60 protein-coding genes and 1 riboswitch (2 of these 61 only partly in view) are annotated in these 54,114 nt (G+C 51.8%); of the genes, 34 read left to right on the top strand and 26 right to left on the bottom strand.

The window, feature by feature from the left end:
* On the bottom strand, positions 1–1,306 hold the 5' portion of the coding sequence (locus tag K7H08_RS06990; RefSeq protein ID WP_231657546.1) for a hypothetical protein. The gene continues 1,658 nt to the left of window position 1, outside the view; only the first 1,306 of its 2,964 coding nucleotides appear in the window; it begins with the start codon at positions 1,304–1,306; its stop codon lies off the left edge, out of view.
* 107 nt (positions 1,307–1,413) lie between these two features.
* On the opposite strand from K7H08_RS06990, the gene K7H08_RS06985 reads away from it, so the two are divergent.
* From K7H08_RS06985 to K7H08_RS06965, 5 genes are all read left to right on the top strand, one after another.
* On the top strand, positions 1,414–2,121 hold the full coding sequence (locus tag K7H08_RS06985) for a DUF3581 family protein (RefSeq protein WP_038477280.1): 708 nt from the start codon (positions 1,414–1,416) through the stop codon (positions 2,119–2,121).
* Positions 2,122–2,248: 127 nt separating this feature from the next.
* Positions 2,249–3,235, top strand: a complete 987-nt coding sequence (locus K7H08_RS06980; protein ID WP_038477276.1) for a TRAP transporter substrate-binding protein — start codon at positions 2,249–2,251, stop codon at positions 3,233–3,235.
* A 1-nt stretch (position 3,236) separates the two neighbouring features.
* Positions 3,237–3,800: a TRAP transporter small permease gene (locus tag K7H08_RS06975; protein WP_120386537.1), complete on the top strand. Its 564-nt coding sequence runs from the start codon at positions 3,237–3,239 to the stop codon at positions 3,798–3,800.
* A 28-nt stretch (positions 3,801–3,828) separates the two neighbouring features.
* Positions 3,829–5,094, top strand: a complete 1,266-nt coding sequence (locus tag K7H08_RS06970; protein WP_231657545.1) for a TRAP transporter large permease — start codon at positions 3,829–3,831, stop codon at positions 5,092–5,094.
* A 213-nt stretch (positions 5,095–5,307) separates the two neighbouring features.
* Complete coding sequence (locus K7H08_RS06965; RefSeq protein WP_231657544.1) at positions 5,308–6,807, top strand: CoA-acylating methylmalonate-semialdehyde dehydrogenase; 1,500 nt, start codon at positions 5,308–5,310, stop codon at positions 6,805–6,807.
* A gap of 49 nt (positions 6,808–6,856) precedes the next feature.
* Here K7H08_RS06965 and K7H08_RS06960 read toward each other — a convergent pair whose 3' ends face one another.
* On the bottom strand, positions 6,857–7,564 hold the full coding sequence (locus tag K7H08_RS06960; protein WP_231657543.1) for a hypothetical protein: 708 nt from the start codon (positions 7,562–7,564) through the stop codon (positions 6,857–6,859).
* A 199-nt stretch (positions 7,565–7,763) separates the two neighbouring features.
* Here K7H08_RS06960 and K7H08_RS06955 point away from each other — a divergent pair, with 199 nt between their 5' ends.
* The 6 genes from K7H08_RS06955 to K7H08_RS06930 all read left to right on the top strand — a co-directional run bounded on the left by K7H08_RS06955 (position 7,764) and on the right by K7H08_RS06930 (position 14,005).
* Entirely contained in the window at positions 7,764–8,345 is a 582-nt protein-coding gene (locus K7H08_RS06955) for a peroxidase-related enzyme (RefSeq protein WP_095603902.1), read from the top strand.
* 99 nt (positions 8,346–8,444) lie between these two features.
* Positions 8,445–8,552, top strand: a riboswitch (TPP riboswitch).
* The gene (locus K7H08_RS06950) at positions 8,542–9,930 is read left to right on the top strand and encodes a sodium:solute symporter (protein WP_231657542.1); all 1,389 of its coding nucleotides are present in this window, start codon (positions 8,542–8,544) and stop codon (positions 9,928–9,930) included. (Overlaps the previous riboswitch by 11 nt.)
* 34 nt (positions 9,931–9,964) lie before the next feature.
* The gene (corA, locus tag K7H08_RS06945) at positions 9,965–10,933 is read left to right on the top strand and encodes a magnesium/cobalt transporter CorA (RefSeq protein WP_038477255.1); all 969 of its coding nucleotides are present in this window, start codon (positions 9,965–9,967) and stop codon (positions 10,931–10,933) included.
* A 132-nt stretch (positions 10,934–11,065) separates the two neighbouring features.
* The gene (locus tag K7H08_RS06940; RefSeq protein ID WP_231657541.1) at positions 11,066–11,644 is read left to right on the top strand and encodes an NnrU family protein; all 579 of its coding nucleotides are present in this window, start codon (positions 11,066–11,068) and stop codon (positions 11,642–11,644) included.
* A gap of 133 nt (positions 11,645–11,777) precedes the next feature.
* Entirely contained in the window at positions 11,778–12,944 is a 1,167-nt protein-coding gene (locus K7H08_RS06935) for an alcohol dehydrogenase catalytic domain-containing protein (RefSeq protein WP_231657540.1), read from the top strand.
* Positions 12,945–12,955: 11 nt separating this feature from the next.
* Entirely contained in the window at positions 12,956–14,005 is a 1,050-nt protein-coding gene (locus K7H08_RS06930) for a proline racemase family protein (RefSeq protein WP_120386542.1), read from the top strand.
* Here the strand turns inward: K7H08_RS06930 and K7H08_RS06925 are convergent.
* On the bottom strand, positions 14,002–14,223 hold the full coding sequence (locus K7H08_RS06925; RefSeq protein ID WP_089039485.1) for a DUF1289 domain-containing protein: 222 nt from the start codon (positions 14,221–14,223) through the stop codon (positions 14,002–14,004). The genes K7H08_RS06930 and K7H08_RS06925 overlap by 4 nt on opposite strands.
* Before the next feature lie 103 nt (positions 14,224–14,326).
* Positions 14,327–14,743, bottom strand: coding sequence for an alternative ribosome rescue aminoacyl-tRNA hydrolase ArfB (arfB, locus tag K7H08_RS06920; protein ID WP_038477244.1), 417 nt, complete (start codon positions 14,741–14,743; stop codon positions 14,327–14,329).
* Between the two features lie 123 nt (positions 14,744–14,866).
* On the opposite strand from arfB, the gene K7H08_RS06915 reads away from it, so the two are divergent.
* The 3 genes from K7H08_RS06915 (at position 14,867) to K7H08_RS06905 (ending at position 16,711) form a co-directional block, all read left to right on the top strand.
* Entirely contained in the window at positions 14,867–15,478 is a 612-nt protein-coding gene (locus K7H08_RS06915; RefSeq protein ID WP_231657539.1) for a flavin reductase family protein, read from the top strand.
* A gap of 144 nt (positions 15,479–15,622) precedes the next feature.
* Positions 15,623–16,192, top strand: a complete 570-nt coding sequence (locus K7H08_RS06910) for a DJ-1/PfpI family protein (protein WP_231657538.1) — start codon at positions 15,623–15,625, stop codon at positions 16,190–16,192.
* Positions 16,193–16,348: 156 nt separating this feature from the next.
* Positions 16,349–16,711 (top strand): ribbon-helix-helix domain-containing protein, encoded by a 363-nt coding sequence (locus K7H08_RS06905; RefSeq protein WP_038477238.1) that lies wholly within the window; start codon positions 16,349–16,351, stop codon positions 16,709–16,711.
* An 85-nt stretch (positions 16,712–16,796) separates the two neighbouring features.
* Here K7H08_RS06905 and K7H08_RS06900 read toward each other — a convergent pair whose 3' ends face one another.
* Positions 16,797–17,564: a DUF1499 domain-containing protein gene (locus tag K7H08_RS06900; protein WP_120386545.1), complete on the bottom strand. Its 768-nt coding sequence runs from the start codon at positions 17,562–17,564 to the stop codon at positions 16,797–16,799.
* A gap of 210 nt (positions 17,565–17,774) precedes the next feature.
* Between K7H08_RS06900 and K7H08_RS06895 the strand changes: the two genes are divergently transcribed.
* Positions 17,775–18,125 (top strand): hypothetical protein, encoded by a 351-nt coding sequence (locus tag K7H08_RS06895; RefSeq protein WP_231657537.1) that lies wholly within the window; start codon positions 17,775–17,777, stop codon positions 18,123–18,125.
* A gap of 46 nt (positions 18,126–18,171) precedes the next feature.
* On the opposite strand, the gene K7H08_RS06890 is transcribed toward K7H08_RS06895, so the two are convergent.
* Together K7H08_RS06890 and K7H08_RS06885 are read right to left on the bottom strand one after the other, a co-directional pair.
* On the bottom strand, positions 18,172–18,384 hold the full coding sequence (locus tag K7H08_RS06890) for a DUF3820 family protein (protein ID WP_038477229.1): 213 nt from the start codon (positions 18,382–18,384) through the stop codon (positions 18,172–18,174).
* A 41-nt stretch (positions 18,385–18,425) separates the two neighbouring features.
* Positions 18,426–19,298: a LysR substrate-binding domain-containing protein gene (locus tag K7H08_RS06885; protein WP_120386547.1), complete on the bottom strand. Its 873-nt coding sequence runs from the start codon at positions 19,296–19,298 to the stop codon at positions 18,426–18,428.
* 182 nt (positions 19,299–19,480) lie between these two features.
* Here K7H08_RS06885 and K7H08_RS06880 point away from each other — a divergent pair, with 182 nt between their 5' ends.
* Complete coding sequence (locus K7H08_RS06880) at positions 19,481–19,906, top strand: VOC family protein (RefSeq protein ID WP_095603891.1); 426 nt, start codon at positions 19,481–19,483, stop codon at positions 19,904–19,906.
* Between the two features lie 49 nt (positions 19,907–19,955).
* On the opposite strand, the gene K7H08_RS06875 is transcribed toward K7H08_RS06880, so the two are convergent.
* A complete protein-coding gene (locus K7H08_RS06875) occupies positions 19,956–20,852 on the bottom strand; it encodes an AraC family transcriptional regulator (protein ID WP_038477221.1) in 897 nt (298 codons plus the stop codon).
* Positions 20,853–21,046: 194 nt separating this feature from the next.
* Between K7H08_RS06875 and K7H08_RS06870 the strand changes: the two genes are divergently transcribed.
* Positions 21,047–22,108 (top strand): NAD(P)-dependent alcohol dehydrogenase, encoded by a 1,062-nt coding sequence (locus K7H08_RS06870; RefSeq protein ID WP_198349027.1) that lies wholly within the window; start codon positions 21,047–21,049, stop codon positions 22,106–22,108.
* Positions 22,109–22,182: 74 nt separating this feature from the next.
* On the opposite strand, the gene K7H08_RS06865 is transcribed toward K7H08_RS06870, so the two are convergent.
* Entirely contained in the window at positions 22,183–22,950 is a 768-nt protein-coding gene (locus K7H08_RS06865) for a class I SAM-dependent methyltransferase (RefSeq protein WP_231657536.1), read from the bottom strand.
* A 168-nt stretch (positions 22,951–23,118) separates the two neighbouring features.
* Here K7H08_RS06865 and nfsA point away from each other — a divergent pair, with 168 nt between their 5' ends.
* Both nfsA and K7H08_RS06855 read left to right on the top strand, forming a co-directional pair.
* Entirely contained in the window at positions 23,119–23,850 is a 732-nt protein-coding gene (nfsA, locus tag K7H08_RS06860; protein ID WP_038477210.1) for an oxygen-insensitive NADPH nitroreductase, read from the top strand.
* A gap of 142 nt (positions 23,851–23,992) precedes the next feature.
* Positions 23,993–24,622, top strand: coding sequence for a hypothetical protein (locus K7H08_RS06855; RefSeq protein WP_038477207.1), 630 nt, complete (start codon positions 23,993–23,995; stop codon positions 24,620–24,622).
* A gap of 31 nt (positions 24,623–24,653) precedes the next feature.
* On the opposite strand, the gene K7H08_RS06850 is transcribed toward K7H08_RS06855, so the two are convergent.
* From K7H08_RS06850 to K7H08_RS06830, 5 genes are all read right to left on the bottom strand, one after another.
* Entirely contained in the window at positions 24,654–25,457 is an 804-nt protein-coding gene (locus tag K7H08_RS06850) for a PEP-CTERM/exosortase system-associated acyltransferase (RefSeq protein WP_120386551.1), read from the bottom strand.
* 26 nt (positions 25,458–25,483) lie between these two features.
* Positions 25,484–28,354, bottom strand: coding sequence for a bifunctional diguanylate cyclase/phosphodiesterase (locus K7H08_RS06845; RefSeq protein ID WP_231657535.1), 2,871 nt, complete (start codon positions 28,352–28,354; stop codon positions 25,484–25,486).
* Positions 28,355–28,377: 23 nt separating this feature from the next.
* Entirely contained in the window at positions 28,378–29,613 is a 1,236-nt protein-coding gene (locus tag K7H08_RS06840) for a hypothetical protein (RefSeq protein ID WP_198349029.1), read from the bottom strand.
* Entirely contained in the window at positions 29,582–30,106 is a 525-nt protein-coding gene (locus K7H08_RS06835) for a hypothetical protein (protein WP_231657534.1), read from the bottom strand. The genes K7H08_RS06840 and K7H08_RS06835 overlap by 32 nt, the downstream gene beginning before the upstream one ends.
* Positions 30,107–30,543: 437 nt before the next feature.
* Positions 30,544–31,479, bottom strand: coding sequence for a glycerophosphodiester phosphodiesterase family protein (locus K7H08_RS06830; protein ID WP_120386553.1), 936 nt, complete (start codon positions 31,477–31,479; stop codon positions 30,544–30,546).
* A gap of 364 nt (positions 31,480–31,843) precedes the next feature.
* Between K7H08_RS06830 and K7H08_RS06825 the strand changes: the two genes are divergently transcribed.
* The gene (locus K7H08_RS06825) at positions 31,844–32,233 is read left to right on the top strand and encodes a VOC family protein (RefSeq protein ID WP_231657533.1); all 390 of its coding nucleotides are present in this window, start codon (positions 31,844–31,846) and stop codon (positions 32,231–32,233) included.
* Positions 32,234–32,456: 223 nt separating this feature from the next.
* Here the strand turns inward: K7H08_RS06825 and K7H08_RS06820 are convergent, their stop codons facing one another.
* Entirely contained in the window at positions 32,457–33,440 is a 984-nt protein-coding gene (locus tag K7H08_RS06820) for an aldo/keto reductase (RefSeq protein ID WP_231657532.1), read from the bottom strand.
* A 58-nt stretch (positions 33,441–33,498) separates the two neighbouring features.
* On the opposite strand from K7H08_RS06820, the gene K7H08_RS06815 reads away from it, so the two are divergent.
* The gene (locus tag K7H08_RS06815; protein WP_198349033.1) at positions 33,499–34,443 is read left to right on the top strand and encodes a LysR family transcriptional regulator; all 945 of its coding nucleotides are present in this window, start codon (positions 33,499–33,501) and stop codon (positions 34,441–34,443) included.
* Between the two features lie 76 nt (positions 34,444–34,519).
* Here the strand turns inward: K7H08_RS06815 and K7H08_RS06810 are convergent, their stop codons facing one another.
* From K7H08_RS06810 to K7H08_RS06800, 3 genes are read right to left on the bottom strand one after another with little or no spacing between them, the layout of a single operon-like run.
* Positions 34,520–35,995, bottom strand: a complete 1,476-nt coding sequence (locus K7H08_RS06810) for a sodium:solute symporter family protein (RefSeq protein ID WP_120386556.1) — start codon at positions 35,993–35,995, stop codon at positions 34,520–34,522.
* The gene (locus K7H08_RS06805) at positions 35,988–36,212 is read right to left on the bottom strand and encodes a DUF3311 domain-containing protein (RefSeq protein WP_120386557.1); all 225 of its coding nucleotides are present in this window, start codon (positions 36,210–36,212) and stop codon (positions 35,988–35,990) included. Before K7H08_RS06805 ends, K7H08_RS06810 begins: the two co-directional genes overlap by 8 nt.
* 48 nt (positions 36,213–36,260) lie before the next feature.
* Positions 36,261–37,454 (bottom strand): M20 aminoacylase family protein, encoded by a 1,194-nt coding sequence (locus K7H08_RS06800; RefSeq protein ID WP_120386558.1) that lies wholly within the window; start codon positions 37,452–37,454, stop codon positions 36,261–36,263.
* 115 nt (positions 37,455–37,569) lie between these two features.
* On the opposite strand from K7H08_RS06800, the gene K7H08_RS06795 reads away from it, so the two are divergent.
* Positions 37,570–38,517 (top strand): LysR family transcriptional regulator, encoded by a 948-nt coding sequence (locus K7H08_RS06795; RefSeq protein ID WP_231657531.1) that lies wholly within the window; start codon positions 37,570–37,572, stop codon positions 38,515–38,517.
* Positions 38,518–38,522: 5 nt separating this feature from the next.
* On the opposite strand, the gene K7H08_RS06790 is transcribed toward K7H08_RS06795, so the two are convergent.
* A complete protein-coding gene (locus K7H08_RS06790; protein ID WP_038477180.1) occupies positions 38,523–39,392 on the bottom strand; it encodes a LysR family transcriptional regulator in 870 nt (289 codons plus the stop codon).
* Positions 39,393–39,574: 182 nt separating this feature from the next.
* Between K7H08_RS06790 and K7H08_RS06785 the strand changes: the two genes are divergently transcribed.
* Positions 39,575–40,810: a YbfB/YjiJ family MFS transporter gene (locus K7H08_RS06785; RefSeq protein ID WP_198349036.1), complete on the top strand. Its 1,236-nt coding sequence runs from the start codon at positions 39,575–39,577 to the stop codon at positions 40,808–40,810.
* The gene (locus tag K7H08_RS06780) at positions 40,810–41,412 is read left to right on the top strand and encodes a glutathione S-transferase N-terminal domain-containing protein (RefSeq protein ID WP_231657530.1); all 603 of its coding nucleotides are present in this window, start codon (positions 40,810–40,812) and stop codon (positions 41,410–41,412) included. The genes K7H08_RS06785 and K7H08_RS06780 overlap by 1 nt, the downstream gene beginning before the upstream one ends.
* Before the next feature lie 150 nt (positions 41,413–41,562).
* Here K7H08_RS06780 and K7H08_RS06775 read toward each other — a convergent pair whose 3' ends face one another.
* Positions 41,563–42,456: a LysR family transcriptional regulator gene (locus tag K7H08_RS06775; protein ID WP_038477173.1), complete on the bottom strand. Its 894-nt coding sequence runs from the start codon at positions 42,454–42,456 to the stop codon at positions 41,563–41,565.
* Between the two features lie 139 nt (positions 42,457–42,595).
* On the opposite strand from K7H08_RS06775, the gene trpB reads away from it, so the two are divergent.
* The 3 genes from trpB (at position 42,596) to K7H08_RS06760 (ending at position 45,451) form a co-directional block, all read left to right on the top strand.
* The gene (gene trpB, locus K7H08_RS06770) at positions 42,596–43,801 is read left to right on the top strand and encodes a tryptophan synthase subunit beta (RefSeq protein ID WP_095603880.1); all 1,206 of its coding nucleotides are present in this window, start codon (positions 42,596–42,598) and stop codon (positions 43,799–43,801) included.
* A 20-nt stretch (positions 43,802–43,821) separates the two neighbouring features.
* Entirely contained in the window at positions 43,822–44,661 is an 840-nt protein-coding gene (gene trpA / locus K7H08_RS06765) for a tryptophan synthase subunit alpha (RefSeq protein ID WP_231657529.1), read from the top strand.
* A 169-nt stretch (positions 44,662–44,830) separates the two neighbouring features.
* The gene (locus K7H08_RS06760; RefSeq protein WP_038477166.1) at positions 44,831–45,451 is read left to right on the top strand and encodes a LysE family translocator; all 621 of its coding nucleotides are present in this window, start codon (positions 44,831–44,833) and stop codon (positions 45,449–45,451) included.
* Positions 45,452–45,500: 49 nt separating this feature from the next.
* Here K7H08_RS06760 and K7H08_RS06755 read toward each other — a convergent pair whose 3' ends face one another.
* Positions 45,501–45,848: an antibiotic biosynthesis monooxygenase family protein gene (locus K7H08_RS06755; protein ID WP_095603878.1), complete on the bottom strand. Its 348-nt coding sequence runs from the start codon at positions 45,846–45,848 to the stop codon at positions 45,501–45,503.
* 78 nt (positions 45,849–45,926) lie between these two features.
* The gene (locus K7H08_RS06750) at positions 45,927–46,277 is read right to left on the bottom strand and encodes an NIPSNAP family protein (protein WP_231657528.1); all 351 of its coding nucleotides are present in this window, start codon (positions 46,275–46,277) and stop codon (positions 45,927–45,929) included.
* A 75-nt stretch (positions 46,278–46,352) separates the two neighbouring features.
* Here K7H08_RS06750 and K7H08_RS06745 point away from each other — a divergent pair, with 75 nt between their 5' ends.
* The 5 genes from K7H08_RS06745 (at position 46,353) to K7H08_RS06725 (ending at position 48,769) form a co-directional block, all read left to right on the top strand.
* Positions 46,353–47,093 (top strand): ArsR/SmtB family transcription factor, encoded by a 741-nt coding sequence (locus K7H08_RS06745; protein WP_231657527.1) that lies wholly within the window; start codon positions 46,353–46,355, stop codon positions 47,091–47,093.
* 110 nt (positions 47,094–47,203) lie between these two features.
* Complete coding sequence (locus K7H08_RS06740) at positions 47,204–47,524, top strand: hypothetical protein (RefSeq protein ID WP_095603876.1); 321 nt, start codon at positions 47,204–47,206, stop codon at positions 47,522–47,524.
* Between the two features lie 85 nt (positions 47,525–47,609).
* Entirely contained in the window at positions 47,610–48,074 is a 465-nt protein-coding gene (locus K7H08_RS06735; RefSeq protein ID WP_231657526.1) for a putative molybdenum carrier protein, read from the top strand.
* A 23-nt stretch (positions 48,075–48,097) separates the two neighbouring features.
* The gene (locus tag K7H08_RS06730; protein WP_095603874.1) at positions 48,098–48,457 is read left to right on the top strand and encodes a VOC family protein; all 360 of its coding nucleotides are present in this window, start codon (positions 48,098–48,100) and stop codon (positions 48,455–48,457) included.
* 75 nt (positions 48,458–48,532) lie between these two features.
* Positions 48,533–48,769, top strand: a complete 237-nt coding sequence (locus tag K7H08_RS06725) for a helix-hairpin-helix domain-containing protein (RefSeq protein ID WP_038477147.1) — start codon at positions 48,533–48,535, stop codon at positions 48,767–48,769.
* Positions 48,770–48,828: 59 nt separating this feature from the next.
* On the opposite strand, the gene K7H08_RS06720 is transcribed toward K7H08_RS06725, so the two are convergent.
* Entirely contained in the window at positions 48,829–49,461 is a 633-nt protein-coding gene (locus tag K7H08_RS06720; protein ID WP_231657525.1) for a LysE family translocator, read from the bottom strand.
* Between the two features lie 42 nt (positions 49,462–49,503).
* Positions 49,504–50,334 (bottom strand): helix-turn-helix transcriptional regulator, encoded by an 831-nt coding sequence (locus K7H08_RS06715; protein WP_231657524.1) that lies wholly within the window; start codon positions 50,332–50,334, stop codon positions 49,504–49,506.
* 162 nt (positions 50,335–50,496) lie between these two features.
* On the opposite strand from K7H08_RS06715, the gene K7H08_RS06710 reads away from it, so the two are divergent.
* A complete protein-coding gene (locus K7H08_RS06710; protein WP_231657523.1) occupies positions 50,497–51,390 on the top strand; it encodes a dihydrodipicolinate synthase family protein in 894 nt (297 codons plus the stop codon).
* Between the two features lie 65 nt (positions 51,391–51,455).
* Here the strand turns inward: K7H08_RS06710 and K7H08_RS06705 are convergent, their stop codons facing one another.
* On the bottom strand, positions 51,456–52,424 hold the full coding sequence (locus K7H08_RS06705; RefSeq protein ID WP_231657522.1) for a zinc-binding metallopeptidase family protein: 969 nt from the start codon (positions 52,422–52,424) through the stop codon (positions 51,456–51,458).
* Between the two features lie 140 nt (positions 52,425–52,564).
* Positions 52,565–53,452 (bottom strand): LysR family transcriptional regulator, encoded by an 888-nt coding sequence (locus K7H08_RS06700; protein WP_231657521.1) that lies wholly within the window; start codon positions 53,450–53,452, stop codon positions 52,565–52,567.
* 144 nt (positions 53,453–53,596) lie between these two features.
* Between K7H08_RS06700 and K7H08_RS06695 the strand changes: the two genes are divergently transcribed.
* Positions 53,597–54,114, top strand: partial view of an MFS transporter gene (locus tag K7H08_RS06695; protein WP_231657520.1) — the beginning only. Its footprint extends 631 nt past the window's final position; the window shows 518 of its 1,149 coding nt (coding positions 1–518); its start codon is at positions 53,597–53,599; the stop codon falls past the right edge of the window.

Here is a 54,114-nt window from a genome sequence, read left to right as displayed (position 1 = left end):
CAGTGAAGGTGAGTGTCGCGTCTATCGTCTCTTCGCTGGACAGTTGTGCGGCCAACGAGCCACTTCCTTGAGCCGTGAAATCAACTAAATTAGCCGCGAGTGTTGGTGCTTGAATCGCTAAGAAGGCGTCATGAGGCTTGGCGTCACGTAGCGTCACGCTGGCTTCAATTTGGCCGTTACCTTCAAGCCGAACCCCTTGGCCATCAAAAGTGTGTGCCAGATAGCGATCAAGCATGTCCAGGCGAGTGACGTCGCCTTGTAGTTCCAACAAGGCGCCAGTGGGCAGATCTAACTGGTCTAAGCGTTGATTGGGCATACTGGTCGCTAGGTGAAGTTGCGTATTAGTGGCATAAGGGTGGGTATCCGCCAAGACGACATTGATGAGTTGCGTTGAAAAGTTGAGCATGTTGTCTTCTACCGCCAAGCGCACGGCGCCTTCACCAACGGCGGTGTGGAGCGGAAGCGTTGTTTCTGCAACCAACCAACGCAGGTCGTCTGTTTCGCGGGGTTGCAGGCGCTGTTCGTTCACCGCTAAGCGTAATTCGGGGGCATTTAAGGTTAGCTCGCTGCCATGCTGTAGCTTGCCATCGCTTAGGTTAAGTTCTCCCGCTAAGTTGCCGTGACCATCAAGTGTCAGCCAGGGCAGCGCTTCTAAATAGGGCATAAATACATCCCAAGCATCTGCCTGCGCTGCGAGGGTCAGTTGTGCGGAGAGGGCGCTGAGCAGTTCAGCGGTGAGCTCTGCGCGGGGAATTTGCGCGGTAGTAACACTGTCCAGAGAGGCATCTGCGCGCAACTGGATATTTTGTACTAACGAGGCTTGGTCGCTAAGGCGTATTAGGTGACCTTGGCTGATATCCAACGACACACTTGGAACGGCTAACGCAGCGCGACTTAGCTGGGTATCCGCCACCTGCAGCTGGCCTTGTGCCTCGAGAGCAATATCGCCTACTGTCAAGCGGCGAAGCCCGTTGGCATCGAGTGTCTGTATGTGTAGTTCGCCGCGCAGAAGTGCTAGTAACGACAGCGAAAGCGTTGCACGTTGGGCTTCAACGGATATCGGCAAGCTGTCGTCTTCCCGTGCTAAGTAGAGGTTCTCTACTTCCCAGCGCCCTGGGTGAAGGCTGTTTGCATTCGTCCAGCGTACTTCGACCCCCTCAATTTGAGACAGCCGTTTGGGTAGCCATTGGCTATTCAGCAGCCAAGAGCTGCCAAATACCCATACCAATGCCGCTATCAAAGCGCTTAATAGCGTGAGTAGTAGGATGCGGGGTAGACGTTTTGACCTAAGGTACTTGTTCGGCATACGGGCTTCCTTGCAGATGACTCCTGTCGGCGCGTGTTTTATGGCATTATGCGCGTCGTGGGGCCGTAATGGGTTTTCGATTTCAACGCTAGGCAGGCAGCAAAGCCATGTTCAAGGATTTTTACGCGCAACGCGGAGAGTATGTTGTGATCTCTGCTGAGCAGGCCAGCCGTTTCGCTAAGGGCGTGGCCGGCGATTACAACCCGATTCACAATCCAGATGCGCGCCGTTTTTGCGTACCTGGAGACCTGCTATTTACGCTGGTGCTGGTGAAGTTTGGGTTGTCGCGACAAATGGAATTTCGCTTCACCAATATGGTGGGAGCTGATACACCACTCAAGTTTAGTGAAGAAGCGAATGGTGATCTACTTGTCTGCGATGAAGGAGGCAAATGCTACCTGCAGGTGACTCGTGGGGGGGAGATTACTCACGATGAAGCGGCTATTGAGGCGTTTGCCCGCTGCTATGTGGCGTTCTCAGGGAAGAACTTTCCTCACTATTTAAAGCCTTTGATGGAGCAGCACGGGGTAATGTTTAACCCCAAGCGCCCCTTGGTTATTTACGACAGCATGGGGTTTTCCTTAGAGCGCTTAGACGGTTTCTCGCCAAACTTAGCCCTAACGAGTTCATCGTTAGAGGTTCAGGGCAAGCGTGCTGATGCTTTACTTGAGTTCTCGATTGAGTCTGCAGGAGAAGCGGTTGGAGTAGGCTCGAAGAAATTAGTGGTCAGCGGCTTATGTGAGTATGACGCGACTGAAATGGCAGCGATTGTTGATGAGTTCTACCGCTTAAAAGCGGCTTACGAAGCGGCGTAAGTAGCTCCGTTGCGTTAGCGTAATGGCGGGTGCCATTAACGCTAACGCTAAGGTATTCTCAAAGCCTATCAATTAAAAAAACACGCGAAGCGTTCTAGGCGCTTCCGCTGGATACAAGAGGCTTTGCATGAATCGCATCAAAACGCTTACGCTTGCCTGCGCAACAGCCACGCTCGCCGTTTCAGCCATGAGTGCTCAAGCGCGGGATTTTCGTCTCGGCCTTATCACGCCTGCACAGCATCTATGGTCTACCGAGGCGGAAGCCTTTGCCCAAACACTTAACGAGCGCTCTGATGGCGAGCATAGCGTTAGTGTTTTTCCAGCTCAGCAGCTTGGCAATGAAGCGCAAATGGTTCAGCAGCTGCAAACCGGCGCGTTAGATATGGCTTTCTTGACGATTGCCGAAATTTCCAACCGTATTCCCGATTTTGGCGCACTATACGCACCTTACTTGGTCGATGACGTTAATCACGCGGCACGGCTGTTGCGTTCTGACGCGGCTGGGGAACTACTCGAATTAATGCCACAAGAAGTCGGCTTAATTGGCGTTGGCTACGGCATGGTAGGCATGCGTCAAGTGCTCAGCCGTGACCCTATTGAAAGCGCCGACGATCTGCAGGGGCAGCGTTTACGTATTACCCCTTTCGAGCCCATTCGTGATTTCTATACGGCTACTGGTGCTGCCCCTGCACCCATGCCGCTATTAGAAGTATATGACGCGCTGGCTAACGGTCAGGTCGATGCCATTGATATGGATTTCGACTCTATTTTGATTTTGAAATTCTACGAGCAGGCAGAAAACCTGCTGATTTCTAACCATATGATGTTCCCTATGGTGGGCGTCGTGTCTGGGAGAGTATGGCGCGATCTTTCTGAAGAAGATCGTGAGCTGATTGATACTGCGATGGCTGAGCATCTAGAGAACGTGCTGGTGGGTTTTGAAGAGAAGGATGCCGCTCAGGAAGAGGAAATTCGCGCTTTGGATATCAACATCGTTGAAGCGGATGCTGAGTTTTTCTCTGACGCCATTGCACAGTGGGAAAACATCTGGGCGCCTAAGGCACCTATGTTAGAAACGTTACGCGCCGAAGCTGACCGGTTACGTGACGAGTAATATGCTGCAACGTTTTTCATCAGGGCTTGCACGCTGTGAAGAGATTGCCGCCGCTGCTTTAGCAGCGGCGGTTACCTGTCTGATTCTCACCAATATTGCGTTTCGCGCGCTAGGTAGTCCGCTTTACTGGATTAGCGAGCTGGCAATTTATGCCATGATCTGGATGACCTTTTTGATAGCCGCCACGGTGTTTAAACGCCGCCAGGGGATAGCGGTCACGTTGCTGAGTGATCTGCTACCGCAAACCGGCCGGAAACTGATAGGTATCTGGGTAGATGCCATGGTGCTGTTATTTGCTCTGCTGTTAGCGTGGCTTTGTTGGCGTTGGTATCAGCCCCTTGCACTGGTGCAAGCGGGGTTTGATACCCGTGCTTTTCAAGGGCAAACATTCAATTTTATTTACGCTGAAAACACCTCCACTCTTGGCATTAAAAAATTCTGGGCGTGGTTAATTGTGCCGTGGTTTGCATTTTCCCTTAGCCTGCATGGCTGGACAAATCTTATCCAGTCACTCAAACAGTGGCGAACCCCGACCCAAGCACCCACTGCCAAAACGCTACGCTAATCCTGCTTACCCTATTGACGGTCCGTTTATGACGATTGCTGTTTTTTTGCTGCTGTTGCTCGGCGCTGTGCCAATTGCGCTAGTACTGGCATTGACTGCCATGTGGTATATCCAGATGTCAGGCAATACGGTGTTGTTTGATTCGTATCCACAGCAGCTGTTTAGCGCCATTGAAAGCTATGGATTGCTGGCGATTCCGTTATTTATGTTGGCGGGCGAATTAATGAATGAAGGCGGTTTAACTCGCCGTTTAATTGCTCTAGCGCGCATTTTAGTAGGAGGGTTTCGCGGTGGTCTCGCCTATATCAATTTAGTCGCCAACATGATGATGGCGGCGATTATTGGTTCGGCGGCCTCGCAAATTGCCATTATGTCCCGGGCGATGGTGCCAGCGATGGAGCAGGAGGGCTACGATAAGCCCTACAGTGCGGCGATTACCGCCGCGGGTGGGCTACTGTCGCCGATTATTCCGCCGTCCATGCTGTTTGTGTTGTTTGGCGTCATGGCCCAAGTGCCTATTGCAGAAATGTTTATTGCGGGGTTGCTGCCGGGGCTGCTCTTGGGAACAAGCTTTTTTATAGTGATTGCCTTGGTAGGCTTGGTTCAGCAATACCCTAAAGGCCAGTGGCCTACTCGCTCTCAGGCACTTCATGACCTGCTTTGGGGGCTACCAGCACTGCTCATTCCTGTGATCATTATTGGTGGCATCCTATGGGGGGTTGCCACGCCAACCGAGTCGGCTGCGCTGGCCTCTCTAGTGGCTTTAATCATGGGTCGCTTTGTGTACGGTGATTTGCGTTTACGTCAGTTACCCCAGGTGCTAACGCGCACGGCGATTAATGCGGGGTTGGTCATCATGCTGATTGCCGCCGCTGGTGTGTTTGGCTGGGTGGTGATTTATGAGCAGCTTCCGCAGATGGCCGCCGCATGGATTGCCGCGTTGACCAGCGACCCCTTCGTGTTCTTGCTACTGGTGATTGGCGCACTGCTGTTAGTGGGAATGGTGATTGATGGCATTGCTGCGCTAATCTTAGTGGTGCCGATTTTAATGCCCATTGCCCAAAGCCAGTTCGCTATTAGCCCCTATCAGTTTGGTGTGGTGGTGTGTTTAACCCTGGTGATGGGGTTGTTAACGCCTCCCGTAGGGGCAGGGCTGTTTATCGCTTCCTCAATGACGGGTGCGCCGCCGCTTAAAATATTTCGCTCGCTGCTGCCGTTTTTGCTAGCAACGTTAGTGACCCTTGTTCTTCTCGCCTGGTTGCCGTGGTTAACCAACGGGCTTATCCAGCGTTAATCGGCATCACATCCATTCCAATCTCTAAACTGATGTTCTCCTCGGCGTTTATGATGCCTTTTAATGGCGGAACATCAGTCCCTGGCTGCTTACTCAGCGCCGAGTTGGCTAACTCTTTATCAAGTGGCTAATTGACGTTTACGTCAACTTGCTGATATACCCTAGAGTTCATCTTTGCGTCTCATAACAAACACAACGTTGAGGAAGGAAGTCATGTCCGTTCGTGAAATCCCTATGTATATCGATGGCCAGCCAGTCATGTCACAAAGCCAGGATTGGCGTGATGTGGTCAACCCTGCGACTCAGGAAGTGGTTGCCCGCGTACCATTCTGTACCGCCGAAGAGGTGGAACGTGCGATTGCCAGCGCTAAAACAGCTTTTAAAGGGTGGCGTAAAGTGCCGCTTGGCAAGCGCATGCGCATCATGCTGAAACTTCAGGCACTGATACGCGAAAATACTGCTGAATTAGCCGCGCTAATTACCGAAGAGCACGGTAAAACCCTGCCTGACGCTGAAGGTGAAGTAGGGCGCGGTTTAGAAGTCGTTGAGCACGCTTGTTCAATTACGTCGCTGCAGTTGGGTGAACTGGCGGAAAACGCCGCGAATGAAGTCGATGTTTACACTATGCACCAGCCGTTGGGCGTTGGCGCAGGTATTACCGCCTTCAACTTCCCGATTATGCTGCCCTGTTTTATGTTCCCGCTTGCCATCGCAACGGGAAATACCTTTGTCCTGAAACCGTCTGAGCAAGACCCCAGTTCCACCATGCGGCTGGTTGAACTTGCCCATGAGGCGGGCGTTCCAGCCGGCGTTCTAAACGTGGTTCACGGCGGTCCTGATGTTGCCAACCAAATCGCCGACCATCAGGATATTAAAGCGCTTTCGTTTATTGGCTCGACCCATGTGGGCTCCTTGCTTTACAACCGTGCCGCCGCCGCTGGAAAGCGTATGCAGTCGATGATGGGAGCTAAAAACCACTGCGTTGTTATGCCGGATGCCAACCGCAGTCAGGCGATTGATAGCCTACTCGGCTCGGCGTTTGGTGCTGCTGGCCAGCGCTGCATGGCTAACTCGGTTGTCGTGCTAGTCGGTGAAGCGCGAGAGTGGCTGAAAGATATTGAGGAAGGCGCGCGCAGCATGAAAGTTGGCCCTGGCACTCAGCGCGATGCAGACCTAGGGCCGCTTGTCTCACCACAAGCGAAAGAGCGCGTTGAACGCCTGATTTCAGCGGGTGAGAAAGAGGGTGCTAAGCTGCTGGTGGACGGCCGTGATTGCACGGTAGAGGGCTATCCAAACGGCAACTTTGTTGGCCCAACTCTGTTTGCCGATGTGACCGCTGATATGACGGTGTACCGGGAAGAAATTTTTGGCCCCGTGCTATGCGTGATCAGTGTGGAGACGCTGGATGACGCGATTGCGTTTATCAACGCTAACCCTAACGGTAACGGTACGTCGATCTTTACTAACTCAGGCTGGGTAGCACGGCGCTTTGAAACCGATATCGACGTAGGCCAGATTGGTATCAACGTGCCGATCCCTGTACCCGTCGCGTACTTCAGTTTTACGGGTTCGCGAGCTTCCAAGCTTGGCGACTTGGGGCCGAATGGCAAGCAGGCAATTACCTTCTGGACGCAGACCAAAACGGTCACTGCCCGCTGGTTTGAGCCAGAAAATGTATCTAGCGGTATTAATAGCACTATTTCGTTGAGTTAATTGCACCATGAAAAAGCCCCGCGATAAGCGGGGCTTTTAACGTTTCGGCTTAAGTATCCTGAAATAACGGCAGACTTCTTTTTAGGAGTTGGCCGATAGGGCCAAGCTGACTGGCGTGCATAACGAGAATGGTGGGAGTGGCAGTTTGCGTTTTTGCGTTGTGAGGAACTATGTGAGGAACTAGCAGCGCAAATTCACCTTCTTCGAGATGAAATTCATGCAGCTCACGCAGGCCATCAGGCGTTTCACACTGAGAGCAGCGGTAGTTATCATCTTCGCCATAAACTAAGCGATGATACATTTTGAAGAGCGTATAAATGGCTAAACCACCTTTCAAAGCAGGCCAGCGGGCAGGTGTGCTGCGCAGCGTGTCAGAAACGATGATGCCATCGGCTTCTGCGCTGGCGAATACGCTAGCTAGTGGTGCTGAGATGAGCGACGTGCTAGCGCTTAACGATGTCTCGTGTTCTTGAGGGTTCGAGGAGACCTCGTTAACCACTCGGTGGAAATCATCTAAAGAGGCAAGCGGGAAGTCCTTGTGCTTTAGATCACTTGGCTCGAAGCCGCCGTTTTCCCAGCCATGGATAACCCGGAGGGTGGCACGCGCGTGATGCATAGGCAGGGCAAGAAGGGTGTGCAGCATTACCCGGATATGAAGCTGACGCTCATCGGTGTCGTTTTTAAATGCGCAATAAGGGTCGGCAAAAAGAGTATGCAAGCGCCCAGGCGTATGCTCTTTGGCTTCGGAATAATGCATTTTGGTGTCCCTGTTAATTGCCGTTTGATGTATTTACTGCACGGCTTATAGGTCATTGAATAGTTGAGAGTATGGACAGCGTTAGCCGCGATTGAAAGTCACTTTGTTTAGTGTTTTGTTACCGAATCGCGTTATCCAAAAACATAATTGTTTAATCAAAACAAAAATTTAAAGCTCAATCAGGAAGTGAGGTGTAACGATGACTAATCGACTTAGCCGTTTCCGTGTACCAGAAACGCTGGATGAACTGCCTGACGATATTCGCGATGCAATATTAAAAGTGCAAAGCAAGGCGGGATTCGTGCCCAATGTATTCTTAATGCTAGCGCATCGCCCTGAGGAGTTCCGCGCTTTTTTTGCTTATCACGATGCTTTGATGGAGCGTGAATCCGACACGCTGACTAAAGCTGAGAAAGAGATGATTGTTGTGGCTACCAGTGCTCGCAATCGTTGCCTCTATTGTGTTGTTGCCCATGGCGCGCTATTGAGAATTTATAGTAAAGACCCTTTAGTCGCTGACAATGTCGCTATCAATCATCTGGCGGCAGGGCTAAGCGAACGCCATCGAGTAATGCTGGACTTTGCATTGCACTGCGGGATTGAGGTTGGGGAGTTCTCTGCCGCGTGGCAAACAACATTAGAGAAAGTAGGTTTTACGCTAGAGGACTGTTGGGATATTGGCGCCATTGCTGCTTTTTTCGGCATGTCGAATCGGTTAGTGACCATGACGGGTACGCCCCCCAATGAGGAGTTTTATTTGATGGGACGCCTACCGCGTTAGTAGGATAAAGACGCACATCTAGGCGTGACTCGCGGATAAATTTTACTAACGCCCAGCCTTTACTAACGAGCCGCTTTCGCCGAGGATAGCGTCTCCATTCACTGTCGCCAGGGGAGCCCGCAGCTGTTGGGCTGAGAATGCGCACTGCGCAGACCCTGGAACCTGATCCGGTTCATACCGGCGGAGGAAGTGCGACATGCCTTACCTAACGTCAGCCGTACTTGGTACGGCGCTATTCTGTTTTGCTTTTCTGGGCCTGCGTGCACGTCATGTGCAGGGGTCGCTTGATGACTATGTCACAGCAAGAAACTCGCAAACCGCTTCCACACTTGGATTCTCCTTTTTAGCCTCGGGAATGGGCGCCTGGATTCTGTTTGCGCCGCCTGAAATTGGTGCCTTTGTTGGTCCTTTAGCGTTGGCAGGCTATGCCATTGGCTCTGCGCTGCCGTTTATCGTGTTGGGGTTGTACGGACCAAAAATTCGTCGTGCATTGCCAGAAGGCAGAAGCATCGCCGAATTCGCCCACGCCTGTTACGGCAAGGGGGTGCGTCATTGGGTGCTACTGGTATCCGTAGCCTACATGGGCTGTTTTTTAGCAGCGGAACTGACGGCGATAGGTGCTATTACCGCGCTACTTTCCGATGTACCACCTGCACTAGTGATTATTGGCGTTGCGCTCACTACCTTGGTGTATACGGTGATTGGTGGGTTGCGCGCAAGTCTCGCAACGGATCGCTGGCAGGCATGGCTTTTACTAGCCCTGTTATTAGCCGTAGGTAGCGTTGCGATTTGGCGGCTACCAACCATGCCGAATGATGCAGTCATGCCCTCTATTCCTATTGCAAGTGCGCTCAGTGTTGCCCTGACGCTCGTGATTGCGGTGACCGCCGCCAATCTTTTTCACCAGGGCTATTGGCAGCGTGTATGGGCTGCCCAAGATGACCAGAGCTTAGGTCGTGGCGCTTGGCTAGGCGGCGGTCTGACCGTACTGGTTGTGATGGTGATCGGCGGTGTCGGCATCATGGCCGCCATGAGCGGTGTTGCTTTGGGAGAACCACCTATTCCTTTCTTTGCGCTGTTAACAGATGCGCCTGCCTGGGTGGCGTTACCTGCATTGGTGTTGGCAGTCACGCTAGTGACCTCAAGTGTTGATACGCTGCAAAACGGTATAGCGTCGGTGATAGTAGGGCGTGGCGGTGAACGACATGCAACATCTTTAACGACCGCACGTTGGATAACGGTCGCAATGATGGTGCCGGTGGTATTTATTGCCCTGCAAGGATTGTCAGTTCTACGGCTCTTCTTGATAGCCGACTTGCTTTGCGCTGCCATCGTGGTGCCTGTGCTGCTTGGCCTGTGGCAACGTATGACGCCAGTTGCGGCGATTGGTGGCGGTATCGCTGGGTTAGTAGGGGCAATACTGCCGGGATGGCTAAGCCAGGGAAGCATCGCAGCTGGCATCATGGCGGCTACCTTTCCAGGCAGTATCCCAACGTTGGGGCCTTTTCTAGGGGCGTTGCTGGCGTCTATTGTCGTCAGCGTTACAATGGCATATCTGCCTAATCGACGAAGCGTTAGGCCGTAACGTTAAGCCGTGAGCCAACTTAACAGGGACGATCATGATTCGCAGCCTACTAACGACGTCAGAAGGCGATGTGCGCGAAGGCGATGAACGCCTAATCGATGACTGGCAAGCGATGCCTGGCAGCCACCTATGGATAGACATGAAAGGTGAGCCTGAGGAGCGTGAACGCCAGCTATTGGAGCGTTTTGATTGTCATCCAATGGCAATTCAAGATGCCCACAAAGAGCGCCATCCGCCGAAAATTGAAGAGTTTGAACACCATACCCTGATTATTTACCGAGGTATTTCGTCGTTTGATGCTCAGCTAAACTTTGTGCCTCAGCAGGTGTGCCTCTTTATTGGCGAGCGTTTTCTAATCACGCTGCACGCCGGTGAGGCGCTTAGTATTGAACGACTCTTTAATGAGCACGGGAAAACGCTGCTGGCGCTATCTCCCGAGCGTGTCGCACTGAAAATTATGTACACTTCGGCAGGCTTCTATATCGATAGCTTACTGGAGTTTGAGAGCGAGCTAAGCGATATAGAAGATGAGCTTTTGGAAGATGGTAACGATGTGCTGATGCGGAAAATCACCGCCTATCGTTCACGATTAGTAAAGATGCGCCGTGTTTTTAGCTACCACAAAGGCATTACCCAAGAGCTTACTGCCTATGACTATGCCCATCTGCCTCGCGGAGAAAGTGAAACGCTGCATGCCATCACGGATGTAGAGGAGCGCTTTGAGCGCCTATATACACTGACACAAATGTATTACGACATTTGCGGTGATCTCATTGATGGTTACATCTCGATTTCCTCTCACCAGCTAAATATCACCATGCGGGTATTAACGGTGATTACTGCCATATTTGTGCCGCTGACGTTTATTGCCGGTATTTACGGCATGAACTTTGAGTATATGCCAGAGCTGCGCTATCAGTATGGATACTTTTTTGTTTGGGGAGCCATGCTGGGTATCGGTGGTAGTTTAATCTGGCTATTTAAACGCAAAAACTGGTTTTAAACCGAGCTGGTTTTAAACTGGGTCAGATGGTCGCCATCGGCGAAAAGTTGATAGTTCGCCATGTGATTTGAGCGCTAGTGTGGCATCCTCGCAGTCGACCAATGACCTGCAAATAACCTGAGAGCCACTTTTATGACGATCATGATTATTGGCCTGCTGATTTTTCTTGGCAGCCATTCTGTGAGTATCTTTGCTGAAGACTGGCGTCAGCGACAGATTGTTAAACACGGCGAAAACACCTGGAAGATAGCGTACTCCGTAGTGTCAGTGATTGGACTGGCAATTGCTATTTACGGTTTTGGCCAAATGCGCCTAGACCCTATCTACGTTTGGTTTCCCCCCATGGGCTTACGCCATGCGGTAGCACTACTGATGGTGCCTGCCTTTATTATGCTGGTGGCAGCCTATGTGCCGCGTAATGCTATCAAAGCGAAGCTTGGTCATCCGATGATGTTGGCCGTAAAAATTTGGGCATTTTCACACTTATTGGCTAATGGACGACTTGGCGATATCATCTTTTTCGCAGCATTTTTGGTGTGGGCTATTCTGGCCTTTAAGGCAGCCAAAAAGCGTGATCGCCTGCAGCCCGTTAACCCAGTGCCAACCTCGGCTCCCGCAACAATAGCCACCGTCGTTATTGGCTTGATAGCGTATGTTTTATTCGCACTTTATCTGCATACATTAGTTATTGGCGTGCCTGTTTTTAGCTAGAAATTATTAATAAACATTAACGGCGTCAATGGCTTATATTCGTTGACGCCGTTTTTGTTTTTAACTCTTTAGTAATAGCAAAAGTTTGTTATTGTCAGCTAGGTTCATCCAACGTTTCACAGGGGAGAAATTTATGGCCGAAGCTGTACCTCAAGTACCGAAAACGATGTCTGCCATGTTGTTAACAGGCCATGGTGATGTAGATAAATTGCAGTATCGGCAGGATGTTATTACCCCTAAACCAGGGGCGGGGCAAGTGCTGGTTCAGGTAACGGCAACGGCCAAAAATAATACTGACCGAAAAGCGCGTGAAGGACTTTACCCTACGAAAGGGAAAGAGGAGGTCACATCGTTTGCGATGGGAGGCTCGCCCACACTGACGTTTCCTCGTATTCAAGGGGCTGATATTGCTGGACGCGTGGTGGCAGTAGGCGAGGGCGTGGATGCTGCTCGTATTGGAGAACGAGGCCTGCTCGATTTTAATATTTATGCTGATAAGCGTCGCGATATCAATCTGACGCCAGATTATTATGGCCACGGGGCTGATGGTGGCTATGCTGACTTTGTCGTAGTACCAGCCGATCAGTTTCATCATGTTCCCAACCCTGAACTGCACGATGCAGAGCTTGCTGCGATGGGGATGTGCTCGTATCAGACGGCTTATCACATGATGACGTCTGCCAACATTAGCGCGGGTGAACGTGTGCTAGTGACAGGCGCCAGTGGCGGTGTTGGAACGGCGTTAATTCAGCTTTGTCGGATCGTGGGCGCTATTCCTTACGCTGTCAGCCAGCCGGATAAAGCCGATGCGCTTCTGGCGTTGGGTGCAGAAGTAGTCATCGATCGGGGTGATTTATCGACATTTGTTGAGCGTGTATTGGCGACCACCGATGGTAAGCCGATTGATGCAGTGATGGACTTGGTCGGTGGCCAGATGACCGATCTGTTTATCGATACCATGATTGTTGATATGCAAGGCCGTAGCAGTTATCCGCGGCTTTCCATTGCAGGTGCAAGTGGTGGCAATATCAGCGAGATTATGTGGACTCGCGTCTACTTGTACCAAGTGCAGATTTTTGGTGTTTCCCATGGCACTCGCGAAGAGGCTGAACAACTGATCGAGTGGATTCGTAGTGCGGCGCTAAAACCAGTACTGCATGCGGCCTTTAAACTATCAGATCTACATAACGCTGAGCGCTACTTTGTAAACCGTGGCAGTAACTACTTGGGAAAAATAGTTATTGTTCCTGATGCGCAGTGGGAAACCCATGGTGCACCGTTTTCCCTCACCACCGCCTAGGAGCAATGTTAATGAAGAATCTGCATACGATTCAACTGATGGATACTCATGCCGGTGGTGATGTTAGCCGAATTGTGACGGGGGGTATCGACGTACTTCCTGGTGCCACGGTACGCCAACAAATGGAATTTCTGCGTGATGATGCCGATGGCTTGCGGCGGCTGCTGCTAGAAGAGCCGTATGGTATTCCGGAGATGTCGGTAGATCTGTTGGTGCCTTCCTCGCATCCAGACGCCGTCGCGGGCTATATCATTATGGAAGTCATGGGCTACCCGATTTATTCGGGTTCTAACACGCTGTGTACAGCCACTGCTGTGTTGGAAAGCGGTCTTGTCCCCAAGAAAGAGGGGATTCAACGCTTTAAACTGGAGGCACCCGCAGGCTTGGTGCAAATTGAAGCAAAGGTGAGCAATGGGGTAGTAGAGTATGTTACCTGTGAAGGCCTGCCAAGCTATATCGACACCTATCGCGACACGATTCAAGTTCCGGAACTTGGAGCAATTACTTACTCAGTCGCTTACAGCGGTGGCTTTTATGCCTTGGTAGATGCTGAAGAGTTAGGCTTCAAGCTAGTACGCAGTGAGGAGCAGGCGCTTGCCGCTTGTGCTTATAAAATTGTTGAGGCGATCCAAGCGCAGCGCGGCTTTTCCCACTACACCCTGGGAGATGTAGGGCCATTGCCGTTTTTACATTTTATGGGGCCGGAAGAGAAAGTAGCTGAAGGCTATATTCGCTCGCGTTCAACAACGTATGTACATCCTGGTGTTATTTGTCGTAGCACCACTGGCACGGGCACCTCAGCGCGGTTGGCGCTGATGAATTATGAAGGTCGGCTGACAATCGGTGATAAGTTAGAAACCGTATCACTACGTGAAACGGGGTTTATTGGTACCTTCACCGGCACGCATCAAGAAGGCGCTTATCAAGTGGTGGAGAACACCACGACTGGCCGTAGCTATGTATTGGCAGAATCAAAAATCGTGATTAACTGCGATGATCCAATGGTGGCGTGTGGCGAACTGCATCACATTCTGAGTGACCGGCATACAGCAGAGGGCTAGCGCTCTTCTCTGCGTAATGCGTCGACATAGCCTGTTTGCTCAAGTCGCTCCCATACCGGGGTCTTCTCGGCCTCGGTCATACTTCCCCAGCAGGCAATTTCATCTAGCGTCCGGCCGCAGCCTTGGCACAATGAAGAGGCTGGATCAATGTTGCATACCTGAATGCAGGGCGACAGCGGACGAGCAGCGCAGAGTGTAGTGGATGAGTCGCTGGACATGATGGCTAAGCTCAATGCAGTGGTGAGAAAACGGCGCTAGGCGAGAATTACTTACTCTGTTCACTTCTTATGGTCAGTGCATAGCATAAATTCAGTTCACGTCTTATGAGAGTGGCACTTTACCACGCAGTGACTTCGTTTTGCCTTTACGAGTTTTGTGGTCCACACGGCGTCGCTGTGAGCCTTTGGTGGGCTTAGTTGGCCGCCGCGTTTTCTGCTGTTTGCCAGCACTTTGAATCAGTGCTTTTAAGCGTGCAAGAGCGTCCTCTTTGTTCAATTCCAGGGTGCGATAGCTTTGCGCTTTGATAATCACCACGCCCTCTTTACTAATACGCTGATCAGACAGCGCCATTAAACGCTCTTTATAAATCGGCGGTAGTGTAGAGCTTTGAATATCGAAACGTAAATGCACCGCAGAGGCGACTTTATTGACGTTTTGGCCACCCGAGCCTTGCGCTCTGATCTGACTAATATCGATTTCCCAGTCCGCTATCGTCACGTTATTTGAGATAGTGAGCATTCAGTTCCTTTATGTCGCGTGTGGCTCGTAAGGCTAGCATACTTAGCGCCGAGGAGCCGATTTGAGAAGGATTAAGGCGCGTCGCGTTGGCATGTATTTATAAACACTCCCATAGGAATACCCATGAATTACTTACTAGATGAACAACCTTTGAGTGCTGGTGTTATCTACCGTTTGCTGTCAGGCAGTGTCTGTCCAAGGCCAATTGCATGGGTGTCAACTCAAGATAAGAACGGCAACACAAACCTCGCACCATTCTCCTTTTTTAACGTAGCCAGCGTTAATCCCCCCATCCTGGCTTTTTCACCGCTGCTCGACGGCAGTGGGCTGCCCAAAGACACGCTGCGCAATTTAACCGAACTAGCTGAGTGCGTCGTGCATATAGGCAATGAAACGTTGATAGAAGCGCTCAACACGACCAGCGCGAGTGTTCCTCCCGAACAAGATGAGTTCTTATTAGCGGGGCTAGAGAAGGCTGAAATGCCGGGAATCAGCGTGCCACGTATTGCAGATGCCCCGGTCGCATTTGGCTGCAAGCTGCGCGACTTAATTCGTTTCGGCGATCAGCCATTAGCGGGAACGCTAGTGCTTGCTGAGATTGTCGCTATTCATATTGATGACGCGATATGGGATGGTCGGCACATCAATATGGACGTGCTAAAGCCAGTAGGGCGCTTGGCAGGCAGTGATTATGTACGCATCAGTGACCGCTTTGTGCTTGAGCGGCCTGCGTAATCTAGCTAACCGATGCAATAAGCCTGTGTCGTGAGTGGATGTAGTAGTGGCTTACTACCCGCTGCGTAGCCGCGCTTGCTACTCTCATCTAACACACCATTCGTGTGCTCTGTGCCTCGACCAATAACGACAAGGAGAAGTAAGATGAGCAACAAACGAATTCTAATGATTACCGGTGATTTCACTGAAGATTACGAAACGATGGTGCCTTTCCAGTCGCTAATGGCGGTTGGCCATCAAGTCGACGCGGTGTGTCCCGATAAAGTAGCCGGTGATACCGTGGCAACGGCAATTCATGATTTTGAAGGTGACCAAACGTACACTGAAAAGCCCGGCCATCGTTTTGCTCTGAACGCTGATTTTGCCAAAGTTAATCCCGCTGACTACGACGCCTTGGTGGTTCCTGGTGGCCGTGCACCGGAATACCTGCGTTTAAATCAAGACGTACTGGCGATGGTGAAACACTTCTTTGAAACCCAGAAACCGGTCGCTGCTATCTGTCATGGCGCCCAGTTACTGGCTGCCGCTAAAGTGTTAGAAGGCAAGCAGTGTTCCGCTTATCCGGCTTGCCAGCCAGAAGTGGAACTTGCCGGTGGCCACTTTGCAAACTTGGAGGTCACCGATGCAGTGACGGATGGCAACTTGGTCACTGCACCCGCATGGCCCGCACACCCTGCATGGCTTGCCCAGTTTATGGCGCTATTGGATAAGTAGTACTGATAGGCTACCCCTTTCGCGCCCAGCGGTATCGAACTCAATACGGTTGGGCGCGTTGTCTGTTAGCCGCTATGCTAAAAAGCAGAATTTACTCGATAGCAGATCTTGCCTAGTAGCTTAATAGTAGAGCTTGATAGCAGAGAGAGCATAACGATGTGCAAGCTGTTTATTGATGCCGACCCCGAGCTATGGCGCAGCGCCACACACTCGCTGCGCATTGATGGCATGGTGACTAGTGTTCGCATGGAAAACTACTTCTGGCACCTTCTGGAAGAGATGGCTCAACGGGATGGGATGAACACGGCTCAACTGATTACGCGGCTTTATCATGAGTCGATTGATGCTGGCCACGATCTTGGCAATTTCACCTCATTTTTGCGTGTCTGCGCGCTACGTTACCAGGCGCTTCAGCTTAGCGGTGATATTCCGAAAAATGTAGAGGTGGCGATTGGCTCGCTAGATGCGCAGCAAATTCTGAGCAGAGAAGCTGCCGCGCGTACTAACCAAATGCACTGAAAGAAATGTGTTGAAAGAAGTGCACTGAAACTGGCTCTCTATCGTTAAAGCGGTCAATAGCTGCAAGCCGCATCAGATAAGACCGTTATTCTAGTCGCTTACCCAGATTATCCAGGAAGGTTTCGATACGCAGTGCGTTGGTGCCGACATCGCTGGTTCCCAGCCGGGAGGCTGAGCGCATGTCCACCTGCACGTCGTTTTGTTGCTCAGTAAGACGAATGATGACGTCATCTTCAAAGCCAAACCAGCGGGTTGTGGCGGTCGCTTCGATAGTACTCTCTGTTATCGCGGCGATCTGCCAGCCGGACGCTTCTACTTCTGCCTGAGCTGCTGCTAGAACGGTCGCTTTAGGCGCAGTTACTTGTAAAGGCTGCACATTAGGATAAGCCATTTGTTGCTGACGCGCGGTGGCTTCTCCAGGGTAATCAACTGCATTAGGCGCCGCCTCTCGGGCGTCTCTTAACGCGACAAAGTCCGGTGGGTTTTGGGTGTCGGTGGTTATGTCATGAATGGCCGGTGCCTGCTGTGCACGCTGCCATTGTTGCCAAGGCAAATATAATAAGGCAGCGGTTGCAACAATGACGAAGATAGCCGCTACGCCAGCGCCCATGCGGCGGGTAAAGGCGCTGATGAGCAGTAGCAAGATGCTGATTGCCACGGCTGCGGTTGCTGCATAGACACCATTGCGCATCAGGCTGAAGGCGTCGCCCAGGCTAATCAACTCCCAGCGATAGGCTGGCCCTGCTCCAGCCATTAGCAGGGCTGATGCTATCAGTGCAATGACACTGAGCCAGGCCAGCAGCGTTGGCCAAACTCCTCCTCTACGCGAACGTGCTGAGCGCTCCTTTGCCATAGATCTTCCCTCATTTTGAATACGATGTTGACTTACTTAGCATAGGTTGCGCTAGACCATCTGTCTTCGTTAGACGAGTTGTCTAAGACACCCTACTATGCTGCTGTTAGCAGTAACGCAAGTATTCGCTGTAACGCAAATGGACGTCAGTTTTTACGACATGAGTTTTTACAACTTGAGCCTTTTACAATTTGAGAGATTAGAGCAAGCATGACATTAGCGACTGCATTAGCACCACCCTTGCGAGAGTTACTGGCGACGACCCCGAGCAGTGCTTTACCGATAACCTATCAGCAAGCGGCGAATGCGCTAGGCCTTTCGCCACCTAAGACTATTCAACGTATCGCACAGGCACTTGAACAGCTAATGAAAGAAGACGCCGCCGCAGGAAAGCCTTTTATTGCAACGCTTGTGATTAGCCGGAGTGGCAAAGGGCTTCCAGCGGCAGGCTTTTTTGGGCTTGCCGTGGAATTAGGACGTTTTCCTGCAGCGCCATCCCAGCAAGAAGCGTTTTACTATGCCGAACGTGAGCAAGCCATTAACGAATGGTGTCGTTCTTAGTTTTGAAAAGAAATCAGTTTTGAGGAGAAATCAGTTTTGAGAAAATTCAGTTTTTGCGCAGCGGGTTGAGCAAGTCGCTCAAACCATTGTGGTCAATTTCATGCATTAAATGCAGGAGTTGACCAATTTCTCCTTTTGGAAACCCTTCCCGAGCAAACCAGTTCAAATAGGGACCAGGCAAATCGGCAATAAGCCAGCCTTCGTATTTGCCAAAGGGCATGGTACGCGTTACCAGCTTCTCAAGGTCTTCGGGGTTCATGGGCTATATCTCCTTATCAATGGCAGCTGCACGTTGGCAGTTTAGAGTTGCTGTGATGATTCAGCTAGAAGCTGGGCAAACGCACGGGCAGGTTCGCTTAGATGGCCAACAGCGCGATGCACTAACCCAATATCTCGATGAAACGTATGCTCTTCTAACGAGATGGCTCGAACTGTTTGGGGCCAGCGTTTTAGCGCTATTGGCTGCGGTACTAAAGCAACGCCCACGGCGTTACCCACCAGCTTCACAATGGCTTCAAGCTCGTCCAGCTCACACAGGTCGCGAACTTGGCAGTGGTTGTCCCTTAAAAAGCGGTCTACTTGGCGTCCACCGAAAGAAGCGCGGTCGTAGCGAACAAAAGGGGAGTGGGTTAGCAGCTCCCGCCAGCAATCACCAGGTAACTCCTGCGGGACAAGCAAGCGAAACGGCTCGTGGGCAATGGGCGTCCAGCGTAGATCGCTATGCAGTGAAAAAGGCGGCCGAATAATAACAGCCATATCCAGCTCGCCCGCATCTACCTGGTTCATTAAGTCCATGGAAAGACCTGGCACGATACGGGTGCGACACCCAGAAAATTGCTGATGAAAGCGCGCTACAATGTCTGGCAATACAGTACGCTGAATAGAGGCAATAGCACCAATAATGACACGGCTGCCAAGCCCTTGGCCTGACGGTGAAGCGCCTAGCGTGGCATATAACCCTAGTAGTGTTTGGGCCTGAAGTAACGTCTCTTCGCCCCGCTGGGTAAGCACCGCAGTTCGACCGCTGCGTTCAAATAGCGCAATGCCCAGGGCCTCTTCCAGACGCTTCATTTGAGCACTTACCGCGGCTTGGGTGAGGCCAACCTGGAGGCCTGCCGCCGCAAAAGTACCGTGCTGTGCCACGGCTACTAGCGTTTTAAGTTCTCGTATCATTCGTTGTTTCTGTCATAAGAACTGTCATAAGAAAACTCATAAAAAATATTTGTGAATGGGTCAAAAAACAATTGATTTTATTTTCACATAGCGCGATCTAGGATGGCTACACAGTGGCCGTGTAATGCGGCTGACCATTGCAAATAACGCAACGAACGAAAGCGCTGCAACAGGAGATAACCATGAGTCTTTCCCCTTTTCATCTCGCCATCCCTGTTTACGATGTCGCCCTAGCCAGAGCATTCTATAACGACGTTTTTGGCCTGGAAGAAGGGCGCTCTAGCGATCACTGGGTCGACTTTAACTTTTTCGGTCATCAGTTGGTGATTCACGAACATCCGAAAACACCCGGCCAGCAGAGTGCGCACACTAACCCGGTCGATGGCCATAATGTACCGGTGCCGCACTTTGGCGTGATTTTAGAATGGGATGAGTGGGAAGCCTTAGCCGAGCGCTTAAAAGCGCGGAATACCGATTTCGTGATTGAGCCATACGTTCGCTTTAAAGGCGAAGTAGGGGAGCAAGCCACTATGTTCTTACTCGACCCCTGTGGTAATGCCTTGGAATTTAAAGCGTTTAAAGATCAGGGCCAAATTTTTGCCAAGTAAACCTGTCCTGAAAAATATCCAAGCGAGGTGGAGGAGGTAGTGGGTATGGTTAAGCACGTAGGGCCTGTTCCTGGCGCCTATGCTGCAGCGGTGATGCGCCAAAGTAGCGCTTATAGTCTCTGCTAAATTGAGGCACGCTGCGATAACCGACCGCTTGTGCCGCTTGGTTCACATTGTGGCTATCTTGCAACAACAGTTGCTGCGCCTTAAGTAGGCGCAGTCTTTTTAAATACTGTGCGGGTGACGAACGTGTAATCTGCTTAAAGTGCTGGTGAAACGTCGATATGCTCATATTGGCCTGCTGGGCTAACTGGTCGACAGTAAAGTCCTCAGCAAAATGGGCATGCAACTGCGATAGTACCTGCACAATACGTGAATAGTGACCGTGGCCTTTAACCAGTGCGCGTAAGGCGCGGCCTTGCTCGCCTTTTAACGCTTCAAACACCACCTCTCGTATCCTAGCTTCGCCCATGGCAATGCACTCGACTTCGTCGTGTAATGCATTTGCCAAGCGCAACACCGCGGCTTGCATGCCGTCATTCATCGCCACTGACGCCATCGGCTTAGGAGCCAGGTGTGAATGGCTCATATCGCCCATAGCGGTGACCATCTCACTCAGTAACGCTGGGTCTAGCTTCACCGATATACCTAGCAAAGGTGCCTCCGGCGAGCCGTGAGTTTCACACTCAAAGGGTAGCGGCAGGGTTTGTACAAGATAGTGGCCAGGATTGTAATGAATCTCACGATCGCCTAAATAGCCTATTTTGCGGCCTTGGGCGATGATGATAAGACTAGGTTCGTACATCAACGGGGTTCGTTCTTGACGCCGCCCAAGGCAAAGTAGCCCCACTCTGGGCAACCGGGACACGCTTAGCCCATCCCCCGTTACTAGCGGTGAGATCAAATCAGCGAGTGCGTTGCCGACGAGTTCGGTGTTGGCCACCATAGAAACTCCTAATCTGAGTGCATATTAGAGCTAAACGACAATTATGATGTTTTTTTGAGGTTTTTTGTTATTTTGTTGCGTTCTGATGGAGGAATGAGCAAAAAATACGTAGCTTCGTTCATCGCTATCTGGTGCTTAGCAGCGAATAATGGGAACACTTTCTCGTTTTGCAGAATACTTGTTAAGGAGTTTCCATGAGCCAAGCAAAATCTTATGCTGCCTTTTCTGCTGATAAACCACTCGCGCCATTCACCTTTGATCGACGTGAGCCCCGTCCAGATGATGTTGCCATTGAAATTCTTTACTGTGGTGTTTGTCACAGTGACCTACACTTTGCCCGAGATGACTGGGGCATGAGTCAATACCCTGTGGTACCTGGCCATGAGATTGTCGGCCGTGTAACCGCTGTTGGTGGTGACGTGACACGTTTTAAGGCGGGTGATTTAGTCGGCGTAGGTTGCATGGTCGACTCTTGCCGCACATGTTCTGCTTGTAAAGATGGCGTGGAACAATACTGCCTGGAAGGGTTTACGATGACCTACGGCAGCCCTGACCGCCAAGACGGCACGCTAACCCAAGGCGGCTATTCAGATGCCATCGTGGTGAGTGAGCATTTTGTGCTGCAAATGCCAGAGGGCATTGATTTAGCCTCCGCGGCACCTATTCTCTGTGCGGGAATTACGACGTATTCACCGCTTAAACATCATGGCGTTGGTAAAGGTCACAAAGTAGGCGTGATAGGCATGGGCGGCCTCGGTCATATGGGCGTGAAATTGGCCAAAGCACTGGGTGCGGAAGTCACCGTCTTTACTCGCTCGGATGCCAAGGTAGCAGAAGCAAAGCGCAATGGTGCGGATCACGTAGTGGTATCCAGTGACCAGGCGCAAATGGAGGCTGTTGCAGAAACGTTCGATTTCATGTTGGATACCGTTCCTGTTCAGCACGACCTAAACCCCTACCTTACTTCTCTGAAATATGACGGTACGCATATTATTGTTGGCCTGTTAGAACCGATTGAGCCTGCTATTGAAGCATTCAATTTGGTGTTTAAGCGTCGCGTGGTAGCTGGTTCGCTGATTGGTGGTATCGCTGAAACGGAAGAGCTGCTCAAGCTTTGTGCAGAGCAGAACATCACTTGCGATATTGAGATGCTGGATATTAACAACATCAATGAGGGCTTTGAGCGTATGGAGAAAGGTGACGTGCGCTATCGCTTTGTGATTGATATGGCAACGCTGAAAGATACTGCTGCGTAGCGAGTTGTTATCAATAACCCCACCGTTGACTAACGGTGGGGTTTCCGCGTGAGAACCACTGGGCGTCGAGGCTATCACACGTGGGCAGAGACCCGCAGTCTGACGTAGTCGGCAGTCCAGTTGCCTTGCCCATCACTTAGACTGTGAGAGAGTAGGTTAATCGTATTATCAATAATAGCTACCTGCAGGTCCTCATCTAATCCGTGCAAAAACGGGCTTGCAAAGGTTTCGAGCCAGCCAGCAATACCCGTGGGTAGTGGTGTGGGGCGAGGGATTAGCTCAATTGAATCGACATGAAAGCCCGCCGTTTGAAGTAGGTTTGTGTACTCTTCCGGGGTGGGAAAGTACCAAGGGTGACGGCCACGTGAGCTAATACCGCGAAACTGCAGCGAGGCAATAAGCGCAGTACAAATAGCGGCCACGTTGCCATGTCCCCCAAACTCTGCAACAAAACGTCCGCCGGGTTTTAGTGCGCGTTTTACGCCGGCCAATACCGTTTGCGGGTCCAGCATCCAGTGCAACGCCGCGTTGCTGAAGACCGCATCAAATTCTTGGTCAAAGGGTAACTGGTGCCCATCGACAACCCTAGCGGTGACTCCGCGCTGTTGGGCGGCGGCGACCATCTCTGCAGAGGCATCGACACCCAGTACATCGGCACCTAATTGCATAATACGCTCGGTGAGCGCGCCATCACCACAGCCAAGGTCCAGGATGCGCTGTCCGGGCTGTGGCGCTAAAAGCTTCATTACATCGCTTCCCAACGTGGGAACAAAATTGGCGTGTTCCGCGTAGTGGCTGGCGTTCCATTCCTGCCCTTGCGGTGTCAGAGGGATGTTAGACATTATCGGCTTCCTAGCGGCGTTATTTATCTTAGGGGGGACCCAATGGCTTCATTTAGTATAGCTTGCGATCAATAGCATGCGTTAAGTCTGAATTCAGGAGTAAACGCATGGAACCAGGGCACTTTAGTTGTCATATCCGTTATATCAAGTATTAAGAGGCGAGACGAAATGAATGATGTTATCAAACTGCTTCAATCCCACCGCTCCATCCGCAAATTTACCGATCAGAAGATTTCGCGTGGGCTGCTGTTAGAGCTCATCAAAGCGGGCCAGGCCGCTGCCACATCAAGCCATGTGCAGGCCTACACCATTATTAATGTCACTGACTCAGCGAATCGCGAAAAAATCGCTGAATACGCCGGTGGTCAAGGCTATGTCGCAAGTAGCGCGGTTTTTTTAGTGTTTTGTGCGGATATGAAGCGCCCGACAGAGGCGTCTGAGCGGACAGGTGCCAACGTTGAACGAGGTATGACAGAACAGCTATTGGTCGCCACTGTTGATACTGCTCTAGTGGCACAAAACGTTGCAGTGGCCGCCGAGTCTGAAGGGCTTGGCATTTGTTATATCGGTGGTATTCGCAATAATCCTCAGGCGATCAGCGAACTTTTGCATTTGCCTGACCATGTTTATCCGGTGTTTGGTATGTGCCTTGGCTATCCGGCCCATGACCCTGAGGTTAAGCCGCGTCTACCGGTAGAGGCTATTCTCAAGGAAGATACTTACCGTGAAGATACTGAGCAAGTCGAAGCGTTTGACAGCACTATGCAGGCTTACTACCAAACACGCAGCACGGGTAACAAAACGACTGACTGGTCGCATAATCTAACGCCGCTCTTCGATTCAAAACTGCGTCCCCACATGCGTGACTTTTTAGTTAAGCGTGGTTTTGAAATGAAGTAACGAACGAGCTGAGCGTGAAGCAGCTCATCACCATGTGGTAAGGCGTTTAAAAGAGCAGGTTTCTTGCGCTGCACGATAATTGCGTTCATCTATACTGGTTGCATGCCAAAAGTAGTGCCGATAACAATAAAAGGAGCTATTGATGAATCTTCAGCGCGCTTATTACCTGCTAGCAGCTTTTTACAGCCTGTTTCCACTTATCGGGCTAATGGCCATTTTCTCAGGCGGGGGAACTCCGTTTGCTGTGGCTCACCTCGCGTTGGGAGTACTCGCCGTGATAGGGCTGTGGGGCTACGTACTCAAACGTGGGTTTATGAACCCCCGTATGTGGCAGCCCTTAGCCATGGTGCTGGCAGTCATGGCAGTAGGTCAGATGCTGGTGATCTTCATCCTCCCCATTTCCAGCATTGCACTTACGTGGATGCTAACAAGCAGTATCTTCTCCGTAATGCTGGTCATAGTGCTGTTTCACTATGGAAAACGTGATCAGCCACTATGGGCAACGCCTGTAGAGGCAGATGCTGCAAAGCAACTTGCAAAAATGCTTGATAGCGCTTCGCCTTTATCTGCTGTTCATTACGAAGGTGAACAAGAAAATAGCGTTAACGTTACTAAGGTAGGCAGTCAATATCATGCCAAAGTGACGCGGCGTGGTAAAAACGGGCAAGAGACATTTGAACGCTACTTTCAGTATCCTGAAACACTGGTGTTTTTTCTAGAAAAATTCGCCAGCATTTCAGTTCATGATTTTCGGCAAACGGCGCTTTCTTAAATCGTTGAACAAGCCGGATTTTAAAAATGCGTTAAGAGATAAATGTGTGAGCGATCTGAGGCTTTAATGTTTTTACGATATATTCGTATAACGGGATCAGACGCTCACTCATCTCTTGTTTCGCCACATGATAGTCGATGTAGTAAGCATGGCGAGTACCGTGATACACAATCGGCTCACTCACTTTGGTAAACTGAAAACCTGATATCGCCAATAAACGGGGAAGACGAGGTTCCATCATTGCAAAAACATGTCGTCGATTAGTTAAACCAACGATAGAGTAGGTGCATAAAAAAAGACCCAGGGCGACGAGTGAAAATGTCTTTGCCTCATCTTGTGAAAATAAAACGACTTCTTTACCTGCTATTTCTTCTGGGGTGCTGGATTTTCGCGTTCTGAAATTTTTAGAAATGGCTAACCGTGATACTTCACACGTTTCAAGGGTCGGTAGCTTAAACGGCGTTAATGTAGGATGGTTTAGTAACTGCTTCCCTTGGTTTTGAACAGGCAAATGATCAGGAGGGTTAGTGTTACTGGAAAAGGGCATGACTAATCGTACGCACCCTGCAAGAATGCCACTACGTTTGTGTTCTATAAGGCAATGAATCGAGTAATTATCGTACTCATCGGACTCGTACAAACGTGCCTCATCTTCATGCATCTCATAGTTGAACTCTTTTAAGAAAACATCATGCCGTAGTCGAAAGGCACGCCGTTTTTGGTCGTCGGTGTTAGCAATAAAAAAATGATATTCGTCGATAAATTTGTCAATCATTCCCTTATGGTTGCTTTTATCGTCAAACTCACTCTCTTGGGTGGATTTCCCTGCTAGCATCTGTTGCTTCCTTCTGAGTGCGGCACTTACCAAAGTCGAATTTTTTCAGGTTTCCCTAGATGATAGCCCTGTCCATACTGAATGCCATATGAAAGAAGAACAGGTATCAGTGCTTCTTGATCTACAAATTCAGCAATAGTCTGCTTACCGAAGCCTCTTGCTATATCGGCAATCGCTTTGACAAGCGTGTGGCTATCCGTATCGATAAGTAAGCTGCGAATAAAAGAGCCATCGATTTTAATATAGTCCACAGGGAGCTGACTAAGATAGTGAAAGCTGCTAAAACCAATCCCAAAGTCATCGAGTGCTGTTCGGCAACCTAAATCCCTCACGGTTTGCAGCACGTTGCGCGCTGTTGAGAAATCTGTGATAGCAGCGGTCTCTGTTACCTCTAAAATGAGATGATGGGGATCAGCACCACTGGTTTTTAATTGATCTGCCAGAAACTGTTTTAAACCTAAATCATGTAAAGACTGGCCTGATAAATTTACAGCTAACGACAAGCCCTCTTTTTGTAGCGTTGCCAGTGCTGCTAAGCTATGGCGCAGCACCCAGCGGTCAACTTGAACAATTAAACCGCTTTGTTCTGCAATAGGTATAAACTGTGCCGGAGAGACTAAGCTTCCATCGTCATTGCGCATACGTAGCAGTACTTCGTAATGCTTAATATCGCGATCCTTCAGCCGCACAATGGGCTGCGCCCACAGTTCAAATTCGTCGTTTTCTAGTGCTTTGTGTAGCCGTTCTACCCAATAGACGCGTTCTTGAAGCTCATCTTTAGCATTTTCCGCCTGATTGAGAAGGTACCAATGCTGATTACCACTCTCTTTTGCTTTATACATGGCCATATCGGCGCTAGCTAACAGGTCAGCCGGTGTCTGCCCATTAACAGGGAACAGCGCAATACCAATGCTGGCGGAAACATGGTGCTTCCGTCCAGTAGCTGTAAAGCCAAGACCGTCAAGCAGCTGAGAAATATACTCCGCCACGTTGATCGCTTGTTCGCTGCTAATATCTTCCAGTAGCAGGGCAAATTCATCACCACCGAGGCGGGCAATAATGCTTCGCTGACTGAGATTTAAAAAAAGCGTATCAGCAACTTCTCGTAATAGACGGTCGCCTACATGGTGGCCACTGAGTTCATTGATCTCTTTAAACTGATCTAGATCTAGTAGTAAAACAGCGCCTTTGGCTTGATTAGCGATAGTGCGCTTCAAAGCATCTTGGAAATAGCGACGATTATAGAGTTCCGTTAATGGATCATGTTCCGCAAGCCACGTTAAACGTGCCTCAGCAGCTTTACGTTCGGTGATGTCTAGCCCAACGGATATCTTCGAGGCATCGTGGTTGTTACTGTTCGCCAAAAAAGCGTGGTACCAAACGACGGTAAAAGAGCGTCTATCCAGAGTTTGAAATGTCTTTTCTTCCTGGTTGGAAGCACTGGGATGAGTCACGGTGCTGCCATTAGCATTACTTTCGCTGTTGGCTTCATCCGCATTGTTACTAGGCAATGCCAAGTGAGCATTTTGATCAAAGATGTCAGAGAAATGGCGCCCAATGACATCTGCGTCTTTTAGCCCTAACCTTTCTAGCGTGTAGCCATTAATCAGTTGGATACGCCCTGTACTATTTTGAACAACAATAAAGACCTGTGCAGCGTCGAGTAGGCTATTAACAAAATCACGCTCTTTGGCTAGCTCATCAACGCGTTCGGCTAGCTGTCCGCTATGTTCTTGGACACTCTGTTCCAGTGCTTCTAGCTGGTGGGAAAGCTCACGGGTTGAATCTTCCAGCCTATCAATTTCGTTAGAAAAATGCCGCCGAGGCAATGGTAGTTTATCTCTTACACGACGAAACTCACCACTCGCCAGCGCAGGCAATAGGCCGGCGACTCGCCGTAGTCGAGCCATTGGGCCCAATAGGATAATCAACAGTAATAGCTCGGCAGCTAACCAGCCAACTAAGCCCACTACAAGTAGTGTCTTCGTTGCTGTACGAATAGCGGTGATCTGAGGAGTGATATCGGAAATAAGCAGGAAATACCCAGTGCTGCGCCAGTCGGCGTCTTCCTCCATATACACGGCACTTAATTCAAAATACCGGTTCATGTACTCAAGGCTAAAAGGCATGTGAACCAATTGATTCAGAACGACGTCTTGAGATGCTCGTTGAAGTAAAGAGAGTGTCTGGTCACGGTTTGTAAGCGCTAGAATATGGCTGTTCCAGTCTTCCAGTAGAAGCGCCTCGGGGGGAGGAGAGCCAGTAATACGCCCTGTCACCATCAGCGCTATTTCGCTATTGGAGACTTCTTTAGCTTGTCGCGTAACATCCGCAAGCGAGCGCGATAACACCACCATTCCAATGCTAGCGCCTTCCATAAGAACGGGAACCGCAGCAAACTGCTGGCATGTCATGGCGCAACGTAATGTGGTAATGGGTGACTCTGTGGTCAGTACACTACCTATCCAGCCTTGAATGGGCAGATCAATGAGCGGGTCGTTGGTACCTGAGTAACCCACTCTTGTTCCTTGAGTATTAAAAACAAAGATTTCATCAATCCCCGCTTCTAATTGCAGAGAAGGCCACTGTGCTCTGAGTACCTCAGCTAGCTCATCCTGGTTATTCTCTTGTAGCGCGCTTCCAAGCTCCGGCGCCGCAGCGGTTAAGCCCGCCAACTGACGTAAGTTATCCGATGAGCGTTGCATCGCCAAGCTTATCTCACGCTGCTGCCGCTCATGGCTTTCCATCCGACTACTTTCTAACTGTTGCGTGAGATGGTATTGGCCTAACCAGATAAAGAGTGCCACAAGCGCTAGCAGTAATAGACTGCTCAGCGCGATAACACGCCAAGTCAAGCTAAGCCGGTAGCGCGCTTTAGAGGACGAACGTGTGGTCATCTGCGTATCCCGTTCAGGTAATGCTAAAAGCGCAGTGAAAGCTGGAAGAGCAGCATATTCCAATGTCGGCTTGTTTCAGACGCATCCGCATCTTTATGTAAGGGTAGCCAACCAGTACCATCCACATGATGATATTCACCTGCCAACATTAGGTTGGGTCTGGGGGTCCACTGAACGCCAAAGGTAATGTCATCAGCAAATTGGGAATGGGCAGGGCCCAAGCCACTTTGTTCGTAGCGAGTACCTGAACGGTCATTTCTGTCGTTTACCAAACGATCAAAGCGAATTAACCACTGCCAATCATTGTCCATACGACGCGTATATTGCACATACCAGCTTTCACCGGTTTTCTTTTGGTCGATGGCGGGATTAAAGCCATCCAGTTCAATTGTTCTCAGCGCATACTCAGAGGTTAAGCTCCACAGTTCGTCATTGTATTGCAATGAAAATACCCAAGGCTGAAACTGGAAGCTGCCATTATTTAGTGGCGGTTGAGCGTCTTCATAGTTGGCGTTAGCACTCGCGGTGCTGAGTGCCATTAGGAAGTGTCCACCGTTGTCTTCATAGCGAATTTGGCCAATCGCAGAAGAGCCCGCTTGTAACGATCCTGGAAAACGCTTCAGCCCAAGCGCTTGATCGACATCGTCTTCTATACGAGTTTTACCGACGCCTGCTTGAAAGCGAAAAACGCCTGACTGGGTTCGCTCTTCATGATAAATACTGGCGCCATCGCCAGCCATTCCCAACGATCGAGTTCGATCAAAATAGATTGATTGCGGCAACAAGATGCTGGGGCGCGTGAAAGCGACGTCACGCGTTTGGTTATAAATACCGAAGGGATTTTTAAATCTACCTACCTGAAGACCAAGCGTACGTTGCTGGTTGGAAACCATCTGATAATCCACCACGCCATAATCTAGCGTTGGGATGGCATCACTAGTTTCACCACCGGCGCGACGGCTAAGCACCTGAGCGGCCACCAGCACATTGCGGTGAGGGCGAATAGAAGCGTTAACACCTATTTCGGTATACTCCAAACTTCCTGCATTCTCACTGCTGCGACCGAAGAAATCGTTATCGTCGGTAATGATAAGTGCCTGACTCAGGAAACCATGTACTTGCAGAGTGTCGAGCACGCTTTCGTTTGCCCAGGCAGACGAGCAAACAGGTAGTGCGAGCAAACTTGTGAGTATGGCTATAGTGGGTCTGCGGATAACGGAAAAATGTTCATTCCATTGAAATAACTTGGACATTTTCATCCAGATACTCCCTTTCAAGATATCCCAGCGCGCCAGGAGTATTCGCAATCTTCTCGCGCATTTCGAGCTGATCAGCAACGCGATTAGGCGCTTGCCCCATGCCAGAAAACACCATGCGATCCCATGCCAGTTGTAGCTGATGTGGATAAACGGCGAGCTGCTCTTTGGTGAAACGCGCATGTACAGGATCTCGGTTTGGCAGCACAAACACCTGTACGGCTTCGCCGTCAGGCCATGTACGTTGCCGCATGGCAAATATCGCCCGCGTTGTGTCACGGTTTAGCCATTGCGTGGCTACCGCTGGGTGCGCCACTAGAAGTATGGTTGCGTCTTGATCAACGGATTGTGCATGGGTTTGTTCGGCAAGAAGAAAAGCCAGCACTAACCCAATAAGGCCCCGTGTGATTTGTTGGCAAGCGATACGTATCAAGTAAAGAGACGGCATAGCGCGAGTCTTGTCCATCGCCTGCTGAACGCCAAGCCCATGCAGCATACCATTCGTGCTAGCACGCTATATGTGTGTGAAATGATGACGCTTACTCCTCTTCAGCCTCTAGAGGCAAACTGTTTTTGTATAAATATTTTGTGTGATGGAAGATAAATTTTTGAACCTCGGCTCGGCAGCGGTAAGTCGAAACTGCACAATTTTTAAACCCTACATCAATTTTGTTGATCTTACCTACATCACAATCAACGAAACGACCTGCGACGAAAGTATGTATCGTCTGGAAATACCGCTCGCAAGGTTGATTGACGATGACACACGAGGGCAGTGCTTGAAGCGCTAAATACACGCGTTCAATAGATCTACTTCTTGATAGTTAAGCTGATGCTAATTGCTATCAAGGCTGAGAGGGGATGCTCGGATTCACCCCGATCAACTAAAACGCTCGGCCAAAGCCGAGCGTACAATGACGAGCCAACGATGGGTTAGTCCGCGAGTTCAAGAAGCCGATCAGCGTAATCGGTAAACAAACCGTTGACGCCCCAGTCCTGTAAACGCTTCATCTCATCAACTTCATTGATGGTGTAAACATGAACTGGAAGGCCATTCTCTTGAGCTTGGCGAATAAAATCAGCATCAATAACGTCTTCGCCGTTATACGTCACATTCGTGCCGATACCCACCGCGTACTCTTTGATAGCCTGAAAGTCTTCGTCAGTGATGTCTGCTGGCGCTGGAGTAACACCTGTCCACTCCACTAAACGATCATTATCTTCCTCGCTGGGCGAGTACCATACCAACTGGATGAGGGGGATATGCTGATTAAGCTCACGTAGTTTGAGGAGACTACCCTGCTCAAACGATTGCACCAGCACCCGACCATTTGCAATCATGTCATGCTCTTCAAGCGCCTCAACCAAGGCTTCTTCTAAACCAGGGTTTAAGAGAGGGGATTTGGTTTCAATGTAGTAACGAGCATCGTGACCAAAGCGCTCAAATAGCTCTTCCAGTGTGAGTATTTGCGCTCCTGCAAAGGCCGGGTCTGCCTTATCGACATTGGCGTCGTTAAACCAGGTGCCGGTATCAAGCGCCTTTAGCTCTTCTAGCGTGTAATCATGAATATTGCCTTCGCCGTCACTGGTGCGATCGATGGCATCATCATGGAATACCACTAACTCACCATCGGAGGTGATCTGAACGTCCAGTTCCAGGTAATCAGCTCCCCACTCATGGGCCAGTTCATAGGCTGCCATGGTACTTTCCGGCGCATGTCCGCTGGCACCGCGATGAGCGATTACCTGAAACGACTCCAGATCCTTTAGCTGCTGCTCTAGTGGCGTTGCCTCTGCGAGTGCAGTGGACGTAGCAGCACCAGCAAAAAGACCCAGTGACACGGCAGTAATCAGCGGATGACGTTGCATAGAAATTCCTTCGTTGAACAGTTGTTCAATTATCCTACAGGTCTCCTTGTAAAAATACCAAATAGGTAACTTGTTTGTGTTTGTTAAAGAAAAGCCTGCTTTGGTAGATGCTCTTGCCATTAAACGCTTGGTCTAACACAGCATCAGCTATTCTTAAGTGGATGCTACTCATTGCTTACTTAGCAATTGCCCTTTATCTAGGCAAGCTAAAAGAGTGGCTTTCTGGTGCCAGAGCAGGGGTGGGAGTGGCTGTTAATCTTCCCACTGATTGCCTTGCGATCGGAGGTTTTCTGGCAGAAGTAGATGAAATAAGTAGATGAAATAAGCAGATAAACAGGGAGATAGGCGATAAGAGGTAGCCACAATGATTGCTTATACAATGGTAGGAACGCATAACCTGGAACGTGCACTTCGCTTTTATGCGCCGTTGTTTAACAGTATGGGGCTGGATGTGTGCTGGCAAGACGATGCCTGCGTTTCTTTCGGCGACCCAGATGATGTCAATGTGCCAAGGTTCTTTGTTGGTTTTCCCTTTAATGGTCATCCCGCTAGCGCTGGCAACGGCACCATGACAGCGTTTCAATTTGCTGATCCTAAAGAAGTCGATACGCTCTATCAATTAGCGATGCAGAATGGGGGCAGCGATGAAGGTCCGCCAGGTTACCGCCCCCAGTATGGTGAAGGCTTTTTCGCTGCCTACGTACGAGATCCAGACGGCAACAAGCTGGCGTTCGTCGTCTATCCTCATCGGTAAATGCTAAGCCAACACAGCGTCAACAAATAGCTCCTCTGTAAAGGTTGAATTACACAAAAACGCCTGCAGCTAAAGGTTAGCAGCCATTCAAAAGGAGCAATGATGACGACGCTAGTAATTGGTGCAAACTTCCATTACTAACCAGGAGTATCTGCTGTTGGATGGAAAGCGCTCGATTGATGAGATTATTCAGTAGTAGCGCCAGCACTCAAGGCGTAACAGGTTAAGCATTAACCCCTTTCATGCCTTCCGGCGTGTAGCGCTCACCGATCACCGGAACGCGTGCGGTAGCCGCTTCCAACTGACGTTGCTCATCAGCGGTAAGAGTGATCGACGTTGCTGCTGCATTCTCTTCAAGGTAGCGCAGCCGCTTAGTACCTGGGATCGGCACGATGTTGGGTCCTTTAGACAGTAGCCACGCGAGCGATAGCTGTGCAGGTGTGCAACCTTTGTTGGCGGCCACTTCTCCAATCACGTCGGCGATTCGGCGGTTGGTGCTCATGGCCTGATCTGAAAAGCGCGGCAAGTTAGGACGGAAATCACCTTCTTCGAAATCCGTAGTGTCCTGAAATCTTCCCGTTAAGAACCCCCGGCCTAATGGCGAGTAGGGCACAAAGCCGATGCCTAGCTCGTTACAGGTTGGGAGCACAGCTTGCTCTACGTCGCGTGTCCAAAGCGAATACTCGGTTTGGACGGCAGTAATCGGATGCACTGCATGGGCGCGGCGCAAGGTATCAGCGCTGACCTCGCACAGACCGATATGGGCAATTTTTCCCTCTTTGACTAGCTGGGTGAGGCCTTCCATGGTCTCTTCAATAGGCGTATCCGGGGTAACGCGATGGACGTAGTAGAGATCGATTTGCTCGATACCTAATCGCCGCAGCGATGCCTCGCAGGCCTTGCGCGCATACTCGGCGCTATTGTCCAGGCGTCGTTGATACTCACCAGGGTTACGCACAATGCCAAACTTGGTTGCGATACGCACTTGCGGCTTATGCTTAGCGAGAAAACGGCCAATCAGCTCTTCGTTATGGTGCGGTCCGTACATATCTGCCGTATCAAAAAAGTCGATGCCCAGTTCCACTGCTTGCGCCAATACGCGTAGCGATTCACTGTCATCCCGAGGGCCGTAGAATTCGCTCATTCCCATGCAGCCCAGGCCAATAGCGGAAATAGAAAGGTCGGTGTCAAGTGTACGTTGTTGCATGCTGTCTCTCCGTAAACCGTTCTTGAGTAGCGGAGTGACAGCGTGGCACTATCCTATAATGAAAAAAATGAACGAGTTCGATAAGCCATTTTCCGGTTTTGAAAAACAGATGCCCCGTGGGTGGGTGTGGGATGACACCCGCGCCTTTTTGGCTGTGGCTCGTCACGGTACGCTGAGTGGTGCCGCAGCGGAGCTTCATTTGGGCATTGCGACGCTCTCTCGGCGTATTGAACGGCTGGAAAAGGCGCTTAAGCTACCGCTATTTGTGCGCCAACAGTCGGGCTACCAACTGACCGAGGAAGGGGCAGGGCTGGTCGAGAAAGCTGAAGCGCTGGAAGCGGCTGCAGTGGCGTTTACCACCGATGTGTCCCGCCACTCACAACTGAGTGGTAGAGTGCGTTTGGCTACCGCAGAGAATTTGGCAACGGCATTGATTCTACCTGCGCTTGCGCAATTTCGTCGTCAGTATCCTGGCATTACGCTTGAGCTGGTGACGGATATCTCTACTGTCAATCTACACCGTCGTGATGCCGATCTAGCCCTCAGAATGGTCAAACCCGAACGCGGTAATGTCACCCTGCGCCGCTTGGGTTCCTTAGGCTATGGGCTTTATGCTAGCTCAGCCTATGCGGCGCAGCGTAAGACGACTCTTGACGCTGGCGGCTACGACATGGATGCCTTTATCACCTGGGGGGAGACGCAAGCGCACCTGCCTGCAGCACAGTGGGTCGAGCGCGTTCTACAAGGGCGAGAACCCGCGTTAACCACTACCTCTGTGGCGACCCAAATCGCGGCAGCTAAAGCTGGGCTAGGGATAGCGGTATTGCCGCATTTTTTGGCTCAGGAGGCCGGATTGGTCTGCATTGCTGCTGATCTTGGCGTGGACCAGCCTATTTACCTCGTCATCCAAACAGATCTTACACAGTCACGCCGAACCCGTGCCGTGGCGGACTTTCTTGTTGATCTGGTCGCCAGTAACCACGCCCGCTTGAGCATGGGCTGAGAAGCGGGGGGATATGACTCTAATTGATGCCATTAACGCCCTCTCCGTAGCCAGGAGAGGGCGTTAAAGCCAACGGTCAGCCTTTGGAACTGAGAGCCTGGGCCGGTGAGTACGATGATGAACTGTGTGTCACGAGACTCACACTGATGAATACGACGGTATTGACGACTAGGCCACAGAAGCCAGCATGCCAGCCGAATGGAGTACTGACCCCAAACTGGAACAATAGCGTTAGGGCAGCGCCTATTGCTAGACCTGCAAAGGCGCCAGTGCGTGATGCTCGCCGCCAAAATAGTGCACCAAGCAGCATCGGTAGCAACTGCACCACGATGCCATAGGCGCCGAGTAACAGGCCAACCAATGAACCAGGATTGGCTAGGGCTAGCAGGTAGGCCGCTAAGGAGATCACCACCACACCGTAGCGAGTCAGTTTGAGTGCCTTGTCATCAGATATACCACGCAGCACGGGCAGGTGCTGACCCACGTCTCTTACCAGGATAGTGGCGGAGGTATGGGCCAAGTTGGCAGCCGTAGACATTGCCGCGGCTAGCGCGCCGGAGAGTGCTATACCGATCAGCCACGCTGGGAAGTCAGCTAGCTCGACCACTAACGTCAACAACACGCGATCGGCGGAGTCGAGAGGGCTATCTTCCAGTAGTAAAACTCCAGCGAAGCCGATAATCAGCAATGGCACCAGCAGATAGCTATAAAGTGGGTAGAGCACGAACACCTGTTTGAGGGTTCGCTCACTGCGCGCACTATAAAACTTCATGAAAATGTGCGGCCACATTACGCAACCTAGGGCACTAACCAGGATTGCTGTGGAGAAGGCGCCCCAGCCCATGCCGCCAGCACCGGGCATGGTTAGGTATTCCGGCGCTTCGCGCTGCAGCTCGCGGAACATCTCGCCGACTCCGCCGAAGAACTGGTCAGCCGTTGCTAAGCCTAGGAACCACGCGACGCCCACCATCATCACGCCCTGAAGCAGGTTGGTCCAGCCGATGCCTTGTAAGCCGCTCGCGTAGACATAGGCCGCCACAACGCCACAGGCTAGTAAGCTGCCGAGCCAGAACGGAATGGTGCCGGAGGTTGCCGCCTCGAAGAGCAGCCCTGCACCAGCGATCTGAATGGTTAGGTAGGGGATCATCGCCAGTACGCTGACCACACCGATGAACAACCCCAGCAGATTACCCCGAGTTGGATAACAGGCGGAGAGGAACTCTGCCTGGGTCAGGAAGCCATGGCGGCGGCCAAGCCGCGAAATATATGGAGCGATTAACCACCATACAATCACAGCGAGCGCCAGGTAGGCGATGATATAGAGTGCCGGCGCCCCCTTGCTGTAGGCCCAGCCAGGGGCTCCAAGAAAGGCGAAAGCAGAGAATATCTCCGCTCCAAGAATGAAAAACAGCACCAGTAGCCCCATGTGGCGCCCACCAGCGACGTAGCCTTCCAGAGAAGAGCTCTGGTTATGCCTTGCGCGCAGGCCCACCGCCAGAACGATCAGTAGATAGGCTAGGGTGATGGTAGTGATCAGCAGTGAATCACTCATCGTTCACCTCCTGCGCGGCATCGTGACGATAGGCAATCACTAGCCCCACAAATAGGGCAAAGACCCAAGCGACGTACCAGAACATGAAGAAGGGCAAGCCAATCACCATTGGTTCGATGCGGTTGGCCACTAATGCGCCAGGCCAGATCATTGCCAGCGCACAGATAGTGAAGTAAATCAGCAATCCCCTAGGGGGAAGCGAGGGCCGGGATTTCATATGCATACCTCATTATTGTGGTGTTATCGGTAGTAGAGCAGGCCTCGTTCAGGCGGCGGCTAGTGCGCCGAGGCCGATTGCCACCAGCAGTTGGCAACCAGTGGGAATAATGTCGTCGTTAAAGTCGTAACGAGCGTTGTGTAGTGGTGCGGTGGACTCATCCTTCGCTGTACCGAGGAAGAAGTAGGCTCCTGGGCAACGCTGCAGCATGAAGGAGAAATCTTCGCCGCCAAGGCTAGGGGCGACGTCACGCACTAGGGCTGCTTCGCCGAGTGTTTGCACAACACAGGATTCCACGTGGCGGGTTTCTGCCTCGGTATTGACCGTCGCTGGGAATATGCGCTGGTAGTCGACCTCAATGTCGCCGCCATGGGCAATGGCCACCCCTTCACAAACACGGCGAACAGCATGCTCAATACGATCCTGAGTGTCGGCATCAAGGCTTCGTGCTGTACCGCTGATGCGAACTTCATCGGGAATAATGGCGAAGCCGTCAATGTCGCCCCCCTGCAATCCACATAGGCTGAGAGCCGCGGGGGAGAGGGGGTTAATATCACGTGCGACCACGGAGTGTAGATTTTGAATCAGAGCACCCGCCATGCGTACAGGATCTGTCGATAGATGAGGGTTGACGCCTCCATGGCCACCTTTTCCGCGTACACGGATATCGAGCCGATCGGTGGCTGCCATGATTGCACCTGAGCGGACGGCCACTTGGCCAGCAGGCAGAGAAGGCCAGTTGTGCAGAGCGTAGATGGCCTGCATAGGAAAGCGTTCGAATAAACCCTCCTCGACCATTGCTCGGCCACCACCTAAGCCTTCTTCTGCGGGCTGAAAGATCAGGTGAATAGTGCCAGCGAAGTCGCGGTGTTCAGCCAGGTAGCGGGCGACGCCAAGCAGCAGGGTCGTGTGACCATCATGGCCGCAGGCATGCATTCGGCCGGGTACTTCAGATGTGTGGTTGTGCTCGCTAAGCTCTTGGATCGGTAGGGCGTCCATATCGGCGCGTAGACCAATCTGGCGTCCATTGTCGGGTTGATCACCGATGACAGTCGCAACGATACCGGTTTTGCCGATGCCAGTTTCAAAGGTCAAACCAAGACGTTCTAGTTCTTCAGCGATGCGCTTAGCCGTAGCATGTTCCTGAAACCCTAGCTCCGGGTGACGATGTAACTCGTGTCGCATCTGGGTCAGTTCGGCGTGATGGCGCTCGAAGAAATTTGGGTTGATGAATTCTGTCATAGTCGATTCACATAGTTGTTGGATGGGCTAATTCATCTTGGTTGTTTCAGTGGTATAGAGAAAATAGTTTTTTTATTAGCTTTCCATGCTTATATTGGATGGAAAGAGCCACGGCGTGTCATTCAATGGGAATGAGATGGACTTCAAACGCTTAAAATATTTTCAGACCGTCGTAGAGGAGGGGGCCATCTCCTCCGCAGCACGACGGGTACCGCTTGCTCAGCCAGCCCTGTCGCGTCAATTGCTGCTGCTTGAAGATGAAGTCGGTACCACGTTGCTGACTCGTTCACGGCATGGCGTTCGACTTACCGCCGCAGGCGAATCGTTCTACCGTGATACTCGGCGTTTGCTTGGCGAATTCGAACAAGCCAAGCGTAATGCACGGCGCATCGCCGACGGCCAATTTGGTGAGTTGCGTCTGGGGGTGACGGTGATGCACTTATGGGTGCCGCAGATAATCGGTTTGCTCAACCGTTTCCGCGAGCAATATCCCGAGGTCACGCTGAAGGTGGAGTCGCTGCTTTCGGGGCCTCAGGTAGATGCAATTCGCCGTGGGAGGCTGGATGCTGGCATGTTGTTCTTCCCTCCGGAAGATGATGACAGCCTCTGTAGCCATTGCTTGTATGAAGATCATCTAGTATTGGTTACCAGTGCCACCTCACGCCTAGCGCGACACCCGCCGCGATACCTAGCCGAGCTCAATGACGAGAACTTTATCTGGTTTGATCGTAGCGCCACCCCGGTCTATCACGACAAGCTGATTCACTCTTTTCAGCGAGCGGGGTTCACGCCTCATGTGGTACAGGAGGGAACTGACAACGCTACTATGTTGTGTTTGGTGGCTGCTGGCATGGGCTGCAGTATTTTACCGGCCATGACCATGGCAGGGGCACCAGAAGGGGTGGTTAGCCATCGCTTAGAGGATCTAAAGCTGGCTTTGCCTCTGATGCTGGTGTGGCGCAGGGATTCAGGGCTGTCGGCGGTACGCCGGCTGATCGAAATTGCCGAAACAGAATCTTTGGCGAACGGTGTAGACGCATCCTTGATTGCTCAGAAGGGATGAAGAGTCTATAGCCTGGCTTGCTGGTGTAACGTATCGACAAAACGGGCTAATGCGGGCGACCAGGTAGTGGGTTCTGAGGTAACAAAATAGGTGTCGATATTGGCAATGGCAGAGGGCAGTTCCATCGCGTGAATGCCGAAGCGGTGTCGGTGTGCTTCAATGATAATACGTGGCAGAACGGTGTACCCCATCCCGGCTGCTACGCAGCCAAGCATGGCGTCTAGCGTGCCAAACTCAAAAACACGCACGGCATTTATTCCCTGAGATGCCAGCAGTAATTCGATACGTTGCCGGTAACTACATCCCTGGCGAAATGCGAGAAACGTTGCTGTCAGTAGTTCTTCAGAGCTGGGCACGCTCGTCATGGGGGCTGAACTTACCAGCACAAGCTGTTCGCTGAAAACTTTGAGCGAATGATAGCGATGATGATCGATAGCGCCGGCCACAAACACGCCATCCGCCTGACCGTCCATGAGCTTCTCAATCAAGCTTGCGGTGGGGCCAGTCGCCAGCGTCATATCAACCTCTGGGAAGTTAGCATGGTAGGCCGCCAGTATTGGGGGGAGGCGCAGCGCCATGGTAGTTTCCATCGATCCTAAGCGTAGTTGGCCAGCTGCGTTCTCGGCGCTTTGAAATAGCGCTAACGCTTCGTCATGTACCGCCAGCAACCGTTCCGCATAATCCAATAACGCTAGCCCCGCAGAGGTAAGACGCACGCCACCAGCACGATGAACCAGCTGCACGCCTAATTCCTCCTCAAGTTTTTTGATATGCGTGGTCACGTTAGATTGCACCGTATGCAGCTGCTTTGCGGCAGCCATAAAGCTGCCGGTTTCTGCCACCGCCATAAACAGCCGCAATGATTTAAACTGCATTCACATCTCCCATAAGCGACCACCGTCTCAAATCCATCTCAAAAACTATCTTAAGAGCTATCTCAAAAAAAGATAGAGACTATCACTATAAATCGTTTCTAAAGAATTGTTGGTGTGCGTAAGCTACTGGTAAATACGCCTGTTGCCAATCTTGCCGCACAGCGATTTAGTAAGGATACGACATGATCAATAGCAAAGACTTGCCTGCTCTGATGACCGGCGTGATGGCCACCTTGGCAGGAATAGGCATTGCCCGTTTTGCCTACACACCACTATTACCGGCACTGATTCAAGAGGGGTGGTTCAGTGCCAGCCAAGGAGCTTATCTAGGGGCTGCTAATCTTCTCGGTTACTTTATTGGTGCGTTGTCTGCTCACGCTCTGAGTGAGCGTTTTTCTGTCCGCGCGGTGATGGGGGCAAGTTTCGTAGCGATCGCACTGAGCTTCTTCCTCTGTGCGGGGGCAGGCAGTTTTAGCTGGTTTTTCTTTTGGCGATTAGTCTCAGGTATTGCTGGCGCCATTCTCATGGTGGTTGGCCCATCGTTGGCTCTGTCGACCACGTCTCCGGAAAGGCGGACTAGTGTCGGTGCCCTGGTATTCACTGGCATTGGCTTTGGTGCACTGCTTTCAGCATCGGTGGTGCCAGTGCTTCTGGAGTTAAGCCTAACGGTTACCTGGGGAACGCTGGGTCTGCTCTGTATTGCTGCGGCTCTTGTATGTGACTGGGGCGTTACTCGGCTGTCCTCACCGCCGGTGGTTAGTCAGGAAAGGCGAACAAGTGAGACAGGGTATGCAGGAATAAATGCCGCTGTGCTACTGGTGATAGGTGCGTATGCCCTGGACGCCGTCGGGTTTGTTCCGCATACCGTATTTTGGGTGGATTATCTCGCCAGAGAAAATGCCTTAGGGCATCAAGCGGCTTCTCTACAGTGGGGCATTTTCGGCTTGGGCGCCGTGTGCGGGCCACTGATAGTAGGAACGTTGGCGCGAAAAGTGGGCTGGCACCATGGCTTAACCCTCGCTTTTTTAGCCAAGGCTGCCGCTGTGTCCCTGCCAGTATTTTCACTAGCATTGCTTAGTCAGTCAGTTTCCTCGTTTGTGGTGGGCGCGATGATCCCAGGTATTGTTGCGCTGACTTCTGGGCGACTGGCTGAATTAGTCGGCCCCACCGCCCACAAAAAGCTCTGGGGGCAAGCGACTGCCGCTTTCGCTGCAGCTCAAGCGTTTTCTGGCTACGCGATGTCAGCGCTCTATGTAGCCTGGGGCACTTATTCACCGCTATTTGCGATTAGCAGCCTGGTGTTGGTAGGCGGCTTTGTACTGGTGCTGCTGAGCCGAGGCCAGCAGCAGCGTCATGCCCCTCTCTCTACTGTTCCTCTTTCTACTGTTCCTCACTCCAATAAGAAACGGAGGCCATAATGCAGCTTTTTCTTAACGCAACGTCACCCTATGTGCGCCTAGCGCGGATCATCTTACTTGAGAAGGATCTGGTGGATGACGTTACATTGCGCTGGTGCGACCCTTGGGCAGATGACAAAGCGCTGCTAGAGGTTAATCCCGCTGGGCGAATTCCAGCGCTAGTGACTGACGAAGGCACGACACTTAGCGAGTCAATGTTGATTGCTGTTTATCTTGATAGCGTCAGTGCTAGTTCGCCTATGATTCCCCAAGCCCGGTTAGCGAATGTACTGCATCTGGCCGGGCTTGGTCAGAATCTTATGGATGTTGCGTTTACGACCGTTATTGCCAGAAAGCACTATGGCGCTGAGATTGATCACAGTGAGCTTGGGCGAAGGCGCCAGCGAGCTATGCAACGAATAGTGGAACAACTGGATAGTGAACTCTACGAAAGTCAGCTGGCGTCGTCGATTACTCTTGGTGAAATCGCTTGCGCTGTTGCGCTAGATTACTTGGCCTTCAGGTTGCCAGAAGTGCGCTGGAAGGAAGCGTACCCACAGCTCAAAGCGTGGCATGCCGCAGTAATTGCCAGGGATAGTTTTCAGCAGACTGCATTTGTGTAGCCTCCTGCGGGTGCGCTGACGCTTACACCGCGCTACAAAATACGAAAATTCAATCGTTTAGGTTATGTAGCGCGGTGTAACGAATCTTGCGAGGGACGAGCAAATGAGGCACCCGCGAACTGAGGCGGAGCCTCCCGGTAAGGTTGGGGATCACTCGTTGAGTGCCTGCTTAAGCCACTCTGCCAGTGGCTCGCTGCGGCGGCTGTTGGTTTGTTTCGGCAGCCATAGGCAGAGGCGGGCGGGCGTTTCGATACTTCCCCAAGGGGCCACAAGCCGCCCGCTGCGTAAATCGTCTTCCACCAGTAGCTTGGGTGCTATTGCTATGCCTAAGCCCGCCACCGCTGCTTCAATCAGATAATAAAGATGGGCAAACCCTTGGCCCTGTTGAAGGGCGTCCTCCAATGCACGTTGCGCCAGCCCTTTGGCGCTCGCCCACTGTGGCCACGCCTGGGGACGTGAAGCGGTCACTAACAGCTTGTTGGCAAATAACGATTCTGGCTTGGCTGGGTCGATGTGTGCTGCTAGGAGTGGGCTTGCTACTGGGCAAATCTGCTCGGGAAGTAGCTCGATAACCTCCACATCCGCGGGCCAGGGAGGTTCAATAAACGCCAGGGTGGCGCTGGTATCTACCTGTTGACCGGGCAGTTCGCTGTCACTTACCACGACTTTTAGCTTCAGTTGCGGCAGCTCTTGGTTCAGGCGATCCAGGCGGGGAATTAGCCAGCGCGCTAGCAGGCTGCCAGGGCAGGCCAGGGTAAAGGGCGCTTCTTCCACATCACGCTTGAGTGCTGCGCAACTATTGCGCAGTTTGCTAAATGCCTCGCCTACGCCGCTTTGCAGTTGCTCACCATGGTGAGTCAGCACCAGCCCACGCCCTGCTTTTGCAAATAGCGCTACACCAAAATGCTCATCCAGGCTTTTAAGTTGGCGGCTAACCGCGCCATGGGTAACGCTTAGCTCATCGGCGGCAGCGGTCACGCTACCCAATCGGGCAGTGGCTTCAAAGGCGCGCAGGGCGCTAAGTGGCGGCATGCTGTTCTGCATTGCTTATCCCATAATGATAGTTCTGCTTTAATAGTTGATTAAAACTCACCTATTAGTGACATCTTATCGATTTTTATCCCCGTCTGCCTGCGCTACCTTCAGTCTATTCCCAATTTCCACGTTGTACTCAGAGGTCGTGATGAACCAATTCGTGAACCTGCCCGATACCAACGGACTGTTTGGCAGCTTCGGCGGCCGCTTTGTCGCTGAAACACTCATGCCGCTCATTTTAGAGCTGCAAGATGAGTACGCTGCTGCTAAAAATGACCCCGAATTCCAGCGCCAGTTAGCCTACTTTCAAGGGGATTACGTCGGGCGGCCAAGCCCGCTTTATTTCGCTGAAAGACTGACCGAACACTTCGGTGGGGCGAGTATTTACCTCAAGCGCGAAGAGCTAAACCATACCGGCGCGCACAAGATTAACAACTGCATTGGCCAGGTACTGCTAGCCAAGCAGATGGGCAAAAAGCGCATTATTGCTGAAACTGGCGCCGGTATGCATGGAGTGGCCACCGCCACGGTAGCAGCGCGTTTTGGCCTGCCTTGTGTCATCTATATGGGCGCAACCGACATCGAACGCCAGCAGCCTAACGTGTTCCGCATGAAACTACTGGGGGCTGAGGTGATTCCCGTCACCTCCGGCACCGGCACACTCAAAGATGCCATGAACGAAGCGCTGCGCGACTGGGTGACCAATGTCGACGACACCTTCTACATTATTGGAACCGTGGCTGGGCCGCACCCGTACCCTGCGATGGTGCGCGACTTCCAAGCGGTGATTGGCCATGAAACCCGCAGCCAAATGCTCGAAAAGCAGGGGCGTTTGCCGGATTCGCTGGTGGCCTGTATTGGTGGCGGATCAAACGCTATGGGGCTGTTCCATCCGTTCTTAAACGACCCAGATGTGCAGATGATTGGCGTAGAAGCGGGCGGCAAAGGCGTTAAAAGCGGCCTGCATGCCGCCAGCTTGAACGGCGGAACGCCTGGCGTACTGCATGGTAACCGCACCTATCTGCTGCAAAACGAAGATGGCCAGATTATCGACGCCCACTCAATATCAGCGGGGCTGGATTATCCCGGTATCGGCCCAGAGCACGCATGGCTCCACGAGCAGGGGCGGGTTGAGTATGTTTCCGCCACTGACGATGAAGCGCTGGAAGCCTTCCAGATCTGCTGCCGTCAGGAAGGCATCATTCCTGCCCTGGAAACTGCCCACGCCTTGGCGGAAGTGGCTAAGCGTGCGCCCCGGCTTCCCCGTGAGCACTTAATGGTGGTCAACCTTAGCGGTCGTGGCGACAAAGACATGATGAGCGTCGCCCATCATCTAGGTGAGAAATTCCAATGAGTGCGAACCAGGAGACTGTTATGAATACCCCCACTCGTCTTAAAGACTGCTTTGCCGCGCTCAAGCAGCAGAACCGCCCAGCGCTGGTTAGCTACCTCACCGCAGGTGATCCAGACGCGGAGACTTCCCGCCGCCTGCTACATGGGTTACCTGAAGCAGGGGTGGATATCATTGAACTCGGCATGCCGTTCAGTGACCCCATGGCTGATGGTCCCGCGATTCAAAAAGCCGCGCTGCGTGCACTTGAAGGCGGCCAAACCCAAGTTAAAACGTTGGAAATGGTGCGCCGTTTCCGCGAGCAGAATAGCACCACGCCTATCGTACTGATGGGCTACTACAACCCGATTTACTGCTATGGCGTTGAGCGCTTTCTTTCTGATGCTGCCAGCGCTGGGGTTGATGGCCTGATTGTGGTGGACTTACCCCCTGAACATGATGAAGAGCTCTGCCAGCCAGCAGCCCAGCACGGCATTGATTTTATCCGCTTAGCCACCCCGACCACCGATGCTAAACGGTTGCCCAAAGTACTCAGCAACACCTCTGGGTTTATCTACTACGTATCGGTGGCGGGGGTTACTGGCGGTAGTGCGCCAACACCAGAACGGTTAGAGGCGTCGGTCGCTCAGCTCCGCGAATACACCGAGCAACCCATTGCCGTTGGCTTTGGAATACGCACCGCTGAGCAAGCCGCTACCATTGGACGCTTTAGCGATGCGGTGGTGGTTGGCTCCGCGCTTGTTGACTGCATCGAACATGCCAGCACGCCTGATGAAGCAGTGGAGCGAGTGCACGGCTTAGTCAGTGAGTTGGCAGAAAGCGTCAGGGCATGTCGTACAGCAAGCGAGCCACAAGTCTGTTGATACCAGCAGATTGATACAAGAAGAGTAAAAAAACGATATGTTAAGAGAGCAGGCCAGCAGCGCCTGCTCTTTTTAACGTTGAGCAAAATCCTAATTAAAGGTTAATCTAGCTGGATCGATGGTGAAATAATGAGTGGAAGCTCACGCGAGCTAATAGAAACGGGCTTTTATGAACCTGACAACACTGCTGCTTTTTATCCCTACCTGCTTCGCCCTTAATATGGCGCCTGGCCCTAATAACCTGCTTTCATTAACCAATGCTAAACGCTATGGCGTTCGGACAGCTTGTTTAGCGGGTATTGGGCGGCTAATAGCATTCGTCGGCATGATTACGCTGGCAGCGACTGGCTTGGCGACACTGCTTTACACTTCTGAAAAAATCTTCCTCGTTATTAAGGTGGTTGGTGGGCTCTACTTGTTATGGCTGGCATATCAGCTATGGGGCGCCGATACTGCCGCAAGTGATAGTGCTGAAACTCAACACATGAGCTTATTTGAGCTGGCGCGACAAGAGTTCTTGCTTGCTGCTGGTAACCCCAAAGCCATTCTGATTTTTACCGCTTTCCTACCGCAGTTCGTGGAACCTAGCGGCAATGTCGGTCTGCAGTTTTTGGTGCTAGGTGTGCTGTTTTTACTATTGGAATGGGTAGCGATTGCTGGTTACGCCTATGCAGGTAGTTTTTTGAGCCAGTGGTTTTCACGCCCCACTATGCGGCGCTTATTTAACCGCAGTTGCGCAACTCTATTAGCCAGCGCAGGGGTAGGACTGTTGCTGGCTAAAAAAGAGTAAGCGTTAAGACTCGCTGTTTAAATACGCTAGACCACCGACCACAGCCGTTCTACGAGTGGTGCGCGTGACGCGAATCCTCAGGAGCCTCGCGCCGGTCATTCATTCCGTAGTCTCGGATGACGGAAGCGACACGCAGACGGTAGTCGGCAAAGATATCCTGTCGACCAGCTTTCTGAGCTGCTCGGTGAGATTCAAGCGAACGCCACTGCTTCACGGCATCTTCATCTCGCCAATAAGACAGCGAAAGAACTTTGCCGGGCTGCGCCAGGCTCTCGAAGCGCTCAATCGATAGAAAACCGTCGATAGCTTCCAAATCTTGGCGTAATGCGCTGGCAGTATCCAAATAGTCTTGATAACGGTCAGTATGTGGAAGCACTTCGAATATCACAGCGATCATGGCCAATTCCTTATATTCATAAGTTCTTTATATTCATTAGTTTTTTATATTCGCAGGCTCTTTATATTTACAGCGTCGTTACGTTGATATGTTCATTACATCGACAGCCTCAATGCCCAAGGTGCCGTCTACTACTTCTACAAAACTGCGCTCCTCTTTGAGGATGAATCGTTGCTCTTGGGCCATTGTGAAGTTCGCGTGCCCTCCTTCATCAGATCTCAGCCGAGCGCGATAGGCTTCATAGGAAGCTATGCTATCGAAGGCAATTAGGCCCCAGGCGATATTGTTGGTGCCCTCTAAAGGCAGGAAGTAGCCAATAAGATGGCCGCCACACCAGGGGATGATTTTTCCCCAGTTTTCCGCGTATTGCTTGAAAGCGTCGCGCTGGAAAGGGTCGATCTCGTAGCGAATGATGCAGGTAATGCTCATCTGATTATCTCCGTTGAAAGGCAACGGAGACGATACCTAATTGCCGCACCCAAATGGTTCGACTAAGATCGAACCATGAATGAAGCCCCTAACATTGTGCGCGTTGCCGCACTGATCGGAGATAACGCTCGGGCGGAAGTGCTCTGTGCCTTAATGTCTGATCGCGCGCTAACGGCAACTGAACTGGCAAATATGGCCGGTGTGACTAAGCAAACCATGAGCTTCCACCTCGCCAAGCTGCGAGAGGAAGGACTGCTTGCGGTCGAAAAGCAGGGGCGCCACCGCTATTTTAGGCTGGCGGGGCCACATGTTGCTGAACTTTTGGAGTCGCTGATGGGCCTCGCTTTCCGAGGCGACGATAGGCATCTGTCCATCGGCCCGCGCGACCCCGCGCTGCGTAAGGCGCGAGTTTGTTACGACCACCTTGCAGGGGGGCTAGGGGTTTTTGTGTACGAGCAGATGCTCGAGACAGATATCCTTCAGCAGCTTCCAGGCGGACTACAGCTGACTAAACAGGGACGGCTGTGGTTTCTGAAACATGGCATCGATGCAGACGCGCTGGCTTCTTCGAAGCGATCATTTTGTCGGGCGTGTCTGGATTGGAGCGAACGTAGAAATCACCTTGCCGGCGCGCTCGGGGCGGCGCTGCTTGCGCGAATTCAGGCGCTTGGCTGGGCGAAACGGGAGGAAGACTCCCGCGTTATCGTTTTCAGTGCTAAAGGGGAAGCGTCGCTGCGGGCAATGTTCGCAGTGAACAACATGCCACCCACTCCTGACACCTCACCATTAGAATCCCTCTCGCTTGTTTGTAAATAATGTTCATTTTTCAGTGCTTGTAGCTACTTACTACCGCAGGCATTATCAGCGCTCGTGATTGCTGGCCGAAGGCGGCAACCATAAGGATTTCGTCGCACTGAGGGGAAATAATGAGGAAGCTCTTTTCACTGATCGTACTACTGGCAATTGGCTACGTGGGCATCTATATCTATTACGGTGTCGCCGTAAAACAAGAAGTGCAGCAGCAATTGGATGATCGCGGTCTGTCTTCGGTGAGTGTTGATAACGTTGAGTATGGCCTGTTTGCACCGGTTAACACCTCTGCAGAACTGACAGTAACCGTTACTTATCGCGGTTCTCAGGCAGCAGTGAACATGGTGGTGCAAGGGCACCCGGTGTTTTCAGACGACGTTAGTGTTGAGCTCGATGGTCTTCAAGCACTGAGCTTGGGGATAGGCTTCGGGCAGTAGGTTTTACAACGTTCGCTTGCACTTTTTTACACCGCGTGGCAAACGCGTTTGCCGCTCAACTAAAGACACGTGGCGTGGCTAATTTATGTTTTCCAAAATTATAAGTGGCGGCCAAACCGGCGCTGACCGAGCGGCACTAGATGCCGCATTAGCACTGGATTTCCCCATAGGTGGATGTTGTCCCGTCGGCAGAATGGCTGAAGACGGGCCGATTAGCAGCGTCTACAACCTTGATGAAATTGGCGGAGGGTATCGTCAACGTACCAAGAAAAATGTACAAGATGCAGATGGCACCGCTATCTTCTATGCGTCTTATCTTCAAGGGGGAACAGAAGCTACAGTTCTGTTCTGTATTCAGCAATCAAAGCCCTACAAGCTGATTGATATTGAGCTGATAGATCCGTTGCACGCGGCGATGTTGCTGGCCGACTTTGTGCACGACCGCCACATTACTGCACTTAATGTTGCAGGCCCTCGTGCCAGCACTTGCCCGGTAATGTACGCGTACGTTAAGCAAACGATTGAACTGGTTATAAAGCAATCACGCTAGATTAAGCTTAAAGGAACAAGCCAATGCACACGCATGAAAAACTTAATTACGTCGAGTTTGCAGCGAAAGATTTAGCGGCGACAAAAACGTTTTTCACGGCGGTGTTCGGCTGGGAATTCGTCGATTATGGCCCTGAATACAGTGCGTTTTCCAACCAGGGGCTAGATGGCGGTTTTTATCATTCAGATGCCTGTAGTCGAACCGCTAACGGTGGCGCACTGCTGGTTTTCTATAGCGCGGATATTAACGCAACGCTCGATAAGGTAGAGCAAAGCGGCGGTGACGTCATTCAGCCTATTTTCGAATTCCCAGGCGGCTTTCGCTTTCACTTCCTAGAACCCAGTGGCAATGAGTTTGCGGTTTGGTCAGAGGCGCGCACTTAAAACGCTAACGCCCCAGAGCTCTTTTAACCCCAGAGGTCTTTTAACCTCATAGATCTTTTAAAGAGGAGTACATGAGTGGCCTTTTCTGATGCAGAAAGAGATGCGCTTTTGAGTGTCAAAGGCGTTGGCCCTACCGTCCTCAAGCGTTTTGAAGAGATTGGTATCGACTCATTTACTGAGCTGGCCGCCCGCCAAGCGGATGAGATAGCAGAAATGGTGGCCGCCATGCTGCACACAACCTGCTGGAAAAACAGCCCGCAGGCAAAATCAGCTATTTCTGCCGCTATTGCCAGAGCGCAAGAGGGTGTGTGACACACCGCAAATGTAGCGAGCAATCAATGGTTAGAGTGCTCGCTACCTGTGTCATCAGGCTAGCTAGCATTAAGCGGCAGCCAAACATGCTCATAGCCAATCGATAACGCCACGGCGACCAGCAGCCCCGCCATTACCCAGTTGAAGCCCTTAATGATCCCTGCGCTTTGAATACGCTGGCCAACCAAGCTGCCCATCAAGACATAACTGCCGGGTGCGCCAGCGGCTAATATTGCCAGCCCGAATGCCCAAACCACCAAGCTAAGCCCTTCAATACCCGCCGCAGGAAATTGCAGTGTGGCAAGGGGGAGGGTGGCAATAATGGCTTTTGGGTTAAGCAGTTGCATCACCAGCCCATCGCGAAAACGCAGCAGATGTACGGTGTGGTCATGGTTGTTTAACTGGGTGTTTAAGTCGCTACTTAAATCAGCGCTTGAACGGGCAATTTTTATTGCGAGATAAACAATATAGCTACACCCTAATGCGCTCACAACGATCAGTGCCTCATCGTCGATCCAAGCGGCGCCTGCCCAGCCCAATAGTAATAAGTAAGTAAACATCGCGGTGCCTACTCCCAGACAAAAACCGAGCGACTTTTTGGCTTGGCCATTGATGCCAACGTTTAAGCCCAGCAGATTCACAGGCCCAGGCGTATACATAGCGCCCAGGGCATAGGCGACGATTCCTAGCATGGTAAAGCCTCGTTTGTTTAATGGCAGTTCTAAAACTGGGGATTAACGCGCGATATCGCGTTGGTATTGGTGGGGTGTCATGCCATAAATGCGCTTAAAGCGCCGATTAAAATGGCTAAGGTCGGCAAAGCCAAAGCGTAGCGCCACTTCGTTAAGTGGGGCACCGGCGTCTAGTGCAGTACGCGCCGCATTGATTCGGCAATTAATCACGTACTGATGGGGGGTAATGCCGTAATGCTGGCGAAACAAGCGCAAGAAATGGTACTTGGATAAATGCGCTGCCTGGCAAATATCATCCAGCGATATATCGCTTTCCAAGTGGGCGTGGATATACTCCTTAGCCAGACCTAGCAGGGCATCAGGTCGACTTGTGATGGGGTTGGGTTGTGAAATGCCGCCGAGTTGAACGGTTCTCTCGATAACCCGATAAAGCGCATTTTCCTGATCAATACAGCTACCTGCTTGGGAGGTGACCAAGCGCGCCAGTTCCAAAATGGCATGGCGCAGTTGCACATCCTGAATCAGCGTTTGGTTGGAACGAAAATCCGTGGCATGTTCGCGCCCAAGCGCATCAGCGAACAGCGGCTTGACCTGTTCTGGATGGGCATAAACCATCAGGTAGTCCAGTGCATGCTCACCGCCTGGTTGGCCATCGTGAACCTCCTCAGGGTTGAACAGAATCACATTGCCTGGCGGGCTTTTGTGGAACTGCCCGCCGCTAAAAAAATCCTGACGCCCGGCCAGCGTTACGCCGAAGGCAAACTCCTCATGGGCATGACGGTCATAGCTGAAATCTTCAATTGCCGCCTGAAGCACCGTCAGTGTTGGCACATGCTGACTTTTGATGAATTGAAACCGGCTTGTATTCGCCATGCCAAACCCTCCTGATGAGTCACACCACCTAGCTTATGCGCTCCTGGATATCAAATGCTTGTACATAATTGCTAACTAACCTTGAGAGACTCTCTAGCCTCATCATGCAGCATCACGTATGTTAATAGCTTCTTATCTACCATCGTAAAAGGATCATTCACCATGTTCACCGGCCTGAGTGCATTTCCGCTAACCCCCATGAACGAGCAGGGCATACATGAGCATGAGTTTGCTCGTTTAGTGGAACGCTTGGTGGAGGCGCGGGTGGATTCTATCGGCGTGCTGGGGTCGACGGGCAGCTACGCTTATTTAAGTGGTGAAGAACGCGCCCGCGTAGCCAAACTGTGCGTTGAGCATGCCGCCAGCGTGCCAGTGGTGGTAGGCATAGGTTCGCTCCGTACCCGCGATGTACTGGCCAATGCTGAAAGCGCCCAGCAAGCAGGCGCTAGTGGCGTGCTGTTGGCGCCAGTGTCTTATCAAAAGCTGACCGAGGATGAGGTATTTGGCCTTTTCGAGACGGTTTGCCGTTCGCTGAGTGTGCCGCTATGTGTCTATGACAATCCAGGCACTACGCACTTTGAATTTAGCGATGAACTGCATGGACGCATCGCCCAACTGCCTCAGGTTCGCTCGATTAAAATTCCTCCAGTGCAGAATGATATAGCCGCCGCACAGGAGCGCGTGGCACGGCTGCGTGGGTTAATTCCCAGCGACGTAACCATCGGCATTAGCGGCGACCCAGCGGCCGCCACAGGCATGCTTGCTGGCTGCGATGCTTGGTACTCGGTGATTGGTGGGCTATACCCTGAAACTGCGCTGGCGCTAACCCGTGCCGCCCAAGCAGGAGACGCAAAAGACGCCAACGCGCTTTCCGCTGCGCTTGAACCGTTATGGGCGCTCTACCGTGACTTCGGCGGCAGCCTACGGGTAGTCGCTACCATTGCAGAACTTACCGGAACAGTAAGCGAACCCTGTTTGCCCCAGCCGCTACAAACGCTGCAAGGCGATGCGCGGAAAAGGGTGGCGGCGGCGATTGACGCTTTGCAGCTAAGCTAACGCGTTTATCGATGGCAGGCCCTGGCTAAAGCGCTGACTTCCCCAGGGCCTGTTGCAGATGCGGATTAAAGCCCTTGAGCACCACGCCGTAGCCAATTATGCACGAAGGCTAGCTTGCGCATCGCCGGGTCTGAAAGCGCAAACGGATAAAGATCCGAAAGCCCCATCGAGCGGTTTACATGATTAACCCCGGCGACTAATGATGCCGCGATGTGAATCAAGCGCTCAGCATCCGGTTCGGCGTAAGCATCCCAACCATAGGTGTTGGGCAAGGCCGGCGAGGTCATACCCGCCGACACAAAGCTATCGGTGATATCGGTCAGGTGCAGCAGGTGCGAGGTGGTTTCCGCCCAATCCTCATGAGGGTGTGAGGACGCATAGGTAGACAGAAACCGCTGCCGCCAATCCGCAGGCGGGCCATTGTGATAATAGTGCTGCAATGCTGCTGGATAATCTTCGCGCTCATCGCCAAACATCTCACGAAACGCATCAAGAAAGTCATCCCGTAAGCTCAGCCGCCACCACAGCATATGGGCGATTTCATGGCGCATATGGCCAATCATAGTGCGATAAGGCTCTGCCAGTGCTTCTTTGCGAGTTGTGCGTAACACCGCATCAGCCTCTGCGACACTGATGGTAACCACACCGCCCACATGGCCCATGGGCACCGGCGTTCCCCCTTCGGCCAGCATATGAAACACTGGTGGCGCACCAGGGTCTTCTGGGCGAAACCAGTTCCAACGGCCAAGGTTGTCGATTACCCAGCGTTTAGCTGCCTCCGTTTGTGCCCAATTGGGCATGGCATCTGAAATGGAAGGGTCGGGTGCTAGAGCCGTCATTGCGCAGGCACGGCAGAATTCACCTTGCTTAGGCGCAATCCAGTTGCAACCAATGACTTCGCGGTTGGCGCAGAAGGGCGGCATCGGCAGAAAGGCACGTGCTTGCGGGTCGTAAGCTACAGGCACACCGTCTGCGGTCACCAAATTATCAAACCAAAGTGAACCGGCACCGACCGGATTAGAAAACACACGCATAGGTCGGGTATCTCAAAAGAAACGAGACTTCAGTCTAGGAGCCAATGCCGCGATAAGCCAAACACATCTACCTTAATTTCTGTCTGGTTGGGCAAAAACAGCGTAAGTGTTGGGGATTGCTATCACGCCATTCTCCAAGCTTATGAGAGATGCGCTTCAACGAGATCCCTAAGCTGCTCACTCAGAGAGTTACCTTGCTTGCAGGCTAACAGTAACGGTGGGGAAGAGCCCTCGTCGGTAAGCGGTATGGCCATCAGGCCGTGAGCCATCGACGCGGCGCTGGCGGGCAGGATGGTAATGCCAATACCGGCGCCAACGAAGCACAGTATACTGCCGATATCGGGCACTTCCACAACATGGCTGAGAGAAACCCCTGCTTTATCGGCCAATGTCTCCAGTTGGCGCCTCAGAAATGTTCTTTGCGTGGCGGGCTGTAGTAAAAGCCGCTCGTTGGCTATTTCGCCAAAACTGATGGAAGGCTTTGTCTGCAGCCGATGGCCTGGGGGGAGTAAAACGAGCAGAGGTTCATCTCCCAGCCTGGAAACTGATAAACCCGCTAGAGAGTTCTCGTCCAGGTCGGCTCGTAGTACCGCAGCGTCAAGCTTACCCGCTTTCAGCGATGCGATATGTAAGAGGGCATTCCCTTCGCACAGCTGCAGTTCGATCAGCGGGCGCTCGGTGAGCAGTTTAGCCAGGGCAGAGGTGAGGGGTTTAGAGAAAATCGCGCTGGCCGAATAACCAAGGCGCAGCGTACCGACTTCACCCTGGGCTGCCTGCCTGGCAACGCTGATGCTTCGTTGTGCAGCACTGAGTATCTCCAAGCTCTCACCAAGAAAGGCCTCGCCTGCTTTGGTGAGATGGACACCTCGGGTATTGCGCTCAAACAGCTTCACACCCACGGTTTCTTCTAATGACTTAATGCTCTGGCTCAGCGGCGGCTGGGTAATATGCAATCGCTCGGCAGCGCGCCTGAAGTTAAGCTCCTCAGCAACGGCAACAAAGTGCTTAATCTGTTTCAGTTCGACCATCTCGTCGCTCCTCCGGTGACCACAACATACGCTGATTTCTGATGCTGCACTCTGTCGAAACAGCTATCACTGAGATAGCGATTCCGACCTTCATTCGAGCCTTGAGCGTACGTATGGTAATGCCTGTCTAAACAGGAATAAGCCATGCGTACGGCCTTAATAATTGGATCGCTCGGCGCTTTTTTTAATTTGTACCAGCTTCAGGCGCTGTTTCCAGCGTTAGTAGAGCGGTTCGGAACAACAGCCACTGGCGCTGGCTGGTTAACGATGGCCTCGTTGCTAGGAATGATGGTTACCGCGCCACTAACCGGCGCTGTAACAAAACATGCCAACCCTTCGCACTTATTAGTCGTTGGCTTTTTCGCATTGGCCGCGATTAACGCTTCAATGGCATTGACGACTAGCCAAGACGTGCTTTTTGTACTGCGGCTATGCCAAGGCATTGTCATTCCCTTCCTATTAACCGCGACGATGAATTTGGTCTCTCAGCGACCAAGCAGTTTTGTGCCGCTGTACGTGACCGGCACCATAGTTGGCAGCACACTCAGCCGGTTTTATCCTGCTTGGTCGGTTGGTGCCATGGGTTGGGAACTGGGGTTCTTAAGCTCTGCATGCCTAATGGTGCTATCGGCGGTGGCGGTTTATCTTCTTCCGAAAATTAC

This window comes from Halomonas sp. IOP_6 (genome assembly GCF_021151565.1).
Lineage (GTDB): Bacteria > Pseudomonadota > Gammaproteobacteria > Pseudomonadales > Halomonadaceae > Vreelandella > Vreelandella alkaliphila.
The sequence above is the reverse complement of the archived record's forward strand: the minus strand, read 5'-3'. Positions and strand labels throughout refer to the sequence as shown.

What these genes read in the sequence shown, in the direction of transcription:
- K7H08_RS06905 (WP_038477238.1), top strand. Translation starts at nt 16,349, where the DNA reads ATGTGCAAGCTGTTTATTGATGCCGACCCCGAGCTATGGCGCAGCGCC.
- K7H08_RS06935 (WP_231657540.1), top strand. Translation starts at nt 11,778, where the DNA reads ATGGCCGAAGCTGTACCTCAAGTACCGAAAACGATGTCTGCCATGTTG.
- K7H08_RS06835 (WP_231657534.1), bottom strand. Translation starts at nt 30,106, where the DNA reads ATGCTGCATGGGCTTGGCGTTCAGCAGGCGATGGACAAGACTCGCGCT.
- K7H08_RS06895 (WP_231657537.1), top strand. Translation starts at nt 17,775, where the DNA reads ATGACATTAGCGACTGCATTAGCACCACCCTTGCGAGAGTTACTGGCG.
- K7H08_RS06955 (WP_095603902.1), top strand. Translation starts at nt 7,764, where the DNA reads ATGACTAATCGACTTAGCCGTTTCCGTGTACCAGAAACGCTGGATGAA.
- K7H08_RS06710 (WP_231657523.1), top strand. Translation starts at nt 50,497, where the DNA reads ATGTTCACCGGCCTGAGTGCATTTCCGCTAACCCCCATGAACGAGCAG.
- K7H08_RS06870 (WP_198349027.1), top strand. Translation starts at nt 21,047, where the DNA reads ATGAGCCAAGCAAAATCTTATGCTGCCTTTTCTGCTGATAAACCACTC.
- trpB (WP_095603880.1), top strand. Translation starts at nt 42,596, where the DNA reads ATGAACCAATTCGTGAACCTGCCCGATACCAACGGACTGTTTGGCAGC.
- K7H08_RS06910 (WP_231657538.1), top strand. Translation starts at nt 15,623, where the DNA reads ATGAGCAACAAACGAATTCTAATGATTACCGGTGATTTCACTGAAGAT.
- K7H08_RS06845 (WP_231657535.1), bottom strand. Translation starts at nt 28,354, where the DNA reads ATGACCACACGTTCGTCCTCTAAAGCGCGCTACCGGCTTAGCTTGACT.
- K7H08_RS06900 (WP_120386545.1), bottom strand. Translation starts at nt 17,564, where the DNA reads ATGGCAAAGGAGCGCTCAGCACGTTCGCGTAGAGGAGGAGTTTGGCCA.
- K7H08_RS06735 (WP_231657526.1), top strand. Translation starts at nt 47,610, where the DNA reads ATGTTTTCCAAAATTATAAGTGGCGGCCAAACCGGCGCTGACCGAGCG.
- K7H08_RS06830 (WP_120386553.1), bottom strand. Translation starts at nt 31,479, where the DNA reads ATGCAACGTCATCCGCTGATTACTGCCGTGTCACTGGGTCTTTTTGCT.
- K7H08_RS06755 (WP_095603878.1), bottom strand. Translation starts at nt 45,848, where the DNA reads ATGATCGCTGTGATATTCGAAGTGCTTCCACATACTGACCGTTATCAA.
- K7H08_RS06890 (WP_038477229.1), bottom strand. Translation starts at nt 18,384, where the DNA reads ATGAACCCCGAAGACCTTGAGAAGCTGGTAACGCGTACCATGCCCTTT.
- K7H08_RS06805 (WP_120386557.1), bottom strand. Translation starts at nt 36,212, where the DNA reads ATGAAATCCCGGCCCTCGCTTCCCCCTAGGGGATTGCTGATTTACTTC.
- K7H08_RS06940 (WP_231657541.1), top strand. Translation starts at nt 11,066, where the DNA reads ATGACGATCATGATTATTGGCCTGCTGATTTTTCTTGGCAGCCATTCT.
- K7H08_RS06780 (WP_231657530.1), top strand. Translation starts at nt 40,810, where the DNA reads ATGCAGCTTTTTCTTAACGCAACGTCACCCTATGTGCGCCTAGCGCGG.
- K7H08_RS06875 (WP_038477221.1), bottom strand. Translation starts at nt 20,852, where the DNA reads ATGGTGGCCAACACCGAACTCGTCGGCAACGCACTCGCTGATTTGATC.
- K7H08_RS06715 (WP_231657524.1), bottom strand. Translation starts at nt 50,334, where the DNA reads ATGGCGAATACAAGCCGGTTTCAATTCATCAAAAGTCAGCATGTGCCA.
- K7H08_RS06980 (WP_038477276.1), top strand. Translation starts at nt 2,249, where the DNA reads ATGAATCGCATCAAAACGCTTACGCTTGCCTGCGCAACAGCCACGCTC.
- K7H08_RS06960 (WP_231657543.1), bottom strand. Translation starts at nt 7,564, where the DNA reads ATGCATTATTCCGAAGCCAAAGAGCATACGCCTGGGCGCTTGCATACT.
- corA (WP_038477255.1), top strand. Translation starts at nt 9,965, where the DNA reads ATGATTCGCAGCCTACTAACGACGTCAGAAGGCGATGTGCGCGAAGGC.
- K7H08_RS06855 (WP_038477207.1), top strand. Translation starts at nt 23,993, where the DNA reads ATGAATCTTCAGCGCGCTTATTACCTGCTAGCAGCTTTTTACAGCCTG.
- K7H08_RS06985 (WP_038477280.1), top strand. Translation starts at nt 1,414, where the DNA reads ATGTTCAAGGATTTTTACGCGCAACGCGGAGAGTATGTTGTGATCTCT.
- K7H08_RS06915 (WP_231657539.1), top strand. Translation starts at nt 14,867, where the DNA reads ATGAATTACTTACTAGATGAACAACCTTTGAGTGCTGGTGTTATCTAC.
- K7H08_RS06705 (WP_231657522.1), bottom strand. Translation starts at nt 52,424, where the DNA reads ATGCGTGTGTTTTCTAATCCGGTCGGTGCCGGTTCACTTTGGTTTGAT.
- K7H08_RS06965 (WP_231657544.1), top strand. Translation starts at nt 5,308, where the DNA reads ATGTCCGTTCGTGAAATCCCTATGTATATCGATGGCCAGCCAGTCATG.
- K7H08_RS06700 (WP_231657521.1), bottom strand. Translation starts at nt 53,452, where the DNA reads ATGGTCGAACTGAAACAGATTAAGCACTTTGTTGCCGTTGCTGAGGAG.
- K7H08_RS06820 (WP_231657532.1), bottom strand. Translation starts at nt 33,440, where the DNA reads ATGCAACAACGTACACTTGACACCGACCTTTCTATTTCCGCTATTGGC.
- K7H08_RS06975 (WP_120386537.1), top strand. Translation starts at nt 3,237, where the DNA reads ATGCTGCAACGTTTTTCATCAGGGCTTGCACGCTGTGAAGAGATTGCC.
- K7H08_RS06815 (WP_198349033.1), top strand. Translation starts at nt 33,499, where the DNA reads ATGAAAAAAATGAACGAGTTCGATAAGCCATTTTCCGGTTTTGAAAAA.
- K7H08_RS06970 (WP_231657545.1), top strand. Translation starts at nt 3,829, where the DNA reads ATGACGATTGCTGTTTTTTTGCTGCTGTTGCTCGGCGCTGTGCCAATT.
- K7H08_RS06785 (WP_198349036.1), top strand. Translation starts at nt 39,575, where the DNA reads ATGATCAATAGCAAAGACTTGCCTGCTCTGATGACCGGCGTGATGGCC.
- K7H08_RS06730 (WP_095603874.1), top strand. Translation starts at nt 48,098, where the DNA reads ATGCACACGCATGAAAAACTTAATTACGTCGAGTTTGCAGCGAAAGAT.
- trpA (WP_231657529.1), top strand. Translation starts at nt 43,822, where the DNA reads ATGAATACCCCCACTCGTCTTAAAGACTGCTTTGCCGCGCTCAAGCAG.
- nfsA (WP_038477210.1), top strand. Translation starts at nt 23,119, where the DNA reads ATGAATGATGTTATCAAACTGCTTCAATCCCACCGCTCCATCCGCAAA.
- K7H08_RS06745 (WP_231657527.1), top strand. Translation starts at nt 46,353, where the DNA reads ATGAATGAAGCCCCTAACATTGTGCGCGTTGCCGCACTGATCGGAGAT.
- K7H08_RS06880 (WP_095603891.1), top strand. Translation starts at nt 19,481, where the DNA reads ATGAGTCTTTCCCCTTTTCATCTCGCCATCCCTGTTTACGATGTCGCC.
- K7H08_RS06760 (WP_038477166.1), top strand. Translation starts at nt 44,831, where the DNA reads ATGAACCTGACAACACTGCTGCTTTTTATCCCTACCTGCTTCGCCCTT.
- arfB (WP_038477244.1), bottom strand. Translation starts at nt 14,743, where the DNA reads ATGCTCACTATCTCAAATAACGTGACGATAGCGGACTGGGAAATCGAT.
- K7H08_RS06825 (WP_231657533.1), top strand. Translation starts at nt 31,844, where the DNA reads ATGATTGCTTATACAATGGTAGGAACGCATAACCTGGAACGTGCACTT.
- K7H08_RS06790 (WP_038477180.1), bottom strand. Translation starts at nt 39,392, where the DNA reads ATGCAGTTTAAATCATTGCGGCTGTTTATGGCGGTGGCAGAAACCGGC.
- K7H08_RS06950 (WP_231657542.1), top strand. Translation starts at nt 8,542, where the DNA reads ATGCCTTACCTAACGTCAGCCGTACTTGGTACGGCGCTATTCTGTTTT.
- K7H08_RS06720 (WP_231657525.1), bottom strand. Translation starts at nt 49,461, where the DNA reads ATGCTAGGAATCGTCGCCTATGCCCTGGGCGCTATGTATACGCCTGGG.
- K7H08_RS06775 (WP_038477173.1), bottom strand. Translation starts at nt 42,456, where the DNA reads ATGCAGAACAGCATGCCGCCACTTAGCGCCCTGCGCGCCTTTGAAGCC.
- K7H08_RS06930 (WP_120386542.1), top strand. Translation starts at nt 12,956, where the DNA reads ATGAAGAATCTGCATACGATTCAACTGATGGATACTCATGCCGGTGGT.
- K7H08_RS06740 (WP_095603876.1), top strand. Translation starts at nt 47,204, where the DNA reads ATGAGGAAGCTCTTTTCACTGATCGTACTACTGGCAATTGGCTACGTG.
- K7H08_RS06800 (WP_120386558.1), bottom strand. Translation starts at nt 37,454, where the DNA reads ATGACAGAATTCATCAACCCAAATTTCTTCGAGCGCCATCACGCCGAA.
- K7H08_RS06840 (WP_198349029.1), bottom strand. Translation starts at nt 29,613, where the DNA reads ATGAAAATGTCCAAGTTATTTCAATGGAATGAACATTTTTCCGTTATC.
- K7H08_RS06750 (WP_231657528.1), bottom strand. Translation starts at nt 46,277, where the DNA reads ATGAGCATTACCTGCATCATTCGCTACGAGATCGACCCTTTCCAGCGC.
- K7H08_RS06865 (WP_231657536.1), bottom strand. Translation starts at nt 22,950, where the DNA reads ATGTCTAACATCCCTCTGACACCGCAAGGGCAGGAATGGAACGCCAGC.
- K7H08_RS06850 (WP_120386551.1), bottom strand. Translation starts at nt 25,457, where the DNA reads ATGCTAGCAGGGAAATCCACCCAAGAGAGTGAGTTTGACGATAAAAGC.
- K7H08_RS06885 (WP_120386547.1), bottom strand. Translation starts at nt 19,298, where the DNA reads ATGATACGAGAACTTAAAACGCTAGTAGCCGTGGCACAGCACGGTACT.
- K7H08_RS06810 (WP_120386556.1), bottom strand. Translation starts at nt 35,995, where the DNA reads ATGAGTGATTCACTGCTGATCACTACCATCACCCTAGCCTATCTACTG.
- K7H08_RS06925 (WP_089039485.1), bottom strand. Translation starts at nt 14,223, where the DNA reads ATGTCCAGCGACTCATCCACTACACTCTGCGCTGCTCGTCCGCTGTCG.